This is a genomic window from Rugamonas sp. FW305-51, assembly GCF_058786935.1.
This window is the reverse complement of the sequence record NZ_JBYSZG010000004.1, coordinates 54,724-110,093: the sequence shown is the minus strand read 5'-3', so window position 1 is coordinate 110,093 and position 55,370 is coordinate 54,724. Positions and strand designations below refer to the sequence as shown.

Here is a 55,370-nt window from a genome sequence, read left to right as displayed (position 1 = left end):
AACAAGTTTTTACAACGGCTGTAAGTTTGCCGATGGTCGCCCGACCAACGGGCATACCGCGACATACTGGAGATGCCATGAAACACTTGATCCTGAGCCTGACGGCCGCCGCCGCCCTGAATATCGCGCCCGTGCTGGCGGCCGGCAGCTGCAGCGCGCACAGCCCCGCTTACCGGGTCGCGCTGCTGGAGTTGTACACGTCGGAAGGATGCAGCAGCTGCCCGCCGGCCGACCAGTACGTCAGCGGTTTGCGCGCGGCAGGGGTTGCGCCGGAACAGGCGGTGGTGCTGGCGCTGCACGTCGATTACTGGAACTACATCGGCTGGAAAGACCCGTTCTCGCGCGCCGCGTTCACCGAGCGCCAGCGCTGGCTGACGGAGCTGGCTGGCTCGCGCACCATCTACACCCCGGAACTGTTCGTGGCCGGGCAGGAACTGCGTGGCGGCGTGGGCGGCTGGTCGGGCGGCGTACCGGCCGCCGTCAGGCGCATCAATGGCCAGGCAGCGCAGGCCGACATCGGCATCACGCTGGGGGCGCCCGGTGCGGCCGGTTTGCCGATCGACGTGCGCGCCAGCGCGGCGCGCGGCGGCAAGCTGTTCGTGGCGTTGGTGGAAAGCGGCCTGGCCAGCAAGGTGACGGCGGGCGAGAACAGCGGCCGCTTGCTGCGTCATGATTATGTGGTGCGCGAATGGCTGGCGCCGGTCGAGTTGTCATCCGGCGCCAAGGGCGGCGTCAACATGGCTGCCGTGACGCGCACCGTATCGCTGCCGCCGGGCGCCGCGCCGGGCAAGCTGGGCGTGAGCGCCTTTGTGCAATCGGCGCAAGGCGAAGTGTTGCAGGCGCTGGCCTTGCCCGTGTGCGGCGGCTGATGGCGTGCGCGGCGCGCTAGCGCAAGCGGCGGCCATGGCCCTTGTGATGGCTCAAGCGGCCTGACGCAACTTCCCGCGCCGGCAGCGCTCCAACGATGACGCGCGCAATCCGCGTGCGATTCATTCAGGAGGAATACATCATGCTGCAAGCGAATGAGATTCAACGGCGATTCACCAGCGTGGAACATGCGATCGGCCAGGCGTCGCAAGCGTGCTCGGCCGAACGTAACGTGCCGGGCGAACTGCGCGACTGCATCGAGCGGCTGGACAAGCAGGCCGACATGGCGAAGGACGTGATCCAGTCCCAGGACGAAGGCCGCATCCGCAAGATGGTGGACGACCTGGAACAGCTGGGCGACCGTGCCAAGCGCGTATGCAGCAGCGGCGCGGACCTGACGCCGCAAATGAAAAGCGCCGTCAACCACATGCACCATGAGTTGTCGGAACTGAAGCACCAGCTGCACTAAGGGCTGGGGAGGGGCAAGGGCAGCGCCAGGCAACCGCTGCCCTTGCCCTTGGGCGCGCCGTTTGTGCGCGCCCAGGCAAGCAAGCTCACGCCGCGCCGCGCCCCTGTACCAATGCGGCGGCAATGTCGTTGCGAATCCGATGCAGACGGCCCGCAGTCCGGCTCCTGCCGGCTCACCCTTGGCGTCCGCGAATAACGCAGCTATCGTGGCGCGCTATTTTGTACGGATACGGCGCGGCGCCAATTTCCGCCGCAGGCATGGTAAGGTTGAAACAACAATCTTTTACGAGGCGGTTGCCATGTGGCCTTATCCAAAAATCGTTGCACACCGGGGCGGCGGCACGCTGGCGCCGGAAAACACCATCGCCGCCTTGCGTTGCGGCCTGGCCTACGGCTTCCGGGCCGTGGAATTCGACGTCATGCTGTCGCGCGACGGCATCGGCATGGTGATGCACGATGCCGACTTCGGCCGCACCGTCCCCGGCATGGGCAGCGTGCCAACGACGGACGCGGCCGACCTGGCGCGGCTTGACGCCGGCACCTGGTTCGGACCGGAATTCCGGGGCGAACCGGTGCCGTTTTTCACCGAGTTTGTCGATTACTGCAAGGCGCAGCGGATCTGGATGAACATCGAGATCAAGCCCGCGCCAGGCTTCGAGGCGGCCACCGGCCGCTGGGTGGCCGAAACCACGCGCGACCGGTTTGCCGCCGAGCTGGCGGCGGGCGATCCGGCTGGCCTGCCGCTGCTGTCCTCGTTCAGCATGACCGCCCTGGCCGCCGCCCGCGACGCCGTGCCGTCCCTGCCGCGCGGCTGCCTGTTCGACACGCTGCCGGATGACTGGCAAGCCCAGGCTGTCGCGCTGGACGCCGTCGCCATCCACACCAACCACAAGCACCTGACGCCGGCACTGGCGCAGGCCGTCAAGGCGGCTGGGCTGGGGCTGTTCTGCTACACGGTCAATACCCCGGAGCGGGCGCGGGAAATCCTGGCCTGGGGCGTGGATGGTTTCTGCACTGATCGCATCGACCTGATTGGGCCGGCTTTTGGCTGATATTGCAATAGCTTGGCAGCTCTGGAAGAATGAATCTACAATGTATCAACATTGGGGGGGATATGGAATTGTCGGTTCAGAAGTGGGGCAACAGTGCGGCGGTGCGTTTGCCGACGGAGTTGCTGGGCATACTCAAAGTCACGCTGGGCGACAAGCTCAGCGTCAATGTGCAGCCGGACGGCGTGCTGCTGAAGGCGGCGCGGCCATCCTATTCGCTGGCGGAATTGGTGGCGCAATGCGATGTCTCCGCGCCGGAGCCGGCCGACATGGCGGCATGGAGCAACGCCAAGCCCATGGGGCGCGAAGCGTGGTGAGCCGGAGTAAGTTCGGGCGCGGCGATGTCGTGATGGTCAATCTCGATCCTACGCTAGGACACGAGCAGAAAGGCATGCGGCCGGCGCTGGTGCTTTCCACCAACGCATTCAATACGCTGGGCACGGTGCTGGTGGCCCCGATCACGCAGGGCGGCGACTATGCCCGTCACGCCGGGTTCGCTGCCACACTGAGTGGGACTGGCACGAAGACCCAGGGTGTTGCCTTGGTCAACCAGATCCGGATGCTGGACCTGGAAGTACGCAAGGCCAAGCGGGTTGAGACCGTCCCCGAGTTCGTCGTGGAAGACGCGCTGGCACGCCTGCGCGCCATTACCGACTGAATGGCGATCCCAACAACACCTTACGCCCGGTCCTGCTCGCCGCCGCTGCTGGCCGAGCCAAAGTGCGCGGCAATCGCCGCCTCTCCGGGGATCACTGCGAATTAACCAGCACCGGCCTAGAGGCCGTTGCCGACACCGGCAGGTATTTTCCGCCCACTTATTCACGTATAATCAACCCTTTGCACCTGCCAGCCACCTCTGCCAATAGACATGAAATCATCTGAAATCCGCGACAAATTCCTCAAGTTTTTTGAATCCAAGGGTCATTCGATCGTCCGTTCCAGTCCATTGGTTCCAGGCAACGACCCCACCATGTTGTTGACCAACAGTGGCATGGTGCAATTCAAGGACGTGTTCCTCGGTCTCGATACGCGCCCGTACTCGCGCGCGACCTCCGTGCAGCGCTGCGTGCGCGCCGGCGGCAAGCACAACGACCTGGAAAACGTGGGCTACACGGCCCGCCACCACACGTTCTTCGAAATGCTGGGCAATTTCAGCTTCGGCGACTATTTCAAGCGCGACGCCATCAATTACGCCTGGGAACTGCTGACCAAGGTCTACCTGCTGCCGGCCGACAAGCTGACCGTCACTGTCTACTTCGAGGATGACGAGGCGTACGACATCTGGGCCAACGAGATCGGCGTGCCGAAAGAGCGCATCATCCGCATCGGCGACAACAAGGGCGCGCGCTACGCGTCGGACAACTTCTGGCAGATGGCCGACATCGGCCCTTGCGGCCCGTGCACCGAGATCTTCTACGACCACGGCGCGGACATCTGGGGCGGTCCTCCCGGCTCGCCCGAGGAAGACGGCGACCGCTTCATCGAGATCTGGAACCTGGTGTTCATGCAGTTCAACCGCGACGAAGCGGGCAACATGAACAAGCTGCCCAAGCCATGCGTGGACACGGGCATGGGCCTGGAGCGCCTGGCGGCCGTGCTGCAACACGTGCACAGCAACTACGAAATCGACCTGTTCCAGAACCTGATCAAGGCCGCCGCACGTGAAACGGGCGCCACCGACCTGGAATCGAAGTCGCTGCGCGTGATCGCCGACCACATCCGCGCCGCCGCGTTCCTGATCGTCGACGGCATCATCCCCGGCTCGGAAGGCCACGGCTATGTGCTGCGCCGCATCATCCGCCGCGCGCTGCGCCACGGACACAAGCTGGGCCAGGCCAAGCCCTTCTTCTACAAGCTGGTGGCCGACCTCAACATCGAGATGGGCACGGCCTATCCGGAACTGACGGAAGCCATGGAACGCGTGGCCCAGGTGCTCAAGCAGGAAGAAGAGCGCTTCGGCGAGACGCTGGAACACGGCATGAAGATCCTGGAAGCGCAGCTGGCCAAGGATGGCAGCAAGCTCGACGGCGCCACCGCCTTCACCCTGTACGACACCTACGGCTTCCCGCTGGACCTGACGGCCGACATCTGCCGCGAGCGCAACGTGACGCTCGACGAGGCCGGCTTCACCGCCGCCATGGAACAGCAGAAGAAGAAGGCGCGCGAAGGCGGCAAGTTCAAGATGGCCGCCAACGTCGCCTACTCGGGCGACAAGAACAAGTTCGTCGGCTACGACACCCTGGCGGCCGACAGCAAGGTCGTCGCCCTGTACGCCGACGGCGCGCCGGTGCAGCAGCTGGCGGCCGGCCAGGCCGGTATCGTCGTGCTCGACACCACCCCGTTCTACGCGGAATCGGGCGGCCAGGTGGGTGACCAGGGCTTGCTGCAAGCGGCCGGCGTCAAGTTCGAAGTGGAAGACACGCTCAAGATCCAGGCCGACGTGTTCGGTCACCACGGCGTGCTGGCAACCGGCATGCTGCGGGTAGGCGACGCCGTGGCGGCCCAGGTGGACGAGGCGATCCGCGCCCGCACCATCCGCAACCACTCGGCCACCCACCTGATGCACAAGGCCTTGCGCGAAGTGCTGGGCAGCCATGTGGCGCAAAAAGGTTCGCTGGTGGACGCCGACAAGACCCGCTTCGACTTCAGCCACAATGCCTCCCTGACGGCCGACGAGATCGCCAAAGTGGAAGCCATCGTCAACCGCGAGATCCTGGCCAACGCGGCCACCCAGTCGCACCAGATGTCGTTCGACGACGCCGTCAAGCATGGCGCCATGGCCCTGTTCGGCGAGAAGTACGGCGACGAAGTGCGGGTGATGGACATCGGCAGCTCCAAGGAACTGTGCGGCGGCGTGCACGTGCACCGCACGGGCGACATCGGCCTGTTCAAGATCGTGGCCGAAGGCGGCGTGGCGGCCGGTATCCGCCGCGTGGAAGCGGTGACGGGCGAGGGCGCGCTGGCGCTGGTGCAGTCGATGAATCGCCGCCTGCTCGAAGCGGCCGCGGCCCTGAAGGCCACGCCGGACGAGCTGACGGCCCGCATCGTCCAGATGCAGGATAGCGCCAAGGCGCTGGAGAAGGAACTGGCGGCCCTGAAGTCGAAACTGGCCGCCGGCCAGGGCGATGAACTGGCCACCCAGGCGGTGGACGTGAACGGCATCAAGGTGCTGGCCGCCACGCTGGACGGCGCCGACGTGGCCGGCCTGCGCGAAACCATGGACAAGCTCAAGGACAAGCTGAAGACGGCCGCCATCGTGCTGGCCAGCGTGGCCGACGGCAAGGTCAGCCTGATCGCCGGCGTGACGGCCGACGCCACGGCCAAGGTCAAGGCCGGCGAGCTGGTTAACTTTGTTGCACAGCAAGTGGGCGGCAAGGGCGGCGGACGCCCCGATATGGCGCAGGCCGGCGGTACCGATGCTGCGGCGCTGCCAGGGGCGCTTGCGGGCGTTGCAGCATGGGTGGCACAACGGGCATAATGAGTGTTGGTGCGGCCTGCGCCCTAGTGCAGGCCGTTAAACCAGCTGAAATTCTCGTTGTGACCATACAACGGTATATGAACTATTTTGGTGCAGCGCGTCAATCGCACTATTTTGGGGTAGTATGTCAAAAATCAGCACAACACATTTGAAGCGGGATAGTGATGAGCGACACACTACTTGAAAACGAGATCATGGAATTTCACAAAGAGCTCGACGCACGCGGCCTGAATTGTCCGCTGCCGATCCTGAAAGCCAAGAAGGCGCTGGCTGAGCTCGACAGTGGTGAAGTGCTGCGCATCATGGCTACCGACCCCGGCTCCGTGCGCGATTTCCAGGCCTTTGCCAAGCAGACCGGCAACGCCTTGCTGTCGCATGTGCAAAATGGCCGGGAATTCGTGTTCTTGATGCGTCGTAAGTAATTCGTCGTTTTTAATTCGTCGTTTTTAATTCGTCATTTCCTGCCGTTGCCGCCGGGGCAGTAACATCGTCCCGGTGCTTACTCCCCCGGAAATGTTTTGGCAGTATTTGTCTTTTTTAGGTGTTTTGTACTAACAAAAAATCGCACGATCGTGCTTAAATTTCGTGTGGGTGGGAAAATTCTCTTATAATCTCCCCCTACCTAAGTTCCGTCATTCTTTATTTTTTTCCCAAAGGCACAGCTATGAAAGTCTTGGTACCCGTCAAACGCGTGGTCGACTACAACGTCAAAGTGCGCGTCAAGTCTGACGGCAGCGGCGTCGATATCGCCAATGTCAAAATGTCGATGAACCCATTCGATGAGATCGCTCTCGAAGAGGCCGTGCGCCTGAAGGAAGCGGGCAAGGTAACTGAAGTGGTGGCCGTGTCGTGCGGCGTGAGCCAGTGCCAGGAAACCCTGCGTACCGGTATGGCCATCGGCGCCGACCGCGGCATCCTGGTGGAAACGGCCGTCGAGCTGGAGCCGCTGGGCGTGGCCAAGCTGCTGAAAGCGCTGGCCGACAAGGAACAGCCACAGCTGATCATCCTGGGCAAGCAAGCCATCGACGACGACTCCAACCAGACCGGCCAGATGCTGGCTGCGCTGCTGGGCTGGCCGCAAGCGACCTTCGCCTCGAAAGTGGTGCTGGAAGAGGGCAAAGTGACCGTCACCCGCGAAGTGGACGGCGGCCTGGAAACCCTGGCCCTGACCCTGCCGGCCATCATCACCACCGACCTGCGCCTGAACGAGCCGCGCTACGTCACCCTGCCTAACATCATGAAGGCGAAGAAGAAGCCGCTGGACACGGTCAAGCCGGAAGAGCTGGGCGTGGACGTGGCGCCGCGCCTGAAGACCCTGAAAGTGGTCGAGCCAGCCAAGCGTTCGGCCGGCATCAAGGTACCGGACGTGGCAACCCTGGTCGCAAAACTGCGCACCGAAGCCAAAGTTATCTAAGCGCGGCCTGGCCGTTCACATTTTTGAGGAAGAATCATGGTCGCATTAGTTATTGCTGAACACGACAACGCTAGCCTGAAAGGCAGCACCCACCACACCGTTACCGCAGCTGCCCAGTGCGGCGGCGAGGTGCACGTCCTGATCGCCGGCGCCAACGCTGGCGCCGCCGCCGCCGCTGCCGCCCAGATCGCCGGCGTCGCGAAAGTCATCGTGGCCGACGCGCCGCACTTCGCCGACGGCCTGGCCGAAAACGTGGCCGAGCAGGTACTGGCCCTGGCCGGCGCCTACAGCCACATCCTGGCCCCTGCCACCGCCTACGGCAAGAACATCGCGCCGCGCGTGGCCGCCAAACTGGACGTGGCCCAGATCTCGGAAATCACCAAGGTCGACTCGCCTGACACCTTCGAGCGTCCCATCTACGCCGGCAACGCGATCGCCACCGTGCAATCGTCGGACAAGGTCAAGGTCATCACCGTGCGTACCACCGGCTTCGACGCCGCTGCCGCCACCGGCGGTTCGGCCGCCACCGAAACCGTGGCCGCCGTGGCCGATTCGGGCAAGTCGGCCTTCGTGGGCCGCGAGCTGGCCAAGTCGGACCGTCCTGAGCTGACCGCCGCCAAAGTCATCGTGTCCGGTGGCCGCGGCATGGGTTCGGGCGAAGCGTTCAAGATCCTGGAACCGCTGGCCGACAAGCTGGGCGCCGCCATGGGTGCTTCGCGCGCCGCCGTGGACGCCGGCTACGTGCCCAACGACTGGCAAGTGGGCCAGACCGGCAAGATCGTCGCGCCTACCCTGTACATCGCCGTCGGCATCTCGGGCGCCATCCAGCACCTGGCCGGCATGAAGGACTCGAAGACCATCGTCGCCATCAACAAGGATCCGGAAGCACCGATCTTCTCCGTTGCCGACTACGGCATCGTGGGCGACCTGTTCGAAGTGGTACCGCAACTGGTCGCAGAACTGGGCTGATACGCTTAGCGCCTAGATTGGAACACCAGGCCACGCTGGCTCCGGCAATTCAAGCCGGGCCGCCGTGGCCTTTTTCTTGGAGAATGGAACATGCCGTATCAAGCCCCCGTAAAAGACATGCTGTTCGTGATGAACGAACTGGCCGACCTGGCTGCCGTGAACGCGCTGCCGGGCAATGAAGATGCCACCGCCGACACGGCCGAAGCCGTGCTGGAAGAGAACGCCAAGTTCTGCAGCAACGTGGTCGCCCCCCTGAACAACCCCAGCGACAAGGAGCCGAGCTTCTGGCACGACGGCGAAGTCACTACTTCCAAGGGCTACAAGGAAGCCTTCAAGGCGTTCGCCGAGGCCGGCTGGCAGGGTGTGCAGCACCCGGTGGAATTCGGCGGCCAGGGCTTGCCCAAGCTGTTCGCCACCCCTTGCATCGAAATGCTGAATTCGTCGAGCATTTCCTTCGCCCTGTGCCCGCTGCTGACGGACGGCGCCATCGAAGCGCTGCTGACGGCCGGCAGCGACGAACAGAAAGCGATCTATCTGGAAAACCTGGTGTCGGGCAAATGGACCGGCACCATGAACCTGACGGAGCCGCAAGCCGGTTCCGACCTGGCCGCCGTGCGCAGCCGCGCCGTGCCCCAGGGCGACGGCACCTACAAAGTGTTCGGCACCAAGATCTTCATCACCTACGGTGAACACGACATGGCCGAGAACATCGTGCACCTGGTGCTGGCCCGCACGCCGGACGCACCGGCCGGCGTGAAAGGCATCTCGCTGTTCATCGTGCCCAAGTTCCTGGTCAACGTCGACGGCTCGCTGGGCGCGCGCAACGACGCGCACTGCGTGTCGATCGAGCACAAGCTGGGCATCAAGGCCAGCCCGACGGCCGTGCTGCAGTTCGGCGACAACGGCGGCGCCATCGGCACCCTGGTCGGCGAAGAGAACCGCGGCCTGGAATACATGTTCATCATGATGAATGCGGCCCGCTTCGGCGTCGGCCTGCAGGGCATCGGCGTGGCCGAGCGCTCGTACCAGCGCGCCGTGGCTTTTGCCCGTGACCGCGTGCAGTCGCGCGACCTGGCCGGTTCGGCCGGTCCGGTGTCCATCATCCACCATCCGGACGTGCGCCGTATGCTGATGTCCATGCGTTCGCAGACCGAGGCCGCGCGTGCGCTGGCCTACGTCGGCGCGGGCCTGAGCGACATCGCCCACCACCATCCGGATGCGGCAGTGCGCGCCGCCAACCTGGCCACCTACGAATACCTGGTCCCGGTCATCAAGGGCTGGTCGACGGAGATGGCGCAGGACGTGACCCGCGACGGCGTGCAGGTGCACGGCGGCATGGGCTTCATCGAAGAGACGGGCGCGGCCCAGCACTATCGCGACGTCAAGATCCTGACCATCTACGAAGGCACGACCGCGATTCAGGCCAACGACCTGGTGGGCCGCAAGACCGTGCGTGACGGCGGCGCCGTGGCCAAGGGCATCATCGCCCAGGTGCGTGCGACGGAAGCGCAACTGGCGGCATTGGACGGCGCCGAGTTCCAGGCCATGGCCAAGCATCTGGCGGCCGGCAGCAAGGAACTGGAAGCGGTGGTCGACTACGTGGCCAACAACATGAAGAGCGACATCAAGGGCGTGTTCGCCGGCAGCGTGCTGTACCTGAAGCTGGCCGGTATCGTGCTCGGTGGCTGGCAGATGGCGCGTGCCGCCGTCATCGCCAAGCAGAAGCTGGACGCCAAGGAAGGCGACGCCAGCTTCTACCAGGCCAAGATCGTCACGGCGCGCTTCTTTGCCGACCACATCCTGTCGCAAGCTTCGGGCCTGCGCAGCGCCATCATCGACGGCAGTGCCGGCGTGCTGGCCCTGACGGAAGACCAGTTCTAAGCAGCAGTCGTCCGCTTAGTCCGAGCAAAAACCTGCCGCGGCAACGCCCGCGGCAGGTTTTTTTTCGTCCGCCGGAAAGAGGGGCGAAAAAGGGGTACGAAAAAGGGGTACGTCCCCATTTTAAAAAAAGGGGTACGTCCCCATTTTTTCGTCCCGTTTTTTATGCGCGGTAGACGGTGAACAGCAGCCATCCCGGCATGCCGAGATAGAGCGCTATGTGGCCGGCTCGTTCCAGCCAGCGCCGGATGGCGATCGCGCGGGCCGGACGCAGCAGTGCCGTCAGCAAGGTGACGCCGATGATCGCGGCCCGTACCAGCGCTTCCGTCAGCACCACGCCGATGGACCAGGCGGCCCACCACAGCGCAAACGCGCTGAGGTAGGCGTTCATCCCGAAACTGTAGTACTCGCCGAACGCGCTGCCGTAGGTGATGTGCTGGTACAGGTGGAAGGCCGGCAGCGCGAGCACGAGCGGCAGCAGCACGTATTTGGGCAGCGGGTGGTCCAGCCGCGAACGGCGCAGCGCCAGGCTGGTGTGGGCATAGACCTGCAGCACGGCGCGCACGCCTTGCTGGATCGGGTGGGCACCGGTGGCCGCCAGTGCGGCGGCGCGCGCGCCAGGATTGGTCAGCGCCAGGCCATAGTGCCAACGCCGGCCGCTCGTCAGCCGCAGCGACAGGCCGGGTCCGGGAATGGGCAGGCGCCACAGCTGGACGGCGGCGATGTCGTCCAGCGCCAGTTCGCGCCGGCGCGCGCCGCGCACCAGTACCAGCTTGCCATCGGCGATGCTGGCCTGGGCGGAACACAGGAGCAGCACGCACCAGGCGCCCGCTTCAGGCAGCAGGAACAGGGTGGCAAACAGGCGGATCTGCGCCAGCGTGTTGGTACGCAGCGCTTCGTTGAGCAGCAAGGCCAGGCAGATCCAGAGCAGGCTGCCGCGCGCAAAGGTGCGCAGCAGGCCTGCCGCGAGCCGTGCGGCCGGGGGCAGTACGGCTACCCGGGCAGGCAAGGTCGCGGCCAGGCTGCCGGCCGCAGGCTCCGAGGCCTGGCCGGGACGCCATGCCGGGAGGATCGAGCCTGCCGCCAGCACGGCGAGCAGGGCGCAGGCGACGCGCCCGAGCCAGTCGCCCCACTTCACGATCAGGGTCGGCGCCGGCGATTGCACGGGCACGCCGGCGATCACCAGCGTCTGCTCGCCCATGCGCGTGCCCGCGAGGACGGCGCCGGTGGCGTCGATCACGCCGCTGTAGCCGTTGCTGGTGACGCGAAATTGCGGCAGCCGCGTTTCGATGCTGCGGAACGCCGCCGCGGCCTGGTGCAGCTGCGCGCCCAGCGGGTCGGCCGTGAACCAGGAGTCGTTGGACATGGTGAGGATGGCCTGCGCACCGAGCCGCACGCCGTCGAGCGCCAGGCTGGTATCCATGTCGTCAAAGCAGATCAGGGGCAGCACGGGGATGTCGCGGCCGTCGGCCAGCCGCAGCGGCAGCACGCGCGCGCCGTTGCCCGGTTGCCAGTTGCCGGTCCAGGGCAGCCAGCGCCGCAGCAGCGGGCCGTCCAGCCAGGCCGGCACATATTCCGTGAACGGGAACAGGCGCGTCTTGCGATAGAAGCCCAGCAGGCCGGAGCCGGGCTGCACGAACGCGGCGGCGTTGTATTCGCCGGCGCTGTCGCGGTCGTAGGTGCCGAACACGAACGGCACCCCGGCCGCGTTGACGATGCCGAGTATCTCGTGATCGAGTTCAGCGCCCGCTTCGCTCTTGGGATGGCCGAAGGTGGTGGGGTAGACGGTCTCGGACCACAGCACCGCATCGGCATGCTGGCGCACGACGGCGTCGTAGCTCATCGCATAGTGGGTATCGAGCACTTCGCGCACGAAGGCCTGGGTGCCTTTTTCCTGCCGCTGGCGTTCGTAGTCGATGATGTTCGACTGGATCAGGCCGATACGCAACGGCTTGCCGGCCGGCGCGGGGCTGGTCGACAGTACGATCTGGCCATAAACGGCCAGCAGCAGTGGCGCCAGCGCCGCCAGGGTCAATGGACGTACGCACGCGCGCAAGCCGGCGTTGCGCCGCGCCAGCGCCGCCGCGATGGCTTCATTGGTCAGCAACAGCAGCAGCGTCAGGCCCGCCGTGCCGGCCAAGGCGGCGCCCTGGCGCAGCGGCAGCGAGGGATAGAGCCCGTAGCCCAGCGTATCGCCGAGGAATTTGGGCAGCAGCCATTCCGTCGCCACCCACGCCGCCGCGCCGGCCAGCGCGCCGAGGGCGGGGCCGTGCCGGCGCTGCGTCAGGTGGCGCACCATGGCAAAGGAGATGAACTGCGGCTGGAACAGCGGCGCGGCCAGCAGCAACAGCGCGAGGCCGGCGCCGCCGCCGATCTGCACATAGTGGCCGAAGGCGATGCCGAACCACGCGAAGGCGCCCGCCGTGTAGGCCACGGCCATGGCCCAGGCGCGCAGCAGGGCGCCCGTCAGCGTGGGGCTGGCGTCGAGCGTGCGCAACCACGGCACCAGCAATACAAAGCCGAGCAGCCAGGCGGCGCCGCCGCGCGCATAGAGGGCCGACATGGCCGCGCCGGCCAGCATGGCTGCCGGCACGCGCATTTTTACGGGGATGGATAAAGTCATGGTCTCAGTGGCCGGGTCTGGCCGGCTCTCTTGGTGTGGGGATGACGATGCGCCGGACCGGCAGGCCGGGCGGCGCCAGTTCCGGCGGGACGACGCGGTCCTTGGGCATGGCGATGGGCTGGTTGGCCGCGTCATACAGCTGGAAGTCGGGCGCGAACATGAGCACCGCTTCGATGGTCTGGCCATCGTCGGTCACCTGGTGGTGGCGCACATAGCCCTTGGGCAGGTCGAAGTTCTCGGGCACGGCCAGGCCGACCAGGGGCGGGCGCGTGCCCGGTGGCGAAAACGCACCCAGGCCGCTGAAGATGCCGCGCTCGTGCAGGCGTTCGATCACTTCGGGCATGGTGGGGTTTGCGCCGCGCGGCACATAGCTTTTCAGGTCGCGCGTGGGATCGGCGTCGCCCTCCGGGGGACGGGTTTGCTCAGGCTCGGGTTCGGGCGACATGCCCGGTAGCGCCGACAGCCACGCCCGGGCGGCGCCGGGCGCGGATGCGGGCGCCGTTGCCGCCCCGGCGTTGCCGGTGTGGTCGGCGGGAGCGCCGGACCACATCCACAGCGCGATCAGCGAGGCGATGCCGGCGACGGCCAGCAACAACGTGACGATGGCGCGTCCCCGGGATCGATGCCGGGGCCGGCCGGCGCCATGGCGAAAGCCGCCGGCCGGTGCCGGGGGAGGACGGCGTGGCATGGCCAGCGCTGATCCGGGGCCGACCCTTACGGCGAGACGGGGTTGAAGGACGATACCGCCCAGCCCATGCGCTCATGGCCGTACTGGTTCCAGATCGGGCTCTTGCCGCCGCTGAAAGAGGTGTAGCGCGGCGCGCCGCTGCCGGTGGTGTCGCCGAACAGGCCGGAGGTGATGGTGCTGCCGGTGTAGGTGGGGTGGGTGTCGTCGGACTGGATGTAGTCGTAGCTGCTGCCCGACGAGACGAAGTGCGTGTTGGCGTCGCGGATCGTGGAGCGCAGCGTGGTGGTGATGCGGGTGACGTAGCTTGACTCGCTTTCGCCGGCTACATAGCGCAGCGCATCGGAATCGGCCTGGCCGTCGCCGTTGCTGTCATAGTCGGCGCCCATGTACTGGGCGAAGTTGTCGGCGCAGGTGAAGCCTTTCTGGCGCGCTGTATCGCACATCATGTAGTTCATGCGGGCCAGCGAGAGCAGGAAGCGGTCCTGCATCTTCACGGTGCTGCCGGTGGTGGCGTCGGTGCAGGAGCTTTGCACGTTGTCGGCCGCGTAGCCGGGGTAGTGCAGGTTGGAGATCACCTTCAGCTTGACGCCGGGATAGGCGTTGGCGTTGATGTAGTCCATCGCCGCCGCGACGTAGGTCTTGCAGCTGCTCTCGGCCGTGTTCAGCACCGTGTAGTCGCAGGTGCCGCCCTGGCTCTTGAAGCTGGTGCGCGCCTGCAGGCCGTCGTTGCCGCACATCTCGAAGGTGACGACGCGGGTATTGCTGGCCTGCATGTACGAACGCTCGGCCACGATCTTGTTGTTGTACACGTCCGAGGCGACGGCGCCGGACTTGGTGCGGCGCACGCTCTCGATGTCGGCGCCCCACAGGGCGGACAGGTATTCCGCGTCCACCGTCGGCGCCGAATATTTGGCGGCGCTGGTGATGGAGCCGTTGTAGCCGGCGTAGATCGAGTCGCCATAGGCCACGGCGCGGTATTTGGTGCTGGTGTTGGCCCGGTCGATGGTCCACGAGGCGTTCTGGTTCAGGGTACTGGCCGATGCTTGTGCGCCCAGGGCGAGCAGCGCCAGGGCGGGTACTAGGGTGCGTAGGGAAGGACGAAAGCGCATGCTCATGTAGTGTCTCCTTAGTAGTGAGCCATCTGTGCGAACAATGTTTCTGGTGATTTGCAGCTACGCCTCAATGTAGTGCAAAACCTTGCACCGAAACCGAGCATCTGCTCGAAATTCATGGAAAAATATTGGAGATATGCTAATTTGTTGTATTTTCGTCTGTTGCGTGACACGATAGACTGTGCCGCCATGCAGCGGCGGACGACGCCGGCTGGGCGGCCCCGCGCGCTTCCTGTTGCCGCTGCGGCAGGCCGGGCGAATGCGCTACACTGATCCCCTGAATCGAGGACATGAACCATGCGATACGCCATCGTTTCCGATATCCACGGCAATCTGCCGGCCCTGCAGGCCGTGGTGCGCGACATCGCCCGGCGCGGCGCCGACCAGGTGGTCAACCTGGGCGACTGCGTGTCCGGCCCCTTGCTGCCGCTGGAGACGGCGCAGTTCTTGATGGAGCAGCGGGACTGGATCCACCTGGCCGGCAATCACGAGCGCCAGTTGCGCACGCCGCGTGCGCGCGAGGCGGCCGACGCCTTCGCCCTGGCCCAGCTGGGGCAGGCGGAACAGGACTGGCTGGCCGCGCTGGAGCCGGCCGTGCGGCTCAGCGCGCAAGTGCAGCTGTGCCATGGCACGCCGCGCAGCGATTTCGAATACTTCCTGGAATCCGTGGAGACGACCCATGTGCGGGCCGCCACGCTGGCCGAGATCGACGACCGCCTGGCCGGTTGCGATGCGGAGCTGGTCGTCTGCGGCCACACCCACGTGCCGCGCGCCATGCGCTCGGCGTCCGGCCAGCTGATCGTCAATCCGGGCAGTGTGGGCCTGCAGGCTTACGACGATAACCGCCCCTGTTTTCACGTGATCCAGAACGGTTCGCCCGATGCCCGCTACGCTATCGTCGAGCAGGTCGATGGCGGCTGGCAGTGCGCCCTGATCGCCGTGCCCTATGGCCACGCCGCCATGGCCGACCTGGCGCGGCGCAACGGCCGCACGGACTGGGCGCGCGCGCTTGCCACCGGCTACGTGTGACGGGGGCGCAGCGCAATGCACCCGGCAGCCCGGTGGCCGCGGTGCGTGGGCAATGGTGACGCGATCAAGCCGTCGCCAGAATTGTTTCGAAGGCCATCGCCAGTGACGCTAGAATGATTCTGAGCCACGCGCGTTCGCGGCGACATCTGTCTGGAGGGGAGGAGCATGAACATGCGACGTTATGCCATTCTGGTTGCCGCGTTATGGAGCGCCGGCGCAGCGAGCGCGCAGACCGCGCCGGTATTCAAGGCGCCGGACGAGGCCAGCATCCCATCCGGGCCGCGCGGGGCCGCCATCGCGGCCGGTAAATTGCTGCTGACGGAAACCCATCTGCGCCTGCCCAACAACGTCGGCAACGGTTTGACTTGCACCAACTGCCATATGACGGGTGGCACGGTCGCGCAAGCGTCGCCCTGGGTGGGGATCTGGGGCGTGTTCCCCGAATACCGATCCCGCAGTGGACGCCTGATTTCGCTGCAGGAGCGTGTCAACGATTGCTTTGAGCGCTCGATGAACGGCAAGCCGCTCGGCTTTAGCTCCGAGGAGATGAACAATATCCTCGCCTATATGCAGTGGCTGTCGGGCGGGGTGCCGACGGGCGTCAGCGTCAAGGGGCGCGGCTTTGGCCCGATCGACCAGAAGCTCACGCCCGACAGTGTCCACGGCAAGCAGGTGTATGCGGAAAAATGCGCCAGTTGTCACGGCGCCGCCGGCGAGGGCTTGAAAAACGGCGCCGCCTATGCGTTCCCGCCCTTGTGGGGGCCGGCCTCGTTCAACGATGGCGCCGGCATGGCGCGTACCTATACGGCGGCCGCCTTCGTCAAGCACAACATGCCGTTGGGGCAGGGTGGCACACTGTCGGATCAGGACGCGGTCGACGTGGCGCAATTTTTCACCCACCAGCCACGGCCCGTATTTGCCGGCAAGGATAAGGACTGGCCCAAAGGCGACCGGCCCAAGGACGCCCGCAACTGATCCGGTTCGGCTTTGATTATGCGCCGATGGGAGTCGGGTGTATTCCGTTAAGCTGATGGCATGAAGGTACATGCCATGATTAGCATGCTGTTGGAAGACGGGTGGCGTACCGTGGCCATGCGTGGCAGCCATCGCCAATTTAAGCATCCGACCAAGCCCGGACGTGTTACTGTGCCAGGAAAAGGGAGCGATGATTTGGCGCCCGGAACCTGCAACAGTATTTTGAAACAAGCTGGATTGAAGAAGTAGCAACCTATGCGATACGCCATCGTTATTGAAAAGGCCGGCAATAATTACTCGGCCTACGTGCCTGATTTGCCAGGCTGCGTTGCCACCGGAGCGACAGTGGAACTGGTGCGTGCGTCGTTGTGCGAGGCGATCGCCATGCACCTGGCCGGTATGCGGGAGGATGGTGTGGTGCCGCCCGCGCCAGACAGCATCGTGCAGTACCTGGATGTGCAGGACTGCGCGACGGCCGATTCCGGCAGCGCCTGACCTTGCGTGGGGCGGCTTCGACTCCGCGGGCGCAAAAAAAAGCAGCCCGGGCGGGCTGCTGGTGGACTGGCTTTGCTGCCGTAGCGCTTAGTTGCGCACCACGGTGCCGTTGGCGTTGCGCACCTGGTCGCCGGCCAGCAGGCCGGGATCGTGGTCGAAGTTGAAGCTCGCTTGCTGGCCGTTGTTGTATTGCACCTGCACGGTCCAGACCTTGGTCGACTTGACTTTCTGCTCGACCTGCTTGCCGGCATAGGCGCCGCCGGCCGCACCGGCCACGGTGGCCAGTTCGCGGCCATGGCCGCTGCCCACTTGGTTGCCCAGCAGGGCGCCGGCCACGCCGCCGGCGATCAGGCCCAGCGCGCTGCCTTCGCCCGCTTTCTCGGTCACGGTCACGTTGGTCACCTTGCCGCACTCGGCCATGCAAGCGCCGGCCTTGGCGGGCGACGCTTTCATCGCGGCCTTGGCTTGCGCCAGGCTCTTGTCGTATTCGGATTTGGCGTCGCGCATGCACTGCATGCGGGCGCCGGAGTCGGTCTCTTCCGTGCACAGCTTCTTGTCATCGGCGTAGCGGGTGGCGGCATGCTTGCTGTCGATCGCATACTGCTCTTTCGGGCTCACTGGCGCCTGGGCCCAGGCGCTGCTCATCAGGCCGGCCAGGGTGAGGGCCAGGATCAGGGGACGACTCGTCATATTGTTCTCCTAGGTGTCGTGTGTGGGGTGTCAGCCATATGCTCCGCCAGTGTACAGCAAGTCAAACAGGCGGGAAATCGTTGCGATCAGTGTGCCGGCGCCCAGCATCAGGGTCGCCACCAGCAGCACGGCCAGCGGCCAGTTGGAGGCGGACGTGCGGCCCGAGCCGGTGTTGTAGCGGGCGTCCCACTGCTCGTCCGGCATCAGGCCCAGCACCAGCGCCTCCAGGAAGCCCACCAGCACCGACACGATCAGCGGCAATATCTTGTAGAACCAGTCGGCGCCCGGTGCGGCCACGGCAATGACGGCCGCTGCCGGCAGGCTGGCCAGGTGGACCCAGATCCAGCGGTCGCGCGCGCCGCGCAGGTAGAGCCGATGGCCGCCCAGGCCGCCCAGCACGAAGGCCAGCAGGGTGGCCACGGTTTTGTTCTTGTGTGGAATGTGTTGCGTTTGATGCAAAATGGTCATGGGGACGCCAACAAATTGCGGGAAAGCACGCAGTATCGGTCATAATACGGCCCCGGCCTATCTTTTTTGGTATGTAGGGCTCTTGCCCACTTCGCCGGAACGGGGGATAATCATCGATTGCCCCAACCCGCCCAATTATGTGCATTAATGCTTGCTGCTACGTGGCAAGGCGCGCTATAATTTGCGGCTTTTTCCGTCTCAGCACACTTTTTGGAAATATTATGGTCGTTATTCGTTTAGCTCGTGGAGGCGCCAAGAAGCGTCCGTTCTTCAACATCGTTGCAACCGACTCGCGCAATCGTCGCGATGGTCGTTTCATCGAGCGCATCGGTTTCTACAACCCGATGGCATCGGGTGGCGAACAGCCATTCCGCATCACCGCTGACCGTCTGGCGCACTGGGAATCCGTGGGCGCGCAACTGTCGCCTACCGTGGCTCGCCTGGTCGCAGCCGCTAAAAAAGCAGCTTAAGTCTGGTTGCTGGTTTGACCGACAAGACTGCATCCGGGGTGAAAGTCCCCGACGATCTGACGCAAGTGGGCTTTGTCTTCGGTGCGTATGGCGTTGCTGGCTGGGTGAGGGTAAGACCTTTCTCGGAAGATGCGGATGCATTGCTGGCGGTCAAAACCTGGTGGCTCGACAAGCCAAATGTGCATGACGTGGACGTCAAGCAGTGCAAACTGCATGGCGGCGACGTCGTTGCCCAGCTGGTGGGAGTGACCGACCGCAACGTGGCAGAAGCGCTCAAGGGCGCCGCTGTTTGCGTCCCGCGCAGTCGTTTCCCCGCGCTGTCGGCTGACGAATTTTACTGGGCCGATCTGATCGGCCTGGAAGTAGTGAACTTGCAGGGTGAGCACCTGGGGCAGGTTACCGACATGATGAGCAACGGTCCGCAGTCGATCTTGCGCATTACGCCGGTCCCCGCCGCGGACAGCGCTCCCGGTGACGATGCGGCGCAAGAGCGCCTGATTCCATTTGTGGACCAGTTTGTGATCACAGTGGACAAGGCTGGCAAGCGCATCACCGTCGACTGGGGCCTGGATTATTAAGACTCACCTGAGCAACACGGTACGACCGGGAGAGGCGGGCCATGCAATTTGATGTCGTGACCCTGTTCCCCGAGATGTTTGCCGCGCTGACGCAGTCGGGCGTGACCCGGCGTGCGTTCGAACAAAAGAAATGGGGCCTGACGCTGTGGAATCCCCGCGATTTCACAACGGACAATCACCGCACCGTGGATGACCGCCCCTATGGCGGCGGCCCCGGCATGGTGATGCTGGCCAAACCGCTGGAAGCGACGCTCAACGCCGCCAGGCAGCGCCAGACCGATGCCGGCCTGCCCGCGCCGCGCGTGGTGTTCATGTCGCCCCAGGGCAAGCAGTTGACGCACGAGCGCGTCATGCAGCTCAAAGCCGAGCCGGGTCTGGTGATCCTGTGCGGCCGCTACGAAGCGGTCGACCAGCGCCTGATCGACCGTTGCGTCGATGAGGAAATCAGCCTGGGTGACTTCGTGCTGTCGGGCGGCGAGTTGCCGGCCATGGCCCTGATGGATGCCGTGGTGCGCCAGCTGCCCGGCGTGCTCAATACGGACGCGTCGGCCGTCGAGGACAGCTTTGTCAACGGCTTGCTCGATTCGCCGCACTATACGCGGCCGGAAACGTATGAAGGCGTGACGGTGCCGGCCGTGCTGTTGGGCGGCAATCACGCCGAGATCGAAAAATGGCGCCGCCAGCGCATGCTGGAGGCGACGGCGCGCAAGCGCCCCGAATTGCTGGTCCGCGCGCGCGAGGCAGGTTTGCTGAGCAAGCAGGATGAAAAGTTTTTGGCAGGTTTGTAAACCTGCATGCAGTAGCAGTACCGAGCGGGCATGTCGCCCGCGTGTTTAACCCCATCCTCTACTGGGCGAGTGTCTGAACAGCACTCAATACGCGCCAGCACGATGGTTTATGGAGTAATAAAATGGATCTGATTCAACAACTCGAGCAAGAAGAAATCGCTCGCCTGGGCAAGAGCATCCCTGACTTCGCCCCTGGTGACACCGTGGTCGTGAACGTTAACGTCGTCGAAGGCACCCGCAAGCGCGCCCAGGCATACGAAGGCGTCGTGATCTCCCGTCGCAACCGTGGCCTGAACTCGAACTTCATCGTTCGCAAGATCTCGTCCGGCGAAGGCGTCGAGCGTACCTTCCAGCTGTACTCGCCGCTGATCGCTTCGATCGAAGTGAAACGCCGCGGTGACGTACGTCGCGCTAAACTGTACTACCTGCGTGATCGTTCCGGCAAGTCGGCACGTATCAAGGAAAAACTGCCAAACCGTCGCCCAGCAGCGGCGAAAGCAAGCGCTTAATCGCGTTTGTGTTTGGATGGAAGGGGCGCCGGCGGTGCCCCTTTTTTGCATGTGGAGGTAAGATTCTTGGCCCAGCTCCCGTTCGATCCCCAGCAACTGCCCATCGACAGCGTGGCCGGCGAACCGGCCGTGGCGGCCGAGCGCCTGTCGCCCCAGTGGCTGCGCGCGCGTTTCGCGGCGCCCCCCATCTGGACCCCGGAGACGGCGCAGGAAGTGCTCACGCCCCGGCCCCAGCCCACGCCCGCGTCCGTGCTGGTGCCGCTGGTGCAGCGCGAGCATGGCCTGACTTTGCTGCTGACCCAGCGCACCGACCATCTGACCGACCATGCGGGCCAGATCAGCTTTCCCGGCGGCCGGGCGGAAGACTACGACGCCGACCCCGTGGCCACGGCCCTGCGCGAATCGGAAGAGGAGATCGGCCTGCACCGGCGTCACGTCGACGTGCTGGGCGCCTTGCCCGACTATTACACGGGCACCGGCTACCGCGTCACGCCCGTGGTGGGCCTGGTGCTGCCGCCGTTCGAGCTGACGGCCGACCCGTCCGAGGTGGCCGAGATCTTCGAGGTGCCGCTGCAGTTCCTGATGGACGGGCGCCACCACCAGCGCCTGTCCGTGCAACTGCCGGGCGGCGCGCGCACCTTCTACGCCATGCCGTACCAACGCTTCTACATCTGGGGCGCGACGGCGGGCATGCTGCGCAACCTGTTCCACTTCCTGCGCGCCTGACGCCTGGAACAATATTGCAATAAGTTTGATTCCGGCACTGCACTGCGCTATCGTAGCGGGCATTACGGCATTGCTGACTAAAAGGACGTTTGATGACTTTTCTTTCCATTCTCTGCGCGCTACTGATAGAACAGATGAAACCGCTGCGTGCGGATAACCCGATCTACGCCGAGATCAAGAGTCTGGCGATGCGGATGGAAACCTGGTTCAACGCCGGCCACCCACGCCACGGCCGCATGGGCTGGTTCCTGATGATGGCCATCCTGATGGTGCCCACGGCCCTGATCTACTGGGTGCTGATGCACTACCGCCTGACCCTGGCCGCCTTCGCCTGGAACATCCTGATCGTCTACCTGACGCTGGGCTTCCGTCACTACAGCCACTATTTCACCTCCATCCAGCTGGCCCTGAACGCGGGCGACGAGGCCACGGCCCGTGCCCTGCTGGCCGAATGGACCAAGCTCGATACGGTGGGCATGGAAACGTCCGAGATCGCCCGCATCGCCGTCGAGAAGTCCCTCATCACCACCCATCGCAATGTGTTCGGCGTGTTCTTCTGGTTCCTCATGCCGCTGGGGCCGGCCTGCGCCGTCATGTACCGCGTGGCCGAACACCTGGCCCGGGCCTGGAATGAACCTGAACACATGCGCAACGAAGCGTTCGGCCAGTTCGCCGCCCGCGCCTTCTACTGGATAGACTGGATTCCCGTGCGCCTGACGGCCGTCGCCTTCGCCGTGGTCGGCAACTTCGAAGACGCCATCTACGCCTGGCGCAATTTCGCCGACCGCTGGCAGGACGAAGCGATCGGCATCATCCTGTCGGCCGGCGGCGGCGCCATGGGCGTGCGCCTGGGCACGCCGGCCGAGAACGCGGCCAAGGTGGTGCTGGCCGACGCGGCCACGGTCGACACGACGGACGTGGAGCCGGAAGTGCTGCCCGGCGAAGAGCCGAGCGTGCGGGCCCTGCAAAGTACGGTGGGCCTGGTGTGGCGCGCGCTGCTGCTGTGGATGCTGCTGCTGCTGTTGCTTTCCGGCGCAGTCTGGCTCGGCTGACGCCAGCCCGGCATACAAGGGCCAGACAACCGGCTTACAATGGAGGCTGCCTGGGGCAAAGCCGCACCGCGCTGGTGCGGGCTTGCACCATGCCGGGCTCCTGCCGGAAAAGCTCGTTTGGAATCAAGGGCTTATGCGGACAGGTCTTCTATAAGATATAATACCCATGATTCTTACAGAATTGTACCGCCAGCCCGGCGCACCTGCCGGGATCTTCCACGCATTCTTGTTACCAACAAGCCGCCTATGGCCGAGTCAGCTCACAACAAGAAAGAACTGCACGACGAGTTCTTTATCCTTGGCATCACCAGCAATGGCAGACAGTTCCGTCCCAGCGACTGGGCCGAACGCCTGTGCGGCGTCATGTCCTGTTTCCGGCCTGAAGGCTCGGGCGGCGGACGCCATTCCCACCTGCAGTTTTCCCCCTACGTTTGCCCGACCGTGATCAACGGCGTCAAATCGGTGGTGGTCAACGGCCGCCTGCGCGACCTGGAACCGATGGCCTACCACTTCGTCGTCTCGTTCGCCAAGGACAACGACCTGCAAATGGTGGACGCCTGCCTGGTGCCGGAGCCTGAGCCCAAGCAAGGCTGAGCCGCCTGCTTCGCTGCCTCAAGCGAACGCCTATTCGCTCCCGATCGCGCTACACTGAACTCTTTGCGGAGGAGGGAGCGGCCATGCGTATCGGCGACATCTGTACCGTACAAACTGTGCATTGCAAGCGTGACGTCACCGTGCAGGACGCGGCGCTGTTGATGCGTAACCATCATGTGGGCGACCTGGTCGTGGTCGAGCAGCCCAACGGCGAGCGGGTGCCGGTGGGCATCCTCACCGACCGCGATATCGTCGTCTCCGTCATCGCCCTCGGCCTCGATCCGGCCAGCCTGCTGGTGGGCGACGTCATGACCGGCGAGCTGATGACGGCCAACGAGGATGACGACGTCTACGAGACCATCGACCGCATGCGCTTCAAGGGCATACGGCGGCTGCCCGTCGTCAACAGCCTGGGCGGCCTGTCCGGCATCGTCAGCATCGACGACCTGATCGAATTCCTGGCCCAGGAGATGGGGGAACTGTCGCGCATCAGCGCCAGCCAGCTGGAACACGAGAAGCAGGCGCGGCATTAGCATCCTGGCGTCCGCATCGCGCGGATATCCGCCTGGCGGCCTGCCGGGTGCGGCGGCAGGCCGCAGCGTTCGCCCTGTCCTGTGCCGGGCAAGGGAAGGGTGCGTCCCGCGACCAAAGATAGGCATATAACAATATTTTACGTTTTTACACTGCCGCGGCGGTCCGCTTGCGGTTATGCTGGCTCTTTCTGAATTTCCGTAGAGAATTTATGAAGACTCAACATGTGAAGCGCGTCGCCGTCTGCGGCTTGCTGGTGTGCAGCCTGTCCTTCATCGCCCCGCAAGGCGCCTGGGCCCAGGCCCTGCCGGCCGGTGTGAGCAAGGGCCCGTCCGTGGAAGGCATCACGGAATACCGTTTGCCCAACGGCCTCAAGGTGCTGCTGTTCCCGGACGCCTCCAAGCCCACCGTGACCGTCAACGTCACCTACCTGGTCGGCTCGCGCCACGAAAACTATGGCGAGACGGGCATGGCCCACCTGCTGGAACACATGATGTTCAAGGGTTCGCCCAAGAACCGCAGCATCCCCAAGGAATTCGCCGACCGCGGCATGGAGTTCAACGGCACCACCTCGTTCGACCGCACCAACTACTACGAAGTATTCCAGGCCGGGAACGACAACCTCAAGTGGGCGCTGGACATGGAAGCGGACCGCATGGTCCATTCCTTCGTCGCCCGCAAGGACCTCGATTCCGAGATGACGGTGGTGCGCAACGAGTACGAGTCCGGCGAAAACCAGCCGTTCGACGTGCTGCTCAAGCGCATGCAAAGCATCGCCTACGACTGGCACAGCTATGGCCGCTCCACGATAGGCAACCGCAGCGACATCGAAAACGTGCGCATCGAGAACCTGCAAGCGTTCTACCGCACCTACTACCAGCCCGACAATGCCGTGCTGCTGGTGGCCGGCAAGTTCGACCCCGCCCAGACACTGGCCTGGATCAGCAAATCGTTCGGCGCCATCCCCAAGCCCAAGCGCAGCCTGCCGCCGTTCTGGACCGTGGAACCGACCCAGGATGGCGAGCGCAGCTTCGCCGTGCGGCGCAAGGGCGACATGCAGATCGTCGCCCTCGGCTACAAGATCCCGTCCGCCCTGCAGGCCGACGCCGACCCGCTGTCGTTCATGACGGAAATCCTGGGCGACACCCCGACCGGCCGCCTGCACAAGGCCCTGGTGGAAACGGGCATGGCCGCGCAAGTGTTCAGCTTCGGCCAGACCGGCTACGCGCCTGGGCTGGAAGTGATAGGCGCCGTCGTCAAGGCCGGTCAGCCCATCGAGCCGGTGCGCGACGCCCTCATCAAGGCGGTGGAAAGTTTCGCCCAGACCCCGCCCACGGCCGAGGAAATGGAGCGCACCCGCCGCAACTTCGCCAACGGCATCGAGAAGGCCCTGAACGATCCGCAAAAGGTCGGCGTGACCTTGTCGGAAGAGATCGCGCTGGGCGACTGGCGCCTGCTGTTCGAGGGCCGCGACAAGCTGGCCAGCATCACGCCGGCGCAGGTGAGCGCGGTGGCGGCCCGCTACCTGCGGCGCGACAACCGTACCGTCGGCCTGTTCGTGCCGGACGACGCGCCGCAGCGGGCCGAGATCCCGCCCGCGCCCACCGTGGCTGAAGTGCTGAAAGACTTCAAGGGCAAGGCCGCCACGCTGAGCTCGGAAGCGTTCGACCCCAGCCAGGCCAACATCGACGCCCGCACCACCATCACCACCATCGGCGGCCTGAAGGTCGCGCTGCTGCCCAAGAAGAACCGGGGCGAGGCCGTTTCCGTGGACCTGCACCTGCACTGGGGCGACGAACACAACCTGTTCGGCAAGAGCACGATCGAAGCGGCCGCCAAGGACATGCTGATGCGCGGCACCAGCAAGTACAGCCGCACCGAGCTGGCCGACGCCTTCGCCAAGCTCAAGATTTCGGGCAGCCTGTACCACTTCGACACCACCCGGCCCAATCTGGATCAGGCGCTGCGCCTGGTGAGCCACGTACTGAAAGAGGCCAGCTTCCCGGCGGCCGAATTCGAGCAGATGCGCCAGCAGTGGATCGTCGGCATCGAAGCGTCGCGTAACGAGCCGCAGTCGCTGGCGCGCCAGGCCATGTCCGAGTACTACAACCACTATCCGAAAGGCGACCCGCGCGCCGTGCAGACGGTGGACGAGCAGCTGGCCGAGATCCGCGCCCTCAAGCTGGAAGACGTGGTGGCCTTCCACCGCCAGTATTACGGCGCCTCGCACGGCGAGCTGTCCATTGTGGGCGACTTCGATCCCGCTGCTACGGGCAAGACCATCGCCGACAGCTTCAGTGGCTGGAACAGCCAGGTGGCCTACGCGCGCATCATCAACACCAATGCCGACAAGCCGGCGCTGCACCAGCACATCAACACCCCGGAGAAGGAAAACGGCTACTACGAAGCGCGCCTGAACCTGGACCTGAACGTGGATGATCCCGACTATCCGGCGCTGGAAGTGGCCAACTACATCTTTGGCGGCGGCGCGTTGAAGTCGCGCCTGATGGACCGCATCCGCCAGAAGGATGGCCTGTCCTACGGCGGCGGTTCCGGCATCGGCGCGGGCGAGATTGACCGTGCCGGCGGATTCGGCATCGGCGCCATCGCCGCGCCGCAGAACCTGGGCAATCTGGAAGCGGCCATCCGCGACGAACTGGAGCGGGCCCGCAAGGACGGCTTCACGGCGGCCGAACTGGCCGGTGCCAAGTCCGGCCTGCTGCAGCAGCGCCTGCAGAACCGCTCCAAGGATGACGTGCTGGCTGCCGGCTGGACGCGCAACCTGTTCCTGGGCCGCAGCTATGCGTGGAGCCTGGCGTTCGAGAACAAGGTCAAGGCGCTGACGGTGGCGCAAGTGAACGCCGCCTTCCGCAAGGCCATCGACACGAGCAAGCTGAGCATCGTAACGGCCGGTGATGACGCCAAGGCCGCCGCCGCCGCGCCCGCCAAACCGCAATAAGCCACGTTGGTCGAACGGGACAGGTATCCAGCCTGTCCCTGCCGCTTCCCCCCCCAAAAGGGGTACGTCCCCATTTTTCTTTCCGTGCGCGGCGTCAGGCCGTGTTGAGCTCGGCCACGAAGTCGTACAGGTCGCCGCGGAAGATGGAGCGGCAAAATTCCACGGCCCGCCCGTCGCGCAGGAAACCGAGCCGCTCCACGGCCAGGCCGGCGTCGCCCGGCTTCGCTTGCAGCAGCTCGGCCTGCTCGGCGTTGAGCAGCAGGGCGCTGAGCCGCTGCAGCGCCCGCACCGGGCGGTTGCCGGCTTGTTCCAGCGCTTCATACATCGATACCTGTACCGCCTCCACCGACGGCAGGGCAGTGGCGACGATGGTCGCGTATTCCAGGCACATCGGTATCTCGTCGGCGTAACGGATGCGGTGGAAACGGTACACGGGGGCACCCGGACTGAGCCGCAGCCGCAACGCCTCTTCCGGCGTCACCGTTCCTTCCGAGCGCTTGAGCCACACGCTGCGCGGCGTGCGCCCGCGCGCCCGCATGTCCTCCGAGAACGAAGTCAGCTTGGCGAAATTCTTTTCGATGCGGGTGTTGATGAAGTTGCCCGAACCGGGCCGGCGCACCAGCAAACCTTCTTCCACCAGGCCATCGATGGCCTTGCGCACCGTGATGCGCGAGATCGACAGGTCGGCCGCCAGCTGGCGTTCCGCCGGCAGCGCTTCGTCCGGTCCGTACAGGCGCTTGTCGATCGCTTCGCGCAAGGCGCGCTGCAGTTGCTGGTACAGGGGCAGGCTGCTGTGCTGCCCCAGATTGTGCATGAGCTGGACTAGCGTGGTCATCCGGTCGTCTCCCGTGGCAGGCCGCGTACCTGGCGCGGCCTTGCGTGTCTGTGTGTGGCCCGATCATACCAAAAAGGCTGGACCGTTGGTATGGTCGTGGTATCAGGCCGCTTCCCTGTGGTACACCCCAATGAATTATCTAAACGAAAACAAAGTGGTCTGTGTGTCATGTACAACAAGCGAAAAAAATCAGTAAATTGGTAGTGATCTGGTATTGGTCTGGAGTATATTGGCGTTCAATTGGTTTTGTAAGTGGTTGTAAAGAGGAACCTGCAGGACACCGCGGCGGCGGTGGAATCGGGCACCGATGAATAAGAACGCTAACAGGCTTGCGATGCCAGGCCGCAATCAAGGGGGATTACATGAAGTGCAATACCGCAACGACATACCAGATACTGAAGCAGGGCTCCAGCCACCGGACCCCGATCGCCACGGCCGTCGCGCTGCTGGCGATGAGCATGGCCATGCCGGCCACCGCGCAGGATAGCCAGCCGAGCGACCAGGTGGTGGTGGTGACGGGCATGCGCGCCTCGCTGCAGCAGTCGCTGAACCAGAAGAAGAATGCGGAATCGCTGGTGGAAGTGATCACCGCGGAAGACATCGGCAAGATGCCGGACAAGAACGTGGCCGACTCGCTGTCGCGCGTGGCCGGCGTGACCACCACCAGCGCCGGTTCGGCCGAAGGCTCGTTCGGCGAGAACGAGCACGTGCAGATGCGCGGCATGCTGTCGCAGATGACGCTGACCACCCTCAACGGCCACACCGTCTCCAGCGGCGACTGGTATGGTCCCAACATCGCCAACGGTGGCCGCAGCGTGTCCTACACCCTGCTGCCGTCGGACCTGGTGGGCCGCATCGTGGTGCACAAGTCGTCGCAGGCCGACCTGCTCGAAGGCGGCGCGGCCGGCACGGTCGACATCCAGACCCGCAAGCCGCTGGAATTCAAGGAGCGCCTGACCACTTCCGCATCGATCGAGGCGGCCTATTCGACGGCCGCCAAGTCCACCGACCCCGCCATCTCGGCCCTGGTCAACTGGAAGAGCGAAGACAACACCTTCGGCATCCTGGGCCAGGTGTTCTCGCAAACGCGCAAGCTGCAGCGCGCCGGTTCCGAAGGCGTGTGGTGGGACAAGACGGGCGCCAACTATCCCGATCCGGCCCTGGCCAACAAGAACATCAGCCTGTTGAGCGGCGCCGTGCTGTTCCAGCAGGAGCGCAAGCGCCAGGGCGGCTACCTGGAAGCGCAATGGAAGCCGGCCACCAACGTGACGCTGGACCTGTCGGGCTTCATGTCGACCGTGGATGCGAAGAACTACAACACCAACTACATGGCCGACACCATCAACGCCGTCAACGGCCCGGGCTGGAACGGCAATGCCGTCAAGCCGACCCAGCCGGCGACCGTGGTGGGCAACACCATCACCTCCGTGTTCTACGGCAAGGATGCCTTCGGCGCCAATTCGGCCGGCGCCTGGTCGGTGGTGGAAGACGTGGCGGCCCGTCCGGACGCCAAGACCGATTCCAAGTTCCTCAACTTCGACGGCAAATGGGTGGTCAACAAGGACCTGACCCTGACGGGCAAACTGGGCCACACCACCGGCAGCGGCAAGACCACGGACGTGGGCTTTGAAGTGCTGAGCGGCTGGAACCAGGGCGCCGGCTATTCGCTGAGCCCGGACGGCATCTTCGTGCTGAACGTGCCGGGCGGCGACAAGTTCGTGCGCGCCGGCGGCGGCATCGGCGGCTGGGGCGGCTACAGCTCGTCCACCGACAAGGAAAACTATGGCCAGGTGGACGGCGAATTCAAGCTCAATTCGGACGTGGTGCCATCGATCCAGTTCGGCGTGCGTCTGGCCAAGCATGAGCGCGACCTGACCAAGCTGAACATGGTACTGGGCGCCGGTGCCACGGACGACACCCAGATTCCCGACAGCGCCATCGGCAACTATGGCAACAACTGGTATGGCAACCTGCCCGTCAATCCGACGCCAGGCTTCAACCCGTTCAAGATCAGCAACGACTATGTGGCGTCGTGGGTGGCCAAGTACGCCACCTTCAACACCCATGCCACGCAGCAGGAATTCAACATCAAGGAAGATGCGAGCGCGGCCTACGCCATGGCCAACCTGCAGCCGACCGACGCCATCAGCGGCAACGTGGGCGTACGTTTCGTGCGCACCAAGATGGATATCCACGCCTTCCTGCCGGGCGGCAAACCCGAGTACGAGCAGAGCTTCAACGACGTGCTGCCCAGCCTGAACCTGCGTGCCGACCTGGGCCAGAACCTGGTGGGCCGCTTCGCCCTGAACCGCGGCATGTCCCGTCCCGACTTCGGCCAGCTGGCCGGCAACGACCTGCGCGACACGGAGCACAATGGCGTGGGCAGCAACCCTTACCTGAAGCCTATCCGCAGCAACAACATCGACTTCAGCGCCGAGTGGTACTTCGCGCCGAAGGCACTGCTGTCGGCCGGTATCTTCGCCAGCAAGCTCGATGGTGTGATCGCCTACGGCCACAGTGTGCTGCCGTATGCTGACGCTTCCAAGGGCGGCGTGATCGCCAACTACGACATCTCGTCCCCGGTCAACACGGACGGCAAGCTGAAAGGCATGGACCTGGCGTACGAGCAGAACGTGTGGGGCGGCATCGGCGTGAGCGCCAACTACACCTACGCGGATGGCGAACAGACCGGCAAGCTGGAGCAAGGCACCTGCAACGGCAAGGCCGGCGAAGACTGCACGCTGTACGGCACCTCGAAAAACTCCTACAACGTGGGCGCCTTCTACGAGGACGACCGTTTCAGCGCCCGTATCGGCTACAGCCACCGTTCCACCTACAAGCTGGGTAACCGCGGCGGCGCCGACTACTTCCAGAGCGCCAACGGTTCGCTGAACATTTCGCTCAACTACACGCTCAACAAGTCGGTGCAGTTCACGCTGGAAGCGCAGAACCTGAACGACCCGCTGCTGACCGTGTACAAGACCGACACCACCCAGATCGCCGGCGTGTACAAGAACGGCAAGACCGTGTATGGCGGCGTGCGCATCAAGTACTGATACGCACCGTGACCTGCCTGGCTGATACGTTCAGCTGAAGCAGCAGTCAGCCCGCATCCGCGCAAGCACAACTTGCCGGCTGCGGGCTTTTTTCTGGAAGAGATCCGATATGACATCCTGCACAAGAAGGACGGCGGCCCTGGTCGCCACCACGGTGGCACTAACGGCGGGCGCATCGTGGGCGCAGGCCGCGCCGCCCTTTGTCTACAGCCCCTACAAGCATCTGGCCATGTGGAACGACGCGGCCACCAACGTCATCACGGCCGCGCCGGACGGTGTGCGCACGCCCTACATCAGCGGCGCCACCAGCCCGTTCGGACGGCAGGCGTTGACCTGGGCCTTTGCCAGCGGCGAGTGCGGCGACGAGATGTGGGGCACGCAGCGCGGCCAGGACGTGGCCGCGGCCAACGTGGCGGCGTTCGACCGGGCCGGCATCGGCTACCTGATTTCCACCGGCGGGCAGGGCGCAGTCTTCACCTGCGCCAGTGCCGATGGCATGGAACGCTTCATCGCCCGCTACGACTCGCCGCACCTGGCCGGCATCGACTTCGACATCGAGGCCGGGCAGAGCGCGCAGCAGATCAGCGCACTGCTGGCGGCGGCCGCCGCGGTGCAGGCGCAGCGTCCGGCCCTGCGTTTCAGCCTGACGGTGCCCACGCTCGCCGCGTCGGACGGCAGCCTGCGCAGCCTGAACGAAACGGGCGTGGCGGTGTTGGACGCGGCGCGCCGCAGCGGCCTGCGCGACTATGCGCTGAACCTGATGGTGATGGATTACGGCCCCGCCAGCCGGGCCGCGTGCGTGGTGCGCGCGGGGCGCTGCCAGATGGGCTTGTCCGCGGTCCAGGCCGCGCGCAACGTGCATCGCAAGTACGGCGTGCCGTACGAGCAGATCGAATTGACGGCCATGATAGGGGTGAACGATGTGCCGGAAAATGTGTTCACCGTGGCCGACGCGCGCATGCTGGCCGGTGCCGCGCACCGCATGAAGCTGGCCGGTTTGCATTTCTGGTCGCTGGACCGCGACACGCCATGCCCCCTGTCGGCCGCCGGCGCCGAGGCCACCTGCAGCAGCCTGCCGCACGTGCCCAGCGGGGCGTATGCGCGCGCGTTCGGCGCGGTCGCGCGCACGGCTGGCAGGTAACTGGCCGCTGGGCCGGCCAGTTTGGTCCTTACCCGGTCGGCTCGCCGCCCAGGCAACGTGCCCCGGCGGCTGGTGGTAAGTCAGGGCGTGCTGTCCGGTAGCGGCGTGCCGCCCGCGGGCGCCAGGCGCGCCGCCGCGGCAGCCTGCCGGCGCTGCCACAGCGTCGTCAAGCCATACATCAGCAGCAGGATGGCCAGCCACGCGGCGTACACCACCGGCAGTGACGGCGCATACCCCGGCGGCAGCGTGTAGCGTATCGGCGTGCCTTGCGGCAGGGCGCCAAAGCGCAGCAGGAAGTAGAGGCCCGACAGCAGGTGGATCAGCGCGATATGCACGACGTAGAAGAACAGGGGCGCGCCGCCGAACAGCAGCAGCACCGGCACGCTGCGCATGCGCTCGAACAGGGCCAGCAGCGGCAAGGCGATGCCCAGCGTGACGCACAGGTACAGCAGCGACGGCGGATATTTGTGCACGCGCAGGAAGGAAATCAGGTCCCAGGTCCAGCCCCGTCCCTGCGGCGACCATGGATCGGGATCGCCATAGAAATTCCCGCTGCGCAGCAGCGCGAACTGATCCAGCGCGTGTAGAACCAGGCCGGCGTAGTCTGGTCCAGCTGTTCCGGCCCCCAGTTGGCGGGGCCGAAAAAATCGCGCACATGGTCCAGCGCCATCAGGGCGATTACCAGCCCGCGCAACATGTCGATACTGGCCAGCCGTGCAGTCTTGCCCATCTCCGCCTCCCGTTTTCCAGGATGCCCATTCTGCTGCCGAATTATCATAAAATCAAGGGCGAAAAAAAAGCCAGACGGCGAGGCCGTCTGGCTTGCGTGCAGCTGCCGGCGCCAGGCCGGCAGTGCCGCTTATTTTGCTGCCTCGGCAGCCGGTGCCACCGGGTTCTTGGTCCACATGATCCAGTAGCGGGCCAGGTCGCCGCGGCCGTCGTTGCCGGTCACGGTTTCCAGCGTCTTCAGGGCTTCGTCCTTGCGGCCGGCCATGGCGTAGGCGTAGCCCAGGCGCAGCTTGGCATCTTCAGGATTTTTCAGCACGCCCTTGGCGATACCCTTGTTCATCAGCTCCAGGCCGTGGTCGAACTGACCCATGGTGACGTAGGCATAACCGAGGTTGACCAGGCCCACACCGTCCTTGGACTTGGCGGCCGAGGCTTCGCCGCTGCCGATGTTCTTGGCGTCGTCGGCCGCGCCCTTGTTGGCCTGGTCGCGCATTTTCTTGTGCTTGGCCGCGTCCGCGCCGGTGCCCATCTGGCCGCCGGCAAAGCCTTTGTCCAGCGCGTTCTTCGCTTCCGTGTAGAAGCCGCCCTGCAGCGCCAGTTCGGCCAGGTCGGAATAGTCGTCCGCTTCCATGCGGCCGGGGACCACCACCTGCTTCATGCGCAGCACGTCCAGGTCGAAGCGCTGGTTGTAGTTAGGCTTGCCGCGGGTGCGGTTGAGCAGGTCGAACCAGTAGGCTTCGGTCGGGTAGTACTTGACCAGGTATTCCACCGCCTGCAGGTACAGGGCGTTGTCCTTGCTCTTGATGCCCACGTTGCCCAGCAGGGCCAGCGCGTCGGACGACGGCGAGGTGCCGGCCTTTTCCGCCGCGGCCACGTCCTTCAGCACTTCCGTCTTGACGGTGGCGTAGTCGTTCTTGAAGAAGTAGGCGCGCAGCATCTGCGGGCGCACCTTGGCAGTGTCGCCCGTTTCGGTCTGATAGCGGGCAAACCAGACGATGGCCTTGTCGAAGTCCTTGGCCGTGTAGTAGATGTTGCCCATCGCTTCGATGAAGTTGCTCTTGTCCTTGGGCGCCAGGCGGCCCGATTCGATCATCGCTTCCAGCGCCGGCAGCAGCAGGGCGTTGTTCGAGCTGGCCGAGCCGACCTGCACGCGCATCTGGTTCAGCACGAACACTTCGAACGGGGTCAGGTTGGGCATGGCCGCAGCCTGGTCGACGCGGTTCATCACTTCCGTGTAGTTCTTGGCCGCCATCAGGTCCTTGATCTGGGCCGGGTCGATCAGCTTGAAAATTTCGGGGCGGACCGTGTCCGCCTTCGGCGCTTCGGGCGCAGGAGCGGCCTTCTCAGCGGCCTGGGCGGCCGTCATGCCGAGCATGGCCGGCGCTGCGTTCAGGCCGATGGCGGCCAGGATCAGGCTAATACGGGCGAAACGAAATTGGGACATGGTAAATCCTTCAATCAAAGACGATGGACGCGCGGCGGTTGGCGCCGCGTCATCACGGTAAGGGGTGGGCAAACCGCACATTCTGCCACCGCTTGCGTGGCAGGAGAAGGGCGGTCCGGACAAACCCGCGTATTGTTACATAAATTGCCCGACGCCCGCCAATTGTGCCGTGCGCGCGGGCTGCTGTTCGCCGCCGGCCGGAGCGGGCGGCAGGGCGCGTCCATCGGCGCCGAACAGCAGGCAACGGGCTGCCGGCAGCACGATGCTGGCGCGGCTGCCGGCATGCAGCGGTGCCGCCTCGGCCGGCTGGCGCACGGCGATCATGTCCGGCGCGCCGGCCAGCGTGGCGTAGACGATGGATTGGTCGCCCAGGTATTCCACATGGCCCACGCCCACTTCGACGGCGTTGACGTGCGCGTGCGCGCCCGCGCCTTCGTCCGTTCCCGCGCCCGCGTCCGGCGCGCGCAGTGCCAGGTGCTCGGCGCGCACCCCCAGGGTGACGGCATCGCCGCGCCGCACGGCGTTGCCGTCGACGGCCACTTCGACGATGGCGCCGCCCGGCAGCAGCACGCTGGCGTGGCTGGCGCCGGCGGCGAGGATTTCGGCCGGGATGAAATTCATCTTCGGCGTGCCCAGGAAGCCGGCCACGAACAGGTTGCACGGCGCGTTGTACAGCTGCTGCGGCGTGCCCACCTGCTCGATGCGCCCGCCGTTGAAGACGGCGATGCGCTGGCCCAGCGTCATCGCCTCCACCTGGTCGTGGGTGACGTAGATCATGGTGGTGCCCAGCTCCTGGTGCAGGCGGCTCAGTTCCACCCGCATCTGGACCCGCAGGCTGGCGTCCAGGTTGGACAGCGGTTCGTCGAACAGGAACAGCTGCGGCGTGCGCACGATGGCGCGCCCGATCGCCACCCGCTGGCGCTGGCCACCCGACAGTTCCTTGGGCCGGCGCTGCAGCAGCGGCGTGATGCGCAGGATGTCGGCCGCCCGCTCCACGGCCGAGCGCACGGCCGCCGCCGGCTGGCCGGCCAGCTTGAGCGCGAACGCCATGTTCTCGTACACCGTCATGTGCGGATACAGGGCATAGGACTGGAACACCATGGCCAGCTTGCGCTCGGCCGGCGGCACGTCGTTGGCCACCCGTTCGCCTATCCTGAGCTGGCCGGCGCTGATCTCTTCCAGTCCGGCGATCATGCGCAGCAAGGTGGACTTGCCGCAGCCGGACGGGCCGACGAATACCATGAATTCGCCGTCGGCCACTTCCAGGTCCACGCCGTGGATCACGGCATGCTTGTCGTAGTGCTTGACGATGCCTTGCAGGCTGACGCTGGCCATGGGCTTAACCTGCCGCCGCCGCGTGCGGCGCTGGTTGTTGCTGTTGCTGCTGGCGGGCGCTCATGGGGATCAGCTGCGACAGCACGGCCACCGGAATGGCGCTCAGCATGACCCACACGAAGAAGTGCTGGTAGCCGAGCGCGATCTGGATATCGCCGCTGACCAGTTTGAACAGCACGAAGCCCAGCTGCATGATGCCGGTCGAGAAGGCGTAGTGCGCCGTCTGGTATTTTCCCGGCGCGACCACCTGCATCATGTACAGGATCAGGCCCACGAAGCCGAAGCCGTAGCCGAACATTTCCAGGCTCAGTGCAGCGCCGATCACGGTCAGGTCGGTCGGCAGCCACGTGGCCAGGAAGTAAAACGCCAGGTTGGGCAGGTTCAGCGCCAGGATCAGCCACAGGATGGCGCGCTTGAGGCTGAGCCAGGAAGTGAAGTAGCCGCCCGCGATGCTGCCCACAATGAAGGCCACCGTGCCTACCGTGCCATACACGGCGCCCACTTCGGCCGTACTCAGTCCCAGCCCGCCCAGGTTGCGCGCCTCGCGCAGGAACAGGGGGCCGATTGACTGCACCTGCGCCTCGCCGGCGCGGAACAGGATGATGAACAGGATGGAAACCCAGATGCCGGGCTTGCGGAAGTATTCCACGATCACTTCCCACAGCGTGCGGGCGATGGCGGTGGCGTTGGTGTCGGCACCGATGGCGTTTTTCGCCTGCGGCAGCGCCCAGCTGTTGTAGAGCGCCAGCGCCACCATGATGGCGGCCAGGATGCCGAAGCAGATGGTCCACGCCGGCACCACGCCGATGGTCTTTTCAAAGTGCCCGGCCAGCAGCAGCAGGGCGCCCGTGGTGAAGAACTTGCCGGCGTTGAAGAAGGTGCCGGTCCATCCCGCGTAGGCGGCCTGGCCTTTCTCGGTCAGGCTGGTGATGTACAAGCCGTCGCAGGCGATGTCGTGGGTGGCCGAGGCGATGCCCACCAGGGCCAGCATGGCCACGCAGGCGGCGAACCAGAACGGCGCGTGCAGCGCCAGCGCCACGGCGCCCAGGCACAAGCCACCGAGCAGCTGGAACCCGACCACCACCAGCTTCTTGCTGCTGGCCAGTTCCAGGAAAGGGCTCCACAATGGCTTGAACACCCAGGCGAAGCCGATCAGGGCGGTCCAGTGATTGAGCTCGTCGTTGGGCACGCCCATGCTCTTGAACATCTGGTTGGCCACGATGGCCACGGCGAAGAACGGCAGGCCCTGCGCCAGGTACAGGCTGGGTACCCAGAGCTTGGGATTGCGGACGTGGGGTTGGGTGTGGTCCATTGTTGTCTCTTGTTTTGTCGTGGTCTGGTTAGGTCGTTATCGCCTGCCGTGGTTCGCCTGGCGTGCTGCTGGCGCGCCGGATCAGTCGAAGCCGGGCACCGGCACGCGGCCGTTCGCTTCCAGCTCGCCGGCCAGCCAGGCGTTGACGGCGTCCAGCGCCGGCGCGGCGAAGCCGTAGGTCATCAACGCGGGGGCGGCGATGTCGAGCGCCTGGTACGGATTCCACAGCGCCAGGTGCACGTCGGGGCGCCAGCTGTCGCGCGCGCGCGGGCCGTAGCGCAGGCGCGAGGTCGAGGCCAGCATGGTGTAGCGGCCGTCCTGCGGCAGCGCCGACCAGTCGAACGCCTCGGCGTCGTCGTAGGTGACCAGGTCCACGTCGTACAGGCGGCGCAGCGAAGCGGCCACCGTGGCGGCCGGCACGCCCGCTTCGGACACGCCGTCGCTCACCACGTCCTGGCGCATCACCAGCCGTACCTTGCTGCCGGCGGCGGGACGCTGCGGATTGCCGCGCGCGCTCAGGGCGCGGCGCCAGCCTTCGGCCATCACTGCGCGGTCGGCGGCGTCTTCCAGGTAGGTGCGCGGCTGGCACGGATAGCTCAGCGCCAGCGTGGCCAGGCGCGCCAGCCGGGTGCGCACTTCGTCCATCGACAGCTCGCCCGAGGCCAGCGCGTCGGCGATGGCGTTCAGTGTCTCTTCCTGCGTTTCCGGGGTGCCCAGCGCCATCACCATGTCGGCGCCGGCCAGCAGCGCGCGCACGGCGGCCTTGCCCACGCCGTAGCGGCCGGCGATGGCGTGCATGTCCATGCCGTCGGTGATGATCACGCCCTGGTATTGCCATTCCTCGCGCAGCAGCTGGTGCAGGATGCGGCGCGACATGGTGGCCGGATAGTCCGGATCGAGCGCGGGGTAGACGATGTGGGCCGTCATCATGGCCGGCGCTTGGGCGGCGGCCAGGCGGAACGGCGCGAACTCGAACTGCTCGAGCTGCGCCAGCGGCTTGTCCACGGTGGGCAGGTCGCGGTGCGAATCGACGTGGGTGTCGCCGTGGCCGGGGAAGTGCTTGACGCAGCAGGCCACGCCTTCGTCGTGGCTGCCGGCCATCCAGGCCATGCCCAGTTCGGCCGCGCGCCGCGGTTCGGCGCCGAACGAGCGCTCCGCGATGACGGGGTTGTGCGGGTTGTTGTTCAGGTCCAGCACGGGCGCGAAATTCCAGTTGAAGCCCAGTGCCTTGACGGCGCGCGCCACGGCGGCGCCGGTGCGGTGGGCCAGGTCCGCGTCGTCGGCCGCGCCCAGGCCCATGGCCGCCGGCGGCGCCGGCACCCAGGTCGAGCGCACCACGGCGCCGCCTTCCTGGTCGATGGCGATCAGCGATTCAGGGCCCATCAGGGCGCGCAATTGGGCCGTCAGGGCGGCCAGCTGTTCGGAGTCCGTCATGTTGGCGCGGAACAGGCACACGGCGCGGATGCCGTTGGCCTGGATGAAACGCGCGGTGGCGGCATCGAGCACGGTGCCGGGGAAGCGGATCATGATCAGCTGTCCGGCGATTTTTCTCAGTTCGTTCAGGGTGTTTTTCATTTCACTGCTCCGTCCATGCCGCGCATGAAGAATCGTTGGGTAAAGAGGAAGGCTGCCAGCGTGGGCAGGATGGTCAGCACGGTTCCGGCCGCGATCACGCGGGTGCTGCTGCCGAAGGTGCCGCGCAAATACAGCACGCCGACCGACAGGGGGAAATCGTCCGGCTTGCTCATCACGATCGAAGGCCAGATGTATTCGTTCCAGGATTCGACCGCCGTCAGGATGCCCACCGTGGCCAGCCACGGCGCGATCAGCGGCAGCATGATCTTGCTGAAGATGGTCCATTCGGAGGCCCCGTCCACGCGCGCCGCGTCGATCAGGTCCTGCGGCACTTCCTCGAATGCCTGCTTGAGCAGCAGGATGGCGACGGCCGTCACCACGTTGGGCAGGATCACGCCGGTGTAGGTGTCGACCAGGCTCAGTTTGGTCACGGTGATGAAGTTGACGAGAAAGTTCACTTCCGACGGCAGCACCAGCGTGGCCAGGATCAGCGCGAACACCAGCTTGCGGCCGCGGAACTGCATGCGCGCCAGCGGGTAGGCCGCCATCGAGCACAGGGCCAGCTTCCAGAACACGGTGCAGGCGGCGATGAAGACGGAATTGCGGAAGAAGGCCAGCATGGGAATGGCGCGGAACGCTTCGGCAAAATTGGCCAGCGACGGCGCGCGCGGCCAGAACGTGGGTGGGAAGGCGAAGATGTTGCCCTCGGTGGAGAGCGCCGTCACCAGCGTCCACCAGAACGGGAATACGCACACCACGGCCAGCGCGCACAGCACGGCGTAATGGAGCACGGTGTGCGGACGCATTTTCATCGGCCGCTCCGGGGCTTGATGTAGCGCAGGCACAGCACGGCGATGCCCACGCAGAACAGCGAGACGACAAAGCTGGCCGCCAGCGCACGCGGCAGCTTGAGGTGCTTGAGGCCCTGGTCGTAGGCGTAATACAGGCCGGTGAAGGTGGAGTTCATGGGGCCGCCCTGGGTCAGCACGTCCACTTCCTGGTAGGCCTTGAGCGCGGCCAGCACCGACAGGATGGTGCACACCATGATGGTGGGGCGCAGCATGGGCACGGTGATTTTCCAGAAGCGCTGCCAGCGTGTGGCGCCGTCCAGGATGGCCGCTTCCTGCATGTCGGCCGGTACCGCCTGCAGCGCGGCCAGGTACATCACCATATACCAGCCCAATCCGCGCCACAGCGTGACGAACATGATGGAGAACAGGGCCAGCGTGTCGTTCGATAGCCAGCCGACGGGCGCGCCCACCAGGTGCATGGCCAGCAGCACGTAATTGAGCGCGCCCTGTTCGTGGAACATGAAGCCCCACATGATGCCCACCACCGACACCGTCGTCACCACCGGCACGTAGAAGGCGGCGCGGAACAGGCGGATGCCGGGCAGGCGGTTGTTGACCAGCACCGCGAGGCTGAGCGCGCCCACCTGCACGCAGGGCACCATGAGCAGGAACACGAGCGAGTTTTTCAGGCCGGTGACGAACATCTCGTTGTCGAAGATGTAGCGGAAGTTGTCCAGCCCGACCCAGTGGGTGGGCCGTATCAGGCTGTAGTCGGTGAAGGCCAGCCAGGAGCCGAAGGCCACGGGCCAGAACGAGAACACGGCCAGCAGCGCCAGCGCGGGAGCGAGGAACAGCCAGGCGGCGAGGGGGCGGCGCGTCATCTCAATGTCCCCTTTGCGTGGCCAGCTTGCGGTTCCAGATCGCGGCCGCCTGGTCCAGCGCCTGCTGGATGTCCTGCTTGCCTGTCACGCCCGCCTCGACGGCCTTGACCAGGTAGCGCCGCAGTTCGTCGTAGTCCGTCACGCCGGCCACGTACAAGGTGTGCGCATGCGGCATGGAGACGGCGCCGGCGGCGACCGCCTTTTCCGACGCGCCCGCGCCCGGCGGCACGGTGGTGAAGAAGGCGTCGCTGGCGGCGCGCGCCATGGCCGGATAGACGCTGGCCTGGCGTGCGAACGCCAGCTCGTTTTCGTCATTGGTGAGATAGCGGGCGAACTTGCCCACGGCCGGGAGCAGCGCGGGATTGACGTTCTTCGGCACGGCGAAATGGATCAGCCAGCCGCCGTCGGCGATGCCGGTGGGGCCCAGCGGCGCGGGCGCCACGTCGGTGACGGCGTAGATGTCCGCGGCGTCGGCCTGGACGCGCTTGAGCGCCGTGGGCGGCGCCAGCAGCATGGCCAGCCGGCCGCCCTTGTAGGCGTCGATCGCGGCGGGGAAGTTATCCTCGGCGAACAGGCTGTCCTTGAGCAGGCCGCCGGCCTGGTAGGTGTCGGCCAGCTTGCGCACCAGCGCCACATGCTGCGGCGAGTTGAACACGGCGCGCCCGTCGCGGATCACGGCCAGGCCCTGCTGCATCATCAGGCCGTCGATCTTGGACAGGGCCGGGCACAGGCCGGCCTTGCCGGTGCGGGCCGCGATGCGGCGCGCATAGTCGAGTTGCTGGTCCAGGTCGCGCGGCGGATGGACGATGCCGGCCGCCTGGAACAACTGCTTGTTGTAGGCGATGACGGCGACGTTGCTGTACAGGGGGAAGCCATAGGTCTTGCCGCCGAAGGTCAGGTCCTGCAGGGCGGCCGGCAGATAGCGCGGACGGGCCTCGGCCAGCAGCGCATCGACGGGCGCCAGCAGGCCGTCGCGGGCGAATTCCTCGGCCCACGGCACGTTCAGGTTGACCAGCGCCGGCGGCGTGCCGGCCACGATGCGCGTGACCAGCTTGGTCTGGATCACGTCCCACGGGAAGTCCACCCACTCGAGCTTGACGCCGGGATTGTCGGCCTCGTAGCGGCGCGCCAGCGCCTCGAAGTAGGGCGTGAACCTGGGCTTCATGCTGAAGGTCCAGAACTCGATCTTTTGCGGTGGCGGCGATGGCGAGGCCATCGCGCACCAGCCCAGCGCCAGCCATGCAGTCAGCAGTAACTTGATCTTCATGGCAGGTCCGGGATGGTGGAGGCGGGGCGCTGGCGCTGGTATTGGCGCTTAGTTGGTCTTGGTGACTTTGCTCAGGTGGCGCGGGCTGTCCGGGTCCATGCCGCGCGCCGCCGACAGCTTGGCCGCCATGACGTAGAAGGCCTGGATCGCGACGATGGGGTCGAGGTCCGGTGTGGCCGCCGTGGGCAGGGTCAGGTCGCGCTCGGCCACGTCGGCCGGCGCGGCCAGCAGCACGCGCGCGCCACGGCCGCGCATCTCGGCCGCCAGCTGCAGCAGGCTGGCCTGGGTCGGGCCGCGGGTGGCGAAGATCAGCAGCGGATAGCCTTCCTCGATCAGGGCCATCGGGCCGTGCTTGATCTCGGCGCCGCTGAACGCTTCCGCCTGCAGGGCCGACGTTTCCTTGAACTTCAGGCCCGCTTCCAGCGCCACGGGGAAGCTGATGCCGCGGCCCACCACCATGATGTTGCGGGCCGGGGCCAGGATGTCGATCGCCTGCGACCAGTCTTCCCGGGTGGCGGCGCGCAGCGAGTCGGGCAGCGCTGCCAGGCCGTCCAGCAGTTCGGGATCGTTCTGCCACTGGGCCACCATGCGGGCCGCGGCCACCAGGCTGGTGATGAAGCTCTTGGTGGCGGCGACGCTCTGCTCCTTGCCGGCGCGCAGCGGCATGGCCCATTCGGCCGCGTGGGCCAGCGGCGAATCGATGTCGTTCACCAGTGCCACGGTGGTGGCGCCGCCGTCGCGGAAGTAGCGGATCGGCTCCACCACGTCCGGGCTCTGGCCCGACTGCGAGATGGAGATGGCCAGCGTGTCGCGCGTGATCAGCGGCGACTTGTTGAGCGTGACGAGCGACATCGGCAGCGACGCCACCACCCGGCCCAGGCGCGCCATGATCAGGTAAGCGGCGTACGAGCAGGCATGGTCCGAGCTGCCGCGCGCGATGGTCAGCGCGGTCGAGAAGGACGTGCTCCTCAATTTGCGGCCCAGCTCCGCGTAACGGTCGGTGTCGCTGGCCAGTTGCAGGGCCACGCAGTCGGCAGCCGACAGCGCTTCTTTGAGCATCATTGAGGTCACAACAGTTCTCCTTCGATATAAACGGCTTTCAGATTCAGGTCGCGGTCGAGCACCACCATGTCGGCCCAGGCGCCGGGCGCCAGGCGGCCCCGTTCCTGCAGGCCCAGGTAGTCGGCCGCGTAGGTCGAGACGCGGGCCGAGGCGTCGGCCAGCTCCAGCCCCAGTCCCACCAGGTTGCGCAGCGCCTGGTCCATGGTGAGGGTGCTGCCGGCCAGCGTGCCGTCGGGCAGGCGCACGCCGCCCATGCATTTTTGAACGGTGTGGCGGCCCAGCATGTACTCGCCGTCCGGCATGCCGGTGGCGGCCGTCGAATCGGTCACGCAGTACAGGTGGGGGATGGCGCGCAGCGCCACCTTGATGGCGCCCGGATGCACGTGCAGCAGGTCCGGTATCAGTTCCGCATATTGGGCGTGGGCCAGGGCCGCGCCCACCATGCCCGGCTCGCGGTGGTGCAGGCCGCTCATGGCGTTGAACAGGTGGGTAAAGCCGGCCGCGCCGTGCTCGAGCGCCGCCACGCCGTCCTCGTAGGAGCCGAGCGTGTGGCCGATCTGCACCCGCATGCCGGCGTCGGACAGCTCGCGCACCAGCTGCAGGTGACCGGCGATTTCCGGCGCCACGGTGATCAGCTTGAGCGGCGCGAAGGCGGCCAGGCGCTGCACGTCGGCCAGCTTGGCGGCGCGCGCATAGTTGGGTTGCGCCCCGAGCTTGCCGGAGTTGATGTACGGGCCTTCCAGGTGGGCGCCCAGCACGCGCGCGCCGCCGGGACGGCGGTTGGCGCACGCCTCGCCAATCGCCTTGAGGGCGACGTCGATGTCTTCCGGCGGCGCCGTCATGGTGGTGGCCAGCAGGCTGGTGGTGCCGTGCCGGGCATGGATGGCGGCGATGGCGTGGACGGCGTCGCCGCCTTCCATCACATCCTTGCCGGCGCCGCCATGCACGTGCAGGTCGATAAAGCCGGGGATGACGTAATCGTCGCCGTTGGTGGCCGGATCGGTGGCGGCGCCGTGGATGGCGCCGATACGGTCCGAGAACGCGATCTCGCCGCGGATCCAGCCCGCCGAGGTCAGGATATTGCCTTTGATTGCACCGCTCATCTGCGCGACTCCGCTACGAATTCATAATAATCACTACGGCAAAACGAGTGGGTCAGTTCCACTGCGGCGCCGTTGTCGAGATAACTGACGCGGGTGATGTGCAGCATGGCGGCACCCGCGGGTATGTTGGCCAGGCGCGCCTGCTCAGCGTTGGCGTTGACGGCGCGGATATGCTGCAGCGCGCGCATCGGCACCGCGCCCGTCGCTTCCAGGTAGCCGTACAGCGAGTCCGTCACGCTGTGCGGATTGGGCATGTAGGCGGCCGGGATGGTGGTCGTTTCGATCGCCATCACCACGTCGTCGGCCGTGCGTAGGCGCTTCAGGCGCGCCACCGGCATGTTGGGCGACAGGCCCAGCGACAGCAGTTCCTGCGGCGAGGCCACGCCGATGTCGCGCTGCAGCCAGCGCGAACCGGCCGTGAAGCCGCGCTGGCTCAGTTCTTCGGAAAAGCTCGTCAGGCGCGACAGCGGCTGCTCCAGCTTGGGCGTGATGTAAGTGCCCGAGCCGCGCTTGCGGGTCAGCATGCCGCGCTCGCACAGCATGTCGATCGCCTTGCGCGCCGTCACGCGCGAGATGGTCAGCATCTCCGACAGCACGCGCTCGGACGGCAGCGCCTCGTTGGCGCGCCAGTCGCCGCTGGCGATGCCGTCGGACAGCTTGTTGGCCAACTGCATATAGAGCGGGGTGTCGCTGCTGGTATCGGGTCTGAAATCGCTCAACTGTGCTAGCACTGGCTACTCCTTCCAATGTTGTTGTATCAGCCGCAGGGCGCCGGCGGCGGAATCGCCGTGCGGCGCCACCAGCCGTTGCAACAGCGCCTGCGGCAGGTAGGGACGCAGGGGCGCGGCCAGGCCGCCGCACAGGGCGATGGGCAAGGTGGCGCCGGCGTCGAGCGCCTGCGCGATCAGGGCCACCTGGCGGCCCGCTTCGAGCAGGATGGCGCGCGCCGTGGGATCGGCCTGCGCGCCGGTGTCCGCATATTGCAGCACCAGCCGCGCCAGCTGCGCATACTGGGTCTGGTTGGCGCCGGCCAGCCAGACCTGGATCGCGTCGCGCGTGCCGCCGCAGGCGTCGATCACGGCGCTGGCGAACGGGCTGCCGGTGGCGCGGCCGTCGATCACCTGCTGGATGTGGTTCACGGCGCGCAAGCCGATCCAGGCGCCGCCTGCCTCGTCGCCGGACGGGAAGCCCCAGCCGCCCACTTCGTAGCGGCTGCCGTCGGCCAGCATCACTTCGCCCACGCTGCCCGTGCCGAGCGCGATGATGGCGCCCGGCTGGCCGCAGTGGGCGCCCAGCAGCGTGGTGCCGGCATCCGTTTCCAGCGCCACCCTGACGTAGCCAGGATTGGCCGCCACGAACTGGGCTGCCCATTGCTTATTGTGGACCCCGGCCAGGCCGAGGCCGATGGCGATGTGCTGCTTGTCGGGGATGGCCAGGCCGGCGGCGCGGAAGGCCTGGGCGGACGCGTCTTCCACGGCAGCCCAGGCGCGCTCGATGCCGTGCAGCAGGCCGGAGGGGCCGCTGGCGCCTTCGGCCAGTTCGCGTCCGTCGCGGTCCGCCAGCCGCACCCGGGTGCCGCTGCCGCCGCCGTCCACGCCGATGAAGTATTCGATCATGATTGTCTGAGAATGCCTGAGCTGTAGTGTCCGTCCCGGCCTGGCCTTGCATACCGCCTGCAAACCGGGGAGTTGTGGGGCACTATAAGTTTGCCAAACCAGCTTGTCAACAGGTATTTAACTGGTATTGTCTATTCTCGAAGTGGACTGCCTTCAGTTCTGCTATTTGCATAGCTAACTCGTTGTTTTGTAACGAATAGATTCTTTTTGGAAATGGTATGGTTTTCTGCCTGGTTGCAGGCCAATCTGGTCTTGTTGTGGTAGGCAGGCGACGGCCGGGGTACACTGTCGCCTTTAGCCTCCGGAAGTGCAAAGATGAACAAGGCAGTACAGAACGATTATTGGGACGAATGGCAGCGCGAAGCGCTGGCGGCCGGCGTCAAGGCGCCGTTGGCCAAGCTAGGCATGGAAGTGCTGCGCGCCCACCGCAAGAACCGCTGGCCCAAGCATTTCCTGGGGCGGATGGAAGACGGCCCGGTGATGCTGGCCATGTGCCTGGAAGAGCCCGATGAAAGCGAGCTGCTGTTCATCGAAAACCTCCACCCCTACGACGCCAAGCTGATCGCCGCCACCAAGAAGCGCCTCTGCTTCGACTGACAAAATAAACCGGGACGTAACACGGTTTCTGAAACTGGGGACGTAACACGGTTTTCGAAAACCGTGTTACGTCCCCAGTTTCGCGTCCCCAGTTTCGGTGCTGGAAGGGCAGTAAAAAGGCCGCACGTCCGGTTGGACGGTGCGGCTTTTGCTCGAAAAAGGGGTACGTCCCCATTTTCTGGGGGGCGGGCACGATGTGGCGTGTCAGTTGACGCGTTCGCGGGCGCCGTTGCGGTCTATCGTCAGCAGCTCTGTCTTGTCGGCCGTCTTGACGCTGACCATGGCGCTGCCGGGGCCGCGCACCACCACGTCCGCCTGTGTGGCCCACAGCCGGCGCGCATTGAGGTCGCCCGAACCGGTGAGCTGGACGTGCAGGTTGTCCGTCTTGCCGTCCAGCGTGACCCGGCCGGGCCCGTCGATTGTCAGCTTGACTTGCTTGCAGTCGGCGCTGGCGTTCAGGTCGCCCGATCCGCTCACCTCCGCGTCCAGCGTGTCGCTGACCTTGTTCAGGTAGATGTTGCCGGGACCGCGGCTGCGCGTGACGGCCCGCGTCACTTGCAGGTTCTTCGCGTTCAGGTTGCCCGAGCCCGTCACTTCCGCGCTGAGCGTGCCGCCGCTGCCCGACAGCATCATGGTGCCCGCGCTGCTGAGGATGGCGCGCACGTTCTGCGCCTGCAAGCCGCGCACGGTCAGGTCGCCCGAGCCACGCACTTCGGCGTCGAACTGGCGGATGGTGCCGGCCACGCAGGCATCGCCGGCGCCGCGCATGACGGCCGTCACCGCTTCCGTCTGCAGGCCGCAGGCGGCCAGGTCGCCCGAGCCAGACAGCTCGACCCGCAGTTCCTTGCTGCTGCCGTTCACGCGCATGTCGCCGGCCCCGCGCAGCACGGCGTTGACGCGCCCGCCATGTACGTCATCCACGCTCAGGTCGCCCGAGCCGTTCAGTTCCGCATTGACATCCTGGCCGATGCCGGCGGCCGACACGTTGCCTGCACCGCTCATCCGTACATTCAGTTTGCCCACGCTCATGGCGCGCAAGTTGGCGTCGCCGCTGCCGCTGGCGTGCAGGGTCAGCTCGCGCGCGTCGCCGCTGGCGCGCAGGGCGCCCGGGCCGGCCGCGGTCAGCGTCAGCTGCTGGCCATGGAATTGTTCGAGCTGCACGTTGCCGCTGCCGCTGGCGCTCAGGCTGGCCAGGCGGGGCGCCGTGATGTGCAGCGTCAGCGGCGGCCGCTGGCCCCAGTTGAACGACAGGTTCCAGCCTTTGTGGCGCAACGGCCGCACCACCAGCGTATCGCCCGTGACGACGGTTTCGACGCTGGCCATTTCCTTGCGCGGGCCGCTCAGTTCCACGGCGGACTCGCCCTGCGCCGTGACCAGCACGCGCCACGGTCCTTCCAGCGAGATGGCGCTGAACGGCGCCACGGCGCGGCTTTCCGTGCCGCTGGCATTGTCGGGCTGGGGCGTGGCCGCCAGCAGCGGGGTGCAGGCCATGGTCAGGGCGGCGGCCAGGGTGCTACGTTGGATCAGCTGGTTCATGGCGTCTCTCTCGCAGTGCGGTGGGAATGGCAGCAAGATAGACCATCGTCGCGGCGGACGTGGCCGCAAAAAGACAGAAGGACGGATGGGCGGGATCAGGTGCAGAAAAGGGGACTTGAACGGGAACGGTGGCGCTGGCCTGACCTGGCGCAGGCTATTCCTTGGTGAACTTTTCGTCTTTTTCTTCCTGCACGGTGAGGAACAGCAGTATCAGGCCGATCAGCAGCATGGAGGCCATCGGCGGCTCCGGCAGGTCGGAATACTTGCTCTTGAGCGCTGCGGGGCGGGATACTTTCTTGCCGGGAGCGGCGTTGTGTCCGGCGATGCCTTCCACCCGGGTGGCGGTCAGCTGCGGCCGTATCCAGTAGCCCACTTGCTGACGCGGCAAAACCACGTCGTCGGCCAGATAGGGTTGCAGCACATGCATGGGATCGTCGATCTCGATGAAGCCGCGCGGCATGTCGCTGGCGCTGTCGCTGCTGGTGTTGCTGTCGATAACTACGGCATCCCCCGCCTGGGCTGTTGCGGCAACAAACAGGGACAGCGTCAACGCAAGCGCTGTGATGATGCTTTTCATTACCCTCTCCAAGAGTTCTTATTCTCCGGCGCTCTTTCGACCTCAATTCATTAGAGCATATCACCCTGGTACTGGATACTAGAATTTCATAATAGTCGTTATCGAATTTGAATGTTTGAGCTATCGCTCACACCTGCGCCAGATCAACGCTGCGCCATACGCTACAGTTTATACACTGGCGAGCCGATATCTACCTTCACACGCGCGCGAAACAGTATGTGATTTCTAAGCACAATGTCATAATGCCACCCAAGGGGCGACCGCTGCGCGGGCCGTCGGCTGGCGAAGGGAGTAAGCATGATCAAATATATGGGAACCAGAAAGACGGAAGACGGTGCGGTACTGTATATTTTCCTGATCAACGGTTTGCAGAAGGAAGTGCGCGAAAGTGCATTGAAGCAATATCCTGGCTGTTATGAAGTGCTGCCAGCCGCGGCCAAGGCCCGCATCCAGGCCAACCGGGCCTGGATGTCCAAGCTCTAGCATGCGCACAGCGCTGAGCAGTCCGTTGCGTCAACTGGCGCTGCGCGTGACGGCGCCGTTGCTGCTGGCGCTGTGCGGCGCCGGCGTCCACGCGGCCGTTCCCACCACCTTCGGTACCATCGTCGGCAATGCCTTACTGTGCCGTAACGAAGTCGACAACCGCTATTTCCACACCTATCTGACCGCCGCCTTCGGTCCCGCCTACAAGCACGACGGCGGCGCCTACTGGTTCAAGTCGGACGGCGCCACCCTGTGGGGCGTGGAGATATCCGAGCTGATGGTCAGCGACGACACCAGCACCTTCGTGTTCGTGGGCGCCGTGGCCGAAACCACGCCGGACAAGCTGGAACAGGCCATCGCCGGGCAAGTGGGCATGCAATATGCGAAAATCGACAGCTCGGCATTCCCGGTGCGGGAAGCCAGGCCGGCCAGCCGCATCGTCTATTTCAATACCAAGTCCAAGATATACTGCGCCAAGTTCAAGCCGCTGCCGCCCGTCCAGCCCAAGGCCGTGCGCCCGCGCTGACGCCAACCAGGGGTTTCATGTACACGCAATTTTTCAGCCTGAAGCAGCCGCCGTTTTCCATCGCGCCCGATCCGCGCTATCTGTTCATGAGCGAACGCCACCGCGAGGCCCTGGCCCACCTGCTGTACGGCGTGGGCAGCGGCGGCGGCTTCGTGCTGCTGACGGGCGAAATCGGCGCCGGCAAGACCACCGTCTGCCGCTGCTTCATGGAACAGATTCCCGCCAACTGCAAGCTGGCCTACATCTTCAATCCCAAGCTATCGGTGGAGGAGTTGCTGCTGTCGGTGTGCGATGAATTCGGCATCACGCTGGCGCCGCACGGGGCCGGGGCGGTGAGCGTCAAAGTGTATGTGGATGCGATCAACCGCTACCTGCTCGCCAGCCATGCCCAGGCCCATAACAATGTGCTCGTGATCGACGAGGCGCAGAACCTGTCGGCCGACGTGCTCGAGCAATTGCGCCTGCTGACCAACCTGGAGACGAACGAGCGCAAGCTGTTGCAGATCATCCTGATCGGCCAGCCCGAGCTGCGCGCCATGCTGGCGCGCCCGGAGCTGGAACAGCTGGCCCAGCGCGTCATCGCCCGCTACCACCTGGGGCCGCTGACGGAGGCGGAAACGGGCAGCTATATCGAACACCGGCTGGCCGTGGCCGGGGTGACGGCCAGTTCGCCGTTCCCGCGCCGCCTCACGGGGCTGGTGCACAAGCTGGCCAAGGGCGTGCCGCGCCGCATCAATCTGCTGTGCGACCGGGCCTTGCTCGGCGCTTACGTGGAGAACCAGCCGCAGGTCACACCCGCCATCCTGCGGCGGGCCGCGGATGAAGTGTTCGCCGGACCGGCCCGGGCGGGGGGCGGCGCGCGCCGGGCCTGGCCGCAATGGGGTGCGGGCTTGGCGGCCGGAACGCTGGCCGGCGTCGCGCTCAGCGCGGCGGCCTGGCAGTGGCTGCCTCGTGATACCAAAACGGTATCAGGGCCCGATCTGCACGCAGCCTCGGCTGCGCGCACGGCGGGAAGCGCGGGCGTGGCCGCAGCCACAGGGACAAGGGCGACGGCCGGTGTGGTTGTTGGGACAGGCCCATCGGCTGGCACCGTCGGGGTGGGACCATCGGCCGCAGCCATCGCGACGGCCGCATCGCCCGTTACCGCAGTGGCTGGTCCGTCGTCCTCACCCGCGCCCGCCGGCGACGGGGCGTCGCGGCCCGAACCGCTGTTGCGTCAGCTGGCCGCGTTGTGGGGACAGACTTTGCCGTCAGGTGAGCCGTGCCAGGTGGCGGCCAAATTCAACCTGCGCTGCCTGCAAACCAAGGGCGGCATGGCCGAACTGCGCCAGCTGGACCGTCCGGCCGTGCTGACGCTGCATGACGATCCGGCCTATCCCCGTTATGCCTTGCTGACGGCGCTGGACGCGGCCGGCGCCACCGTCACGTTCGACGGCAAGCCCCAGCGCCTCAGCCTTGATGCGCTGGCCGCCCGTTACGACGGCAGTTACGTGACGTTCTGGCGTGCCCCGCGCAGCTGGCGCGACGAGGTGACGGACGGCGACCATGGCCCCGACGTGGACTGGCTGGCCAAACGCCTGTCCCAGTTGTACGGGTTGAAGAAGCCCGCCGAGAACCAGGCGCTCGATGCGGCACTGATGCATCGCCTGCGCGAATTCCAGGCCGCCCAGCATTTGAAGGCGGATGGCGTGGCAGGCCCGAAAACGTTTATACGCCTGTACCAGTTGGCCGGCGTGCAGGAACCACGGCTGACTACGCCGCGCTGACGCCGCCTGCCGGCAGCCGACGGCATCCCGCAGGCCCCTGCGGTCCGCGGCAGTGCCCCGGCAGTCGCTGGCAGTCCCGGGCAGTCGCCGCCACCCCATCCACCTGATTACGGCTGGCGCGTGCGGAAGCGCTGCGGGATGGCGCTGCGGAAGGTCTGGCGTTGCTGTTCCTCGCCGAACAGGGTGCCGGCCGGCTTGATCAGGTCGCTGCGGCTGACCAGTCCGATCAGCTTCAGCGACTGGGCGTCTGCCACCACGGGCAAGCGTTCCAGCCCGTGAATGGCGAGCCGGGTGGCCACGGCGCGGCAAGTTTCCGTGCCCAGCGCCACGTTGGGTACGTTCACCCCGAACAGTTCGCCCACCGTGTGCGCCGCGCCCCGTTGCAGCGCGGCCCGGTCCACCATGCCCACCAGCCGTTCGCCATGCAGCACGGGATAGGCCCGGTGCAGCTGGCCGTCGCCGAAGTGGCTGAGCAGCACGTCGGCCACGCGCGCCTGCGCGTCCACGCACACGGGGGTGCTGGTCATCACTTCCGCGACGCTGTGCTGCTCCATGGGATCGATGCCGTATTCGCGGTAGATGTGGTAGCCGCGGCGGGCGATCTTTTCCGTCAGGATGGAACGTCCCATGGTCAGCACCGTAAAGCCGTACGCCACGGCGGAAGCCATCAGCAGGGGCAGCAGGGCATTCACGTCATGCGTCAGTTCCACCGCGAACACCACCGACATCACGGGCGCGCGCATCATGCCCCCCAGGGTGGCGGCCATGAACACGAGCGGCCACAAGGCCGGATCGTTGCCCGGCAGGTAGGGGCCGAGCAGGGCGCCCAGGCCGGCGCCCAGCATCAGCAGCGGGGCCAGCACGCCGCCCGAGGTGCCCGAGCCGAGCGCCAGCACCCACATCACGGCCTTGCACAGCAGCAGGCCCAGCATGAAGTGCAGCGCCAGGTGGTTGTGCAGCAGGTCGCCGATCACGTCATAGCCCACGCCCAGCGCGCGCGGCTCCAGGTAGCCGCCTATGCCGACGGCCACGCCGCCGATGGCCGGCCACCACACCCAGTGCAACGGCAGGCGGTGGAACCAGTCTTCGACCCGGTACAGCGAGGTCGACAGCAGCCAGGCCAGGGCGCCGGCCACCGTGCCGGCCACCAGGCAACCTGGCAGCACGGCAGCCGTGGGCGCCAGCGTCTGCAGCGGGAACAGGGGGCCGCCATCGAGTACCAGGGCGCGGGCAAAGCCGGCCACGGCGCACGCCACGGCCACCGGCAGCAGGCTGCGCGGGCGCAGCTCGAACAGCAGCAGTTCGACCGCCATCAGCACGGCCGCGATGGGGGTGCCGAAGATGGCCGTCATGCCGGCCACGGCGCCGGCCACCAGCAGGGTCTTGCGTTCGGCGCCCGTCAGGTGCAGGTGCTGGGCCACCAGCGAACCGAGCGCGCCGCCCGTCATGATGATGGGGCCTTCCGCGCCGAACGGCCCGCCGCTGCCGATGGCGATGCCCGAGGACAGGGGCTTGAGCATGGCCACCTTGGGCGACATGGTGCTCTGGCCGAACAGGATGGCTTCGATCGCCTCCGGGATGCCGTGGCCGCGGATCTTTTCCGAGCCGTAGCGCGCCATCAGCCCGATAATCAGGCCGCCGATCACGGGCACCGCCAGCACCCACCAGCCCAGCGTGTTGAGGGCGGGCGAGCGTTCGGCCAGTGAAAAGGTCTGGAAGAAGAACAGGTTGGTGAAGAAATGGATCAGCCGCAGCAGGGCGCAGGCAGCCAGCGTGCTCAGCAGGCCCACCAGCGCGGCCATGGCCACGATCATCAGGCGCAAGTCGCCCGCGAAGTCGCGCCGGCTCATGGCTGCTCCTGCCAGTCGACGACGGGCACGGTGAACTTGCCTTCCAGCGACTGCAACTCGGCCCGGTGCAGGTCGGCCAGCTTGACCAGCAGCGCTTCGCCGTGCGGCAGCAGATGCACTTCCACCTGGCGCTTGTCGGCCGTGCTCACGCGCCGCTGCACCAGTCCGGCCGCCTCGCAGCGCGACACCAGCGCCACCACGCCGTGCTGTTGCGATTGCAGCCGTTCGGCCAGTTCGCCGATGCTGGCCCACTCGCGGCCGGGAAAGCCTTTCACATGCAGCATCAGCAGATATTGCAGAGGGGTGATGCCAGCCGCGCGGGCGGCCGATTCGGAAAAGTGCTCGAAGCGCCGCATCTGATAGCGGAAATTGGATAGCGTTTCGAAGTCGCTTTTGCTAAGTTCGTGGGAGCGGGGAGACATGAGGCCAGGTAAAGTGATATGGGGAAAGTAAATATATCACATTATGATGTAATGTTTTGGGTGGGATGAATTTCGGGGCCGCAGGCCGTACAATCGCAGGATTGACCACTCCCATCGGGCCGGCCGGACCAGCCGATCACACATGTCCTACATCCTGGAAGCACTGAAGAAGGCGCAGGCGGAACGCCAGCTGGGCGATTTGCCCACCATCCATGCGCCCGCCATCGCCGCCGCGCCGGCTGCCCGCGCCGGCCTGCGCAACAAGCCGCTGGTGCTGGCGCTGGGCGCTTTGGGCAGCGTGACGGTGGGCTTGCTGGCGCTGGTGTTGCGCCCGGCGCCACCGGCCGCGGCCACTGCCGGCGCGCCCGCGCCGCAGGCGGCGAACATGGCAGGAACGGCCACTACCGCGCCCGCATCGGCACTGCCGGCGCCGTCGCCGTCGCCTGTTGTGGCGCAGATACAGACCGTTGCCGCGCCATCGTCTGTGGCGCCCGCGCCGGCTTCGACCTTGCTTCCATCCGTGACGCCGGTACCAGCGGCGGCCGCGCCGTCGTCCGTCGCGCCCTCCGCGCCTGCCACTGTGCCGCCATCCGTGGCGCAGACGCCAGTGGCCACCGCGCCGCGCGTGGTGCAGACCCCGGCGGCTCCGGCTGCCGCCGCAGCCCCAATCGCCGTATCGTCCCGCAACGCCGTGCCGCGCCATGACGCCCCCGTGTCGGCCAAGGCAGCCTTGGGTGAGGGCGCTGCGGCCGCCACTGCGTCCGTCAACCCCGCGCCGTCCGCCGCGCCGGCGCAGGAGGACACAGCCCAGAACCTGCGCGAGCTGCCCGAACCGATACAGCGCGCCATCCCGCCCATTGCCGTGGGCGGCTATATCTACTCGCGCAACCCGGCCGACCGCCTGCTGCTGATCGACAAGGTGCTGCGCCACGAAGGCGAGGAGGTCGCCCCCGGCCTCGTGCTCGATAAGCTGCTGCCCAAGGCCGCCGTGTTCACCTTCAAGGGCTACCGCTACCGCGTGCCATACTGACGCGGTCACGTGCAATGTGATCGGAATGTCATCATTGCGTCATGTCTCAGTGATATTTTTACCCCATAGTCAACTATGCCGGGGAATATCAATGAAACACCTGAAGCTGATGCCGCTGCTGATCGCCGCCGCATTTTCCGTACCGCGCGCCCATGCCGTGGAGCTGATCGCCGTGGGCAGCCTGAGCGGCATGGCCGTGGACCTGTCGCCGGCCACGGCCGGCCCGCTGGAAAATGGCGTGGCCGGCAACCTGCTGGGCGGCCTCGGTTCCGGCCTGGCCTATGCCGGCGGCAATACCTTCATCGCCACGCCCGATCGCGGCCCCAATGCCAGTGTCTACAACCCGCTGGTGGACAACACCACGTCCTACATCAACCGCTTCCAGACCATCAACATGACGCTGACGGCCAACGCCGGCCCCGGCCTGGCCTACACGTTGACGCCGACGCTGAGCGCAACCACCTTGCTGTCGAGCGCCACGCCGCTGAGCTACGGCACCGGCGCACTGGGTACGGGCGGCAGCTACATGCTGGGCAGCGGCACGCCTGCGCTCAACAGCGCCGGCCATTTCTACTTCACGGGCCGCTCCGACAATTTCGATCCGACCCAGACCAGCGCCAACCCCAACAACGGCCGCCTTGATCCGGAAGCGGTGCGCGTGGCGCGCGACGGCAAGAGCGTGTTCGTGTCGGACGAATACGGTCCCTATGTCTACCAGTTCGACCGTGCCACGGGGCAGCGCATCAACAGTTTTGCGCTGCCGGGCAAGCTGGCCGCGTCCCACCTGGCGGCCAGCGGCGACGCCGAGATCGCCGGCAACGCCAGCGGCCGTATCGCCAACAAGGGCATGGAAGGGCTGGCCATCACGCCCGACGGCAAGACGCTGGTCGGCGCCATGCAAGCCAACCTGGAGCAGGACGCCAAGGGCACGCTGCGCATCGTCACCATCGACATTGCCACCAAGGCCACCCACGAATATGCCTACCAGCTCAGCACCGGCACCGGCGTGAGCGAGATCGTGGCGTTGAACGACCACCAGTTCCTGGTCGACGAGCGCGACGGCAAGGGCCTGGGCGACGGTTCCAAGGCCGTCAACAAGCAGCTGTACATGGTGGACCTGGCCGGCGCCACGGACGTGAGTGGGCTGGCGTCCATCGGCGCCGGCACGCCGGCGCTGAACAAGCAGCTGTTCCTGGACCTGGTGCCTGTCCTGGTGGCCAACGGCTACAGCGCCAGGCAGATTCCGTCCAAGATCGAAGGCCTGGCCTTCGGCGCCGACGTCATGCGCGACGGCGTGCTGACCCACACCCTGTACGTGGCCAACGACAACGACTTCAGCGCTGACAGCGGCGACAACAAGTTCTTCGTATTCGGACTGACCGATGCCGACCTGGCCCGCGTGGGCGCCAGCTACACGGCGCAAACCCTGTCGCCGGTGCCGGAAGCGCCCGGCTACGGCATGTTGCTGGCCGGCCTGGGCCTGGTCTGCCTGGTGCGCCGGCGCCAGCACAACGAGGTGTTCCGCAAGGACGTGTGAGCCCCGCCGTTGCCGGCCGCGTGAGTATAATGGCGGCACGACAACAAAGCGGAGCAGGGCGATGCAGGGCAATTCGGGCGGGTTGGGGCGTAAGGTGCTGGGCGTGGTAGGGCGCTCCGGCAGCGGCAAGACCACTCTGCTGGAATGGCTGGTCGGGCAGTTGGCCGGCGCCGGTTTGACGGTCAACGTGATCAAGCACAGCCACCATGATTTCGACATGGAGCCGCCCCAAAAGGACAGCGCCCGCCTGCGCCGCGCCGGCGCGGCCGAAGTGATGGTGGCCTCGCCCTACCGTTACGCCATCGTGCGCGAACTGCGCGGCGCGCCGGAGCCGGCCCTGGAAGACCAGCTGGCGCGCCTGTCGCCGGCCGATCTGACCTTGCTGGAAGGGTTCAAGTCTTACCCGATCGCCAAGCTGGAAGTGTACCGGGCCGCGTCCGGCAACGCGCCCCTGTATCCGGACGATGGCCACATCATCGCCGTCGCCTC

General features: G+C 65.8%; 55 protein-coding genes (1 of these 55 running past the window's edge). 32 read left to right on the top strand and 23 right to left on the bottom strand.

What is annotated here, in order from left to right:
- Positions 1–77 precede the first annotated feature (77 nt).
- The 10 genes from AC3WOS_RS04430 (at position 78) to AC3WOS_RS04385 (ending at position 10,126) form a co-directional block, all read left to right on the top strand.
- The gene (locus AC3WOS_RS04430; protein ID WP_492714633.1) at positions 78–869 is read left to right on the top strand and encodes a DUF1223 domain-containing protein; all 792 of its coding nucleotides are present in this window, start codon (positions 78–80) and stop codon (positions 867–869) included.
- 140 nt (positions 870–1,009) lie between these two features.
- Positions 1,010–1,336: a hypothetical protein gene (locus tag AC3WOS_RS04425; protein ID WP_492714632.1), complete on the top strand. Its 327-nt coding sequence runs from the start codon at positions 1,010–1,012 to the stop codon at positions 1,334–1,336.
- A gap of 298 nt (positions 1,337–1,634) precedes the next feature.
- Positions 1,635–2,387 carry a glycerophosphodiester phosphodiesterase gene (ugpQ, locus tag AC3WOS_RS04420; RefSeq protein WP_492714631.1) on the top strand — a complete coding sequence of 251 codons (753 nt, stop codon included), beginning with the start codon at positions 1,635–1,637 and terminating at the stop codon, positions 2,385–2,387.
- A gap of 62 nt (positions 2,388–2,449) precedes the next feature.
- Positions 2,450–2,701 (top strand): AbrB/MazE/SpoVT family DNA-binding domain-containing protein, encoded by a 252-nt coding sequence (locus AC3WOS_RS04415; protein WP_492714630.1) that lies wholly within the window; start codon positions 2,450–2,452, stop codon positions 2,699–2,701.
- Complete coding sequence (locus tag AC3WOS_RS04410; RefSeq protein ID WP_492714752.1) at positions 2,695–3,042, top strand: type II toxin-antitoxin system ChpB family toxin; 348 nt, start codon at positions 2,695–2,697, stop codon at positions 3,040–3,042. Before AC3WOS_RS04415 ends, AC3WOS_RS04410 begins: the two co-directional genes overlap by 7 nt.
- 210 nt (positions 3,043–3,252) lie before the next feature.
- The gene (gene alaS / locus AC3WOS_RS04405; protein WP_492714629.1) at positions 3,253–5,862 is read left to right on the top strand and encodes an alanine--tRNA ligase; all 2,610 of its coding nucleotides are present in this window, start codon (positions 3,253–3,255) and stop codon (positions 5,860–5,862) included.
- Between the two features lie 164 nt (positions 5,863–6,026).
- A complete protein-coding gene (locus AC3WOS_RS04400; protein ID WP_492714628.1) occupies positions 6,027–6,284 on the top strand; it encodes a sulfurtransferase TusA family protein in 258 nt (85 codons plus the stop codon).
- Positions 6,285–6,526: 242 nt separating this feature from the next.
- Positions 6,527–7,276, top strand: a complete 750-nt coding sequence (locus tag AC3WOS_RS04395; RefSeq protein ID WP_492714627.1) for an electron transfer flavoprotein subunit beta/FixA family protein — start codon at positions 6,527–6,529, stop codon at positions 7,274–7,276.
- A gap of 36 nt (positions 7,277–7,312) precedes the next feature.
- Entirely contained in the window at positions 7,313–8,245 is a 933-nt protein-coding gene (locus AC3WOS_RS04390) for an electron transfer flavoprotein subunit alpha/FixB family protein (RefSeq protein WP_492714626.1), read from the top strand.
- Between the two features lie 90 nt (positions 8,246–8,335).
- Positions 8,336–10,126, top strand: coding sequence for an acyl-CoA dehydrogenase (locus tag AC3WOS_RS04385; RefSeq protein WP_492714625.1), 1,791 nt, complete (start codon positions 8,336–8,338; stop codon positions 10,124–10,126).
- Positions 10,127–10,286: 160 nt separating this feature from the next.
- Here the strand turns inward: AC3WOS_RS04385 and lnt are convergent, their stop codons facing one another.
- Genes lnt through AC3WOS_RS04370 form a run of 3 tightly spaced genes read right to left on the bottom strand, consistent with a single transcriptional unit; the run spans position 10,287 to position 14,549 of the window.
- Complete coding sequence (lnt, locus tag AC3WOS_RS04380; RefSeq protein WP_492714624.1) at positions 10,287–12,746, bottom strand: apolipoprotein N-acyltransferase; 2,460 nt, start codon at positions 12,744–12,746, stop codon at positions 10,287–10,289.
- Positions 12,747–12,750: 4 nt separating this feature from the next.
- The gene (locus tag AC3WOS_RS04375) at positions 12,751–13,434 is read right to left on the bottom strand and encodes a hypothetical protein (protein WP_492714623.1); all 684 of its coding nucleotides are present in this window, start codon (positions 13,432–13,434) and stop codon (positions 12,751–12,753) included.
- A 26-nt stretch (positions 13,435–13,460) separates the two neighbouring features.
- A complete protein-coding gene (locus AC3WOS_RS04370; protein WP_492714622.1) occupies positions 13,461–14,549 on the bottom strand; it encodes an SGNH/GDSL hydrolase family protein in 1,089 nt (362 codons plus the stop codon).
- 294 nt (positions 14,550–14,843) lie between these two features.
- Between AC3WOS_RS04370 and AC3WOS_RS04365 the strand changes: the two genes are divergently transcribed.
- The 4 genes from AC3WOS_RS04365 (at position 14,844) to AC3WOS_RS04350 (ending at position 17,045) form a co-directional block, all read left to right on the top strand.
- Entirely contained in the window at positions 14,844–15,575 is a 732-nt protein-coding gene (locus tag AC3WOS_RS04365; protein ID WP_492714621.1) for a metallophosphoesterase family protein, read from the top strand.
- Positions 15,576–15,746: 171 nt separating this feature from the next.
- Positions 15,747–16,550, top strand: coding sequence for a c-type cytochrome (locus tag AC3WOS_RS04360; protein WP_492714620.1), 804 nt, complete (start codon positions 15,747–15,749; stop codon positions 16,548–16,550).
- Positions 16,551–16,610: 60 nt separating this feature from the next.
- On the top strand, positions 16,611–16,799 hold the full coding sequence (locus AC3WOS_RS04355; RefSeq protein WP_492714619.1) for a type II toxin-antitoxin system HicA family toxin: 189 nt from the start codon (positions 16,611–16,613) through the stop codon (positions 16,797–16,799).
- A 6-nt stretch (positions 16,800–16,805) separates the two neighbouring features.
- Complete coding sequence (locus AC3WOS_RS04350) at positions 16,806–17,045, top strand: type II toxin-antitoxin system HicB family antitoxin (RefSeq protein ID WP_492714618.1); 240 nt, start codon at positions 16,806–16,808, stop codon at positions 17,043–17,045.
- A gap of 87 nt (positions 17,046–17,132) precedes the next feature.
- Here AC3WOS_RS04350 and AC3WOS_RS04345 read toward each other — a convergent pair whose 3' ends face one another.
- Together AC3WOS_RS04345 and AC3WOS_RS04340 are read right to left on the bottom strand one after the other, a co-directional pair.
- Positions 17,133–17,735, bottom strand: coding sequence for an outer membrane lipoprotein (locus tag AC3WOS_RS04345; protein ID WP_492714617.1), 603 nt, complete (start codon positions 17,733–17,735; stop codon positions 17,133–17,135).
- 30 nt (positions 17,736–17,765) lie between these two features.
- On the bottom strand, positions 17,766–18,203 hold the full coding sequence (locus tag AC3WOS_RS04340; protein ID WP_492714616.1) for an NINE protein: 438 nt from the start codon (positions 18,201–18,203) through the stop codon (positions 17,766–17,768).
- 221 nt (positions 18,204–18,424) lie between these two features.
- On the opposite strand from AC3WOS_RS04340, the gene rpsP reads away from it, so the two are divergent.
- From rpsP to AC3WOS_RS04295, 9 genes are all read left to right on the top strand, one after another.
- The gene (gene rpsP, locus AC3WOS_RS04335) at positions 18,425–18,673 is read left to right on the top strand and encodes a 30S ribosomal protein S16 (protein WP_492714615.1); all 249 of its coding nucleotides are present in this window, start codon (positions 18,425–18,427) and stop codon (positions 18,671–18,673) included.
- A 14-nt stretch (positions 18,674–18,687) separates the two neighbouring features.
- Complete coding sequence (gene rimM / locus AC3WOS_RS04330; protein ID WP_492714614.1) at positions 18,688–19,251, top strand: ribosome maturation factor RimM; 564 nt, start codon at positions 18,688–18,690, stop codon at positions 19,249–19,251.
- Positions 19,252–19,292: 41 nt separating this feature from the next.
- The gene (trmD, locus tag AC3WOS_RS04325) at positions 19,293–20,039 is read left to right on the top strand and encodes a tRNA (guanosine(37)-N1)-methyltransferase TrmD (protein WP_492714613.1); all 747 of its coding nucleotides are present in this window, start codon (positions 19,293–19,295) and stop codon (positions 20,037–20,039) included.
- Positions 20,040–20,161: 122 nt separating this feature from the next.
- The gene (rplS, locus tag AC3WOS_RS04320; protein WP_492714612.1) at positions 20,162–20,548 is read left to right on the top strand and encodes a 50S ribosomal protein L19; all 387 of its coding nucleotides are present in this window, start codon (positions 20,162–20,164) and stop codon (positions 20,546–20,548) included.
- A 66-nt stretch (positions 20,549–20,614) separates the two neighbouring features.
- Positions 20,615–21,274 carry a CoA pyrophosphatase gene (locus AC3WOS_RS04315; protein ID WP_492714611.1) on the top strand — a complete coding sequence of 220 codons (660 nt, stop codon included), beginning with the start codon at positions 20,615–20,617 and terminating at the stop codon, positions 21,272–21,274.
- A 92-nt stretch (positions 21,275–21,366) separates the two neighbouring features.
- Positions 21,367–22,326 (top strand): CobD/CbiB family protein, encoded by a 960-nt coding sequence (locus AC3WOS_RS04310; protein WP_492714609.1) that lies wholly within the window; start codon positions 21,367–21,369, stop codon positions 22,324–22,326.
- 246 nt (positions 22,327–22,572) lie between these two features.
- Complete coding sequence (locus AC3WOS_RS04305; RefSeq protein WP_492714608.1) at positions 22,573–22,920, top strand: DUF3579 domain-containing protein; 348 nt, start codon at positions 22,573–22,575, stop codon at positions 22,918–22,920.
- Positions 22,921–23,003: 83 nt separating this feature from the next.
- Positions 23,004–23,453, top strand: a complete 450-nt coding sequence (locus AC3WOS_RS04300; protein ID WP_492714607.1) for a CBS domain-containing protein — start codon at positions 23,004–23,006, stop codon at positions 23,451–23,453.
- Between the two features lie 209 nt (positions 23,454–23,662).
- Positions 23,663–26,410 carry a M16 family metallopeptidase gene (locus tag AC3WOS_RS04295; protein ID WP_492714606.1) on the top strand — a complete coding sequence of 916 codons (2,748 nt, stop codon included), beginning with the start codon at positions 23,663–23,665 and terminating at the stop codon, positions 26,408–26,410.
- Positions 26,411–26,504: 94 nt separating this feature from the next.
- On the opposite strand, the gene AC3WOS_RS04290 is transcribed toward AC3WOS_RS04295, so the two are convergent.
- Positions 26,505–27,245, bottom strand: a complete 741-nt coding sequence (locus AC3WOS_RS04290; protein ID WP_492714605.1) for a GntR family transcriptional regulator — start codon at positions 27,243–27,245, stop codon at positions 26,505–26,507.
- Between the two features lie 362 nt (positions 27,246–27,607).
- Here AC3WOS_RS04290 and AC3WOS_RS04285 point away from each other — a divergent pair, with 362 nt between their 5' ends.
- Both AC3WOS_RS04285 and AC3WOS_RS04280 read left to right on the top strand, forming a co-directional pair.
- Positions 27,608–30,301: a TonB-dependent receptor gene (locus AC3WOS_RS04285; protein ID WP_492714604.1), complete on the top strand. Its 2,694-nt coding sequence runs from the start codon at positions 27,608–27,610 to the stop codon at positions 30,299–30,301.
- A gap of 109 nt (positions 30,302–30,410) precedes the next feature.
- Positions 30,411–31,442, top strand: a complete 1,032-nt coding sequence (locus tag AC3WOS_RS04280) for a glycoside hydrolase family 18 protein (protein ID WP_492714603.1) — start codon at positions 30,411–30,413, stop codon at positions 31,440–31,442.
- Positions 31,443–31,522: 80 nt separating this feature from the next.
- Here the strand turns inward: AC3WOS_RS04280 and AC3WOS_RS04275 are convergent, their stop codons facing one another.
- The 13 genes from AC3WOS_RS04275 to AC3WOS_RS04215 all read right to left on the bottom strand — a co-directional run bounded on the left by AC3WOS_RS04275 (position 31,523) and on the right by AC3WOS_RS04215 (position 44,557).
- Positions 31,523–31,915, bottom strand: a complete 393-nt coding sequence (locus AC3WOS_RS04275) for a hypothetical protein (protein ID WP_492714602.1) — start codon at positions 31,913–31,915, stop codon at positions 31,523–31,525.
- A gap of 14 nt (positions 31,916–31,929) precedes the next feature.
- Positions 31,930–32,172 (bottom strand): hypothetical protein, encoded by a 243-nt coding sequence (locus tag AC3WOS_RS04270; RefSeq protein WP_492714601.1) that lies wholly within the window; start codon positions 32,170–32,172, stop codon positions 31,930–31,932.
- Positions 32,173–32,301: 129 nt separating this feature from the next.
- Positions 32,302–33,615 carry a tetratricopeptide repeat protein gene (locus AC3WOS_RS04265; RefSeq protein WP_492714600.1) on the bottom strand — a complete coding sequence of 438 codons (1,314 nt, stop codon included), beginning with the start codon at positions 33,613–33,615 and terminating at the stop codon, positions 32,302–32,304.
- A 135-nt stretch (positions 33,616–33,750) separates the two neighbouring features.
- Complete coding sequence (locus AC3WOS_RS04260) at positions 33,751–34,950, bottom strand: ABC transporter ATP-binding protein (RefSeq protein WP_492714599.1); 1,200 nt, start codon at positions 34,948–34,950, stop codon at positions 33,751–33,753.
- Between the two features lie 4 nt (positions 34,951–34,954).
- Positions 34,955–36,262, bottom strand: a complete 1,308-nt coding sequence (locus AC3WOS_RS04255) for an MFS transporter (RefSeq protein WP_492714598.1) — start codon at positions 36,260–36,262, stop codon at positions 34,955–34,957.
- A gap of 81 nt (positions 36,263–36,343) precedes the next feature.
- Complete coding sequence (gene nagZ, locus AC3WOS_RS04250; protein ID WP_492714597.1) at positions 36,344–37,837, bottom strand: beta-N-acetylhexosaminidase; 1,494 nt, start codon at positions 37,835–37,837, stop codon at positions 36,344–36,346.
- Positions 37,834–38,649, bottom strand: coding sequence for a carbohydrate ABC transporter permease (locus tag AC3WOS_RS04245; protein WP_492714596.1), 816 nt, complete (start codon positions 38,647–38,649; stop codon positions 37,834–37,836). Before AC3WOS_RS04245 ends, nagZ begins: the two co-directional genes overlap by 4 nt.
- On the bottom strand, positions 38,646–39,509 hold the full coding sequence (locus AC3WOS_RS04240; protein WP_492714595.1) for a carbohydrate ABC transporter permease: 864 nt from the start codon (positions 39,507–39,509) through the stop codon (positions 38,646–38,648). The genes AC3WOS_RS04245 and AC3WOS_RS04240 overlap by 4 nt, the downstream gene beginning before the upstream one ends.
- A 1-nt stretch (position 39,510) precedes the next feature.
- Positions 39,511–40,776: an ABC transporter substrate-binding protein gene (locus tag AC3WOS_RS04235; RefSeq protein ID WP_492714594.1), complete on the bottom strand. Its 1,266-nt coding sequence runs from the start codon at positions 40,774–40,776 to the stop codon at positions 39,511–39,513.
- A 48-nt stretch (positions 40,777–40,824) separates the two neighbouring features.
- On the bottom strand, positions 40,825–41,838 hold the full coding sequence (locus tag AC3WOS_RS04230; protein WP_492714751.1) for an SIS domain-containing protein: 1,014 nt from the start codon (positions 41,836–41,838) through the stop codon (positions 40,825–40,827).
- Positions 41,839–41,843: 5 nt separating this feature from the next.
- Positions 41,844–42,941 (bottom strand): N-acetylglucosamine-6-phosphate deacetylase, encoded by a 1,098-nt coding sequence (gene nagA, locus AC3WOS_RS04225; protein WP_492714593.1) that lies wholly within the window; start codon positions 42,939–42,941, stop codon positions 41,844–41,846.
- Positions 42,938–43,672 carry a GntR family transcriptional regulator gene (locus tag AC3WOS_RS04220; RefSeq protein WP_492714592.1) on the bottom strand — a complete coding sequence of 245 codons (735 nt, stop codon included), beginning with the start codon at positions 43,670–43,672 and terminating at the stop codon, positions 42,938–42,940. Before AC3WOS_RS04220 ends, nagA begins: the two co-directional genes overlap by 4 nt.
- A gap of 3 nt (positions 43,673–43,675) precedes the next feature.
- Positions 43,676–44,557, bottom strand: coding sequence for a glucosamine kinase nucleotide-binding domain-containing protein (locus AC3WOS_RS04215; RefSeq protein ID WP_492714591.1), 882 nt, complete (start codon positions 44,555–44,557; stop codon positions 43,676–43,678).
- Positions 44,558–44,872: 315 nt separating this feature from the next.
- Between AC3WOS_RS04215 and AC3WOS_RS04210 the strand changes: the two genes are divergently transcribed.
- Positions 44,873–45,154: a hypothetical protein gene (locus tag AC3WOS_RS04210; RefSeq protein WP_492714590.1), complete on the top strand. Its 282-nt coding sequence runs from the start codon at positions 44,873–44,875 to the stop codon at positions 45,152–45,154.
- 204 nt (positions 45,155–45,358) lie between these two features.
- Here the strand turns inward: AC3WOS_RS04210 and AC3WOS_RS04205 are convergent, their stop codons facing one another.
- Positions 45,359–46,690: a head GIN domain-containing protein gene (locus AC3WOS_RS04205; RefSeq protein ID WP_492714589.1), complete on the bottom strand. Its 1,332-nt coding sequence runs from the start codon at positions 46,688–46,690 to the stop codon at positions 45,359–45,361.
- 154 nt (positions 46,691–46,844) lie between these two features.
- The gene (locus tag AC3WOS_RS04200; RefSeq protein WP_492714588.1) at positions 46,845–47,267 is read right to left on the bottom strand and encodes a hypothetical protein; all 423 of its coding nucleotides are present in this window, start codon (positions 47,265–47,267) and stop codon (positions 46,845–46,847) included.
- A 297-nt stretch (positions 47,268–47,564) separates the two neighbouring features.
- Here AC3WOS_RS04200 and AC3WOS_RS04195 point away from each other — a divergent pair, with 297 nt between their 5' ends.
- From AC3WOS_RS04195 to AC3WOS_RS04185, 3 genes are read left to right on the top strand one after another with little or no spacing between them, the layout of a single operon-like run.
- Positions 47,565–47,750: a hypothetical protein gene (locus tag AC3WOS_RS04195; RefSeq protein ID WP_492714587.1), complete on the top strand. Its 186-nt coding sequence runs from the start codon at positions 47,565–47,567 to the stop codon at positions 47,748–47,750.
- 1 nt (position 47,751) lies between these two features.
- Complete coding sequence (locus tag AC3WOS_RS04190; protein WP_492714586.1) at positions 47,752–48,276, top strand: hypothetical protein; 525 nt, start codon at positions 47,752–47,754, stop codon at positions 48,274–48,276.
- 17 nt (positions 48,277–48,293) lie between these two features.
- Positions 48,294–50,042: an AAA family ATPase gene (locus AC3WOS_RS04185; protein ID WP_492714585.1), complete on the top strand. Its 1,749-nt coding sequence runs from the start codon at positions 48,294–48,296 to the stop codon at positions 50,040–50,042.
- Positions 50,043–50,149: 107 nt separating this feature from the next.
- Here the strand turns inward: AC3WOS_RS04185 and AC3WOS_RS04180 are convergent, their stop codons facing one another.
- Positions 50,150–51,892 carry a chloride channel protein gene (locus AC3WOS_RS04180; protein WP_492714584.1) on the bottom strand — a complete coding sequence of 581 codons (1,743 nt, stop codon included), beginning with the start codon at positions 51,890–51,892 and terminating at the stop codon, positions 50,150–50,152.
- Entirely contained in the window at positions 51,889–52,314 is a 426-nt protein-coding gene (locus AC3WOS_RS04175; RefSeq protein WP_492714583.1) for a MarR family winged helix-turn-helix transcriptional regulator, read from the bottom strand. The genes AC3WOS_RS04180 and AC3WOS_RS04175 overlap by 4 nt, the downstream gene beginning before the upstream one ends.
- A gap of 142 nt (positions 52,315–52,456) precedes the next feature.
- On the opposite strand from AC3WOS_RS04175, the gene AC3WOS_RS04170 reads away from it, so the two are divergent.
- The 3 genes from AC3WOS_RS04170 to mobB form a co-directional block, all read left to right on the top strand.
- On the top strand, positions 52,457–53,344 hold the full coding sequence (locus AC3WOS_RS04170) for a general secretion pathway protein GspB (RefSeq protein ID WP_492714582.1): 888 nt from the start codon (positions 52,457–52,459) through the stop codon (positions 53,342–53,344).
- Between the two features lie 91 nt (positions 53,345–53,435).
- Positions 53,436–54,881: an esterase-like activity of phytase family protein gene (locus tag AC3WOS_RS04165; protein ID WP_492714581.1), complete on the top strand. Its 1,446-nt coding sequence runs from the start codon at positions 53,436–53,438 to the stop codon at positions 54,879–54,881.
- A gap of 61 nt (positions 54,882–54,942) precedes the next feature.
- Positions 54,943–55,370, top strand: the 5' portion of a protein-coding gene (mobB, locus tag AC3WOS_RS04160) for a molybdopterin-guanine dinucleotide biosynthesis protein B (protein ID WP_492714580.1). The gene runs 103 nt beyond the window's last position; the window shows 428 of its 531 coding nt (coding positions 1–428); it begins with the start codon at positions 54,943–54,945; its stop codon lies beyond the right edge, outside the window.

Excerpts from the sequence above, each read along its gene's own strand:
- AC3WOS_RS04430 (WP_492714633.1), top strand. The coding sequence starts at position 78 with ATGAAACACTTGATCCTGAGCCTGACGGCCGCCGCCGCCCTGAATATC.
- AC3WOS_RS04425 (WP_492714632.1), top strand. The coding sequence starts at position 1,010 with ATGCTGCAAGCGAATGAGATTCAACGGCGATTCACCAGCGTGGAACAT.
- ugpQ (WP_492714631.1), top strand. The coding sequence starts at position 1,635 with ATGTGGCCTTATCCAAAAATCGTTGCACACCGGGGCGGCGGCACGCTG.
- AC3WOS_RS04415 (WP_492714630.1), top strand. The coding sequence starts at position 2,450 with ATGGAATTGTCGGTTCAGAAGTGGGGCAACAGTGCGGCGGTGCGTTTG.
- alaS (WP_492714629.1), top strand. The coding sequence starts at position 3,253 with ATGAAATCATCTGAAATCCGCGACAAATTCCTCAAGTTTTTTGAATCC.
- AC3WOS_RS04400 (WP_492714628.1), top strand. The coding sequence starts at position 6,027 with ATGAGCGACACACTACTTGAAAACGAGATCATGGAATTTCACAAAGAG.
- AC3WOS_RS04395 (WP_492714627.1), top strand. The coding sequence starts at position 6,527 with ATGAAAGTCTTGGTACCCGTCAAACGCGTGGTCGACTACAACGTCAAA.
- AC3WOS_RS04390 (WP_492714626.1), top strand. The coding sequence starts at position 7,313 with ATGGTCGCATTAGTTATTGCTGAACACGACAACGCTAGCCTGAAAGGC.
- AC3WOS_RS04385 (WP_492714625.1), top strand. The coding sequence starts at position 8,336 with ATGCCGTATCAAGCCCCCGTAAAAGACATGCTGTTCGTGATGAACGAA.
- lnt (WP_492714624.1), bottom strand. The coding sequence starts at position 12,746 with ATGACTTTATCCATCCCCGTAAAAATGCGCGTGCCGGCAGCCATGCTG.
- AC3WOS_RS04375 (WP_492714623.1), bottom strand. The coding sequence starts at position 13,434 with ATGCCACGCCGTCCTCCCCCGGCACCGGCCGGCGGCTTTCGCCATGGC.
- AC3WOS_RS04370 (WP_492714622.1), bottom strand. The coding sequence starts at position 14,549 with ATGAGCATGCGCTTTCGTCCTTCCCTACGCACCCTAGTACCCGCCCTG.
- AC3WOS_RS04365 (WP_492714621.1), top strand. The coding sequence starts at position 14,844 with ATGCGATACGCCATCGTTTCCGATATCCACGGCAATCTGCCGGCCCTG.
- AC3WOS_RS04360 (WP_492714620.1), top strand. The coding sequence starts at position 15,747 with ATGCGACGTTATGCCATTCTGGTTGCCGCGTTATGGAGCGCCGGCGCA.
- AC3WOS_RS04355 (WP_492714619.1), top strand. The coding sequence starts at position 16,611 with ATGAAGGTACATGCCATGATTAGCATGCTGTTGGAAGACGGGTGGCGT.
- AC3WOS_RS04350 (WP_492714618.1), top strand. The coding sequence starts at position 16,806 with ATGCGATACGCCATCGTTATTGAAAAGGCCGGCAATAATTACTCGGCC.
- AC3WOS_RS04345 (WP_492714617.1), bottom strand. The coding sequence starts at position 17,735 with ATGACGAGTCGTCCCCTGATCCTGGCCCTCACCCTGGCCGGCCTGATG.
- AC3WOS_RS04340 (WP_492714616.1), bottom strand. The coding sequence starts at position 18,203 with ATGACCATTTTGCATCAAACGCAACACATTCCACACAAGAACAAAACC.
- rpsP (WP_492714615.1), top strand. The coding sequence starts at position 18,425 with ATGGTCGTTATTCGTTTAGCTCGTGGAGGCGCCAAGAAGCGTCCGTTC.
- trmD (WP_492714613.1), top strand. The coding sequence starts at position 19,293 with ATGCAATTTGATGTCGTGACCCTGTTCCCCGAGATGTTTGCCGCGCTG.
- rplS (WP_492714612.1), top strand. The coding sequence starts at position 20,162 with ATGGATCTGATTCAACAACTCGAGCAAGAAGAAATCGCTCGCCTGGGC.
- AC3WOS_RS04310 (WP_492714609.1), top strand. The coding sequence starts at position 21,367 with ATGACTTTTCTTTCCATTCTCTGCGCGCTACTGATAGAACAGATGAAA.
- AC3WOS_RS04305 (WP_492714608.1), top strand. The coding sequence starts at position 22,573 with ATGGCCGAGTCAGCTCACAACAAGAAAGAACTGCACGACGAGTTCTTT.
- AC3WOS_RS04300 (WP_492714607.1), top strand. The coding sequence starts at position 23,004 with ATGCGTATCGGCGACATCTGTACCGTACAAACTGTGCATTGCAAGCGT.
- AC3WOS_RS04295 (WP_492714606.1), top strand. The coding sequence starts at position 23,663 with ATGAAGACTCAACATGTGAAGCGCGTCGCCGTCTGCGGCTTGCTGGTG.
- AC3WOS_RS04290 (WP_492714605.1), bottom strand. The coding sequence starts at position 27,245 with ATGACCACGCTAGTCCAGCTCATGCACAATCTGGGGCAGCACAGCAGC.
- AC3WOS_RS04285 (WP_492714604.1), top strand. The coding sequence starts at position 27,608 with ATGAAGTGCAATACCGCAACGACATACCAGATACTGAAGCAGGGCTCC.
- AC3WOS_RS04280 (WP_492714603.1), top strand. The coding sequence starts at position 30,411 with ATGACATCCTGCACAAGAAGGACGGCGGCCCTGGTCGCCACCACGGTG.
- AC3WOS_RS04270 (WP_492714601.1), bottom strand. The coding sequence starts at position 32,172 with ATGGGCAAGACTGCACGGCTGGCCAGTATCGACATGTTGCGCGGGCTG.
- AC3WOS_RS04265 (WP_492714600.1), bottom strand. The coding sequence starts at position 33,615 with ATGTCCCAATTTCGTTTCGCCCGTATTAGCCTGATCCTGGCCGCCATC.
- AC3WOS_RS04260 (WP_492714599.1), bottom strand. The coding sequence starts at position 34,950 with ATGGCCAGCGTCAGCCTGCAAGGCATCGTCAAGCACTACGACAAGCAT.
- AC3WOS_RS04255 (WP_492714598.1), bottom strand. The coding sequence starts at position 36,262 with ATGGACCACACCCAACCCCACGTCCGCAATCCCAAGCTCTGGGTACCC.
- nagZ (WP_492714597.1), bottom strand. The coding sequence starts at position 37,837 with ATGAAAAACACCCTGAACGAACTGAGAAAAATCGCCGGACAGCTGATC.
- AC3WOS_RS04245 (WP_492714596.1), bottom strand. The coding sequence starts at position 38,649 with ATGAAAATGCGTCCGCACACCGTGCTCCATTACGCCGTGCTGTGCGCG.
- AC3WOS_RS04240 (WP_492714595.1), bottom strand. The coding sequence starts at position 39,509 with ATGACGCGCCGCCCCCTCGCCGCCTGGCTGTTCCTCGCTCCCGCGCTG.
- AC3WOS_RS04235 (WP_492714594.1), bottom strand. The coding sequence starts at position 40,776 with ATGAAGATCAAGTTACTGCTGACTGCATGGCTGGCGCTGGGCTGGTGC.
- AC3WOS_RS04230 (WP_492714751.1), bottom strand. The coding sequence starts at position 41,838 with ATGATGCTCAAAGAAGCGCTGTCGGCTGCCGACTGCGTGGCCCTGCAA.
- nagA (WP_492714593.1), bottom strand. The coding sequence starts at position 42,941 with ATGAGCGGTGCAATCAAAGGCAATATCCTGACCTCGGCGGGCTGGATC.
- AC3WOS_RS04215 (WP_492714591.1), bottom strand. The coding sequence starts at position 44,557 with ATGATCGAATACTTCATCGGCGTGGACGGCGGCGGCAGCGGCACCCGG.
- AC3WOS_RS04210 (WP_492714590.1), top strand. The coding sequence starts at position 44,873 with ATGAACAAGGCAGTACAGAACGATTATTGGGACGAATGGCAGCGCGAA.
- AC3WOS_RS04205 (WP_492714589.1), bottom strand. The coding sequence starts at position 46,690 with ATGAACCAGCTGATCCAACGTAGCACCCTGGCCGCCGCCCTGACCATG.
- AC3WOS_RS04200 (WP_492714588.1), bottom strand. The coding sequence starts at position 47,267 with ATGAAAAGCATCATCACAGCGCTTGCGTTGACGCTGTCCCTGTTTGTT.
- AC3WOS_RS04195 (WP_492714587.1), top strand. The coding sequence starts at position 47,565 with ATGATCAAATATATGGGAACCAGAAAGACGGAAGACGGTGCGGTACTG.
- AC3WOS_RS04190 (WP_492714586.1), top strand. The coding sequence starts at position 47,752 with ATGCGCACAGCGCTGAGCAGTCCGTTGCGTCAACTGGCGCTGCGCGTG.
- AC3WOS_RS04185 (WP_492714585.1), top strand. The coding sequence starts at position 48,294 with ATGTACACGCAATTTTTCAGCCTGAAGCAGCCGCCGTTTTCCATCGCG.
- AC3WOS_RS04180 (WP_492714584.1), bottom strand. The coding sequence starts at position 51,892 with ATGAGCCGGCGCGACTTCGCGGGCGACTTGCGCCTGATGATCGTGGCC.
- AC3WOS_RS04175 (WP_492714583.1), bottom strand. The coding sequence starts at position 52,314 with ATGTCTCCCCGCTCCCACGAACTTAGCAAAAGCGACTTCGAAACGCTA.
- AC3WOS_RS04170 (WP_492714582.1), top strand. The coding sequence starts at position 52,457 with ATGTCCTACATCCTGGAAGCACTGAAGAAGGCGCAGGCGGAACGCCAG.
- AC3WOS_RS04165 (WP_492714581.1), top strand. The coding sequence starts at position 53,436 with ATGAAACACCTGAAGCTGATGCCGCTGCTGATCGCCGCCGCATTTTCC.